Annotated in this window: 49 protein-coding genes (2 of these 49 cut by a window edge); 34 read left to right on the forward strand and 15 right to left on the reverse strand. The window is 43.8% G+C overall.

Features of this window, described 5'->3' with window-relative positions:
- A protein-coding gene (gene groL / locus PQG66_RS17195; protein WP_272038964.1) for a chaperonin GroEL crosses the window boundary here: on the forward strand, window positions 1-1,475 show its 3' portion. Its footprint begins 154 nt before the window's first position; only the last 1,475 of its 1,629 coding nucleotides appear in the window; its start codon lies off the left edge, out of view; its stop codon occupies window positions 1,473-1,475.
- Between the two features lie 286 nt (window positions 1,476-1,761).
- On the opposite strand, the gene PQG66_RS17200 is transcribed toward groL, so the two are convergent.
- Complete coding sequence (locus PQG66_RS17200) at window positions 1,762-2,388, reverse strand: histidine phosphatase family protein (protein WP_272038965.1); 627 nt, start codon at window positions 2,386-2,388, stop codon at window positions 1,762-1,764.
- 284 nt (window positions 2,389-2,672) lie between these two features.
- Here PQG66_RS17200 and PQG66_RS17205 point away from each other — a divergent pair, with 284 nt between their 5' ends.
- Genes PQG66_RS17205 through PQG66_RS17220 form a run of 4 tightly spaced genes read left to right on the forward strand, consistent with a single transcriptional unit; the run spans window position 2,673 to window position 6,695 of the window.
- Window positions 2,673-4,145 (forward strand): spore germination protein, encoded by a 1,473-nt coding sequence (locus PQG66_RS17205; protein ID WP_272038966.1) that lies wholly within the window; start codon window positions 2,673-2,675, stop codon window positions 4,143-4,145.
- Window positions 4,142-5,338 carry a Ger(x)C family spore germination protein gene (locus tag PQG66_RS17210; protein ID WP_272038967.1) on the forward strand — a complete coding sequence of 399 codons (1,197 nt, stop codon included), beginning with the start codon at window positions 4,142-4,144 and terminating at the stop codon, window positions 5,336-5,338. Before PQG66_RS17205 ends, PQG66_RS17210 begins: the two co-directional genes overlap by 4 nt.
- 7 nt (window positions 5,339-5,345) lie before the next feature.
- Window positions 5,346-5,567: a hypothetical protein gene (locus PQG66_RS17215; protein WP_272038968.1), complete on the forward strand. Its 222-nt coding sequence runs from the start codon at window positions 5,346-5,348 to the stop codon at window positions 5,565-5,567.
- Window positions 5,568-5,606: 39 nt separating this feature from the next.
- Entirely contained in the window at window positions 5,607-6,695 is a 1,089-nt protein-coding gene (locus PQG66_RS17220; RefSeq protein WP_272039195.1) for a GerAB/ArcD/ProY family transporter, read from the forward strand.
- A gap of 26 nt (window positions 6,696-6,721) precedes the next feature.
- Here the strand turns inward: PQG66_RS17220 and PQG66_RS17225 are convergent, their stop codons facing one another.
- Window positions 6,722-7,468, reverse strand: a complete 747-nt coding sequence (locus tag PQG66_RS17225) for a hypothetical protein (protein ID WP_272038969.1) — start codon at window positions 7,466-7,468, stop codon at window positions 6,722-6,724.
- A 159-nt stretch (window positions 7,469-7,627) separates the two neighbouring features.
- Here PQG66_RS17225 and PQG66_RS17230 point away from each other — a divergent pair, with 159 nt between their 5' ends.
- The 8 genes from PQG66_RS17230 (at window position 7,628) to PQG66_RS17265 (ending at window position 16,964) form a co-directional block, all read left to right on the forward strand.
- Window positions 7,628-8,116, forward strand: coding sequence for a DinB family protein (locus tag PQG66_RS17230; RefSeq protein ID WP_272038970.1), 489 nt, complete (start codon window positions 7,628-7,630; stop codon window positions 8,114-8,116).
- Between the two features lie 195 nt (window positions 8,117-8,311).
- Window positions 8,312-8,851 carry a GNAT family N-acetyltransferase gene (locus PQG66_RS17235; RefSeq protein ID WP_272038971.1) on the forward strand — a complete coding sequence of 180 codons (540 nt, stop codon included), beginning with the start codon at window positions 8,312-8,314 and terminating at the stop codon, window positions 8,849-8,851.
- Window positions 8,852-9,275: 424 nt separating this feature from the next.
- Window positions 9,276-10,127 carry a rhamnulose-1-phosphate aldolase gene (gene rhaD / locus PQG66_RS17240; protein ID WP_272038972.1) on the forward strand — a complete coding sequence of 284 codons (852 nt, stop codon included), beginning with the start codon at window positions 9,276-9,278 and terminating at the stop codon, window positions 10,125-10,127.
- Window positions 10,128-10,463: 336 nt separating this feature from the next.
- Entirely contained in the window at window positions 10,464-12,281 is a 1,818-nt protein-coding gene (locus PQG66_RS17245) for an APC family permease (protein ID WP_272038973.1), read from the forward strand.
- Between the two features lie 379 nt (window positions 12,282-12,660).
- Window positions 12,661-13,626 carry a carbohydrate ABC transporter permease gene (locus PQG66_RS17250; protein ID WP_272038974.1) on the forward strand — a complete coding sequence of 322 codons (966 nt, stop codon included), beginning with the start codon at window positions 12,661-12,663 and terminating at the stop codon, window positions 13,624-13,626.
- A complete protein-coding gene (locus PQG66_RS17255) occupies window positions 13,623-14,444 on the forward strand; it encodes a carbohydrate ABC transporter permease (RefSeq protein ID WP_272038975.1) in 822 nt (273 codons plus the stop codon). The genes PQG66_RS17250 and PQG66_RS17255 overlap by 4 nt, the downstream gene beginning before the upstream one ends.
- A 138-nt stretch (window positions 14,445-14,582) precedes the next feature.
- Window positions 14,583-15,956, forward strand: a complete 1,374-nt coding sequence (locus PQG66_RS17260) for an ABC transporter substrate-binding protein (protein WP_442955122.1) — start codon at window positions 14,583-14,585, stop codon at window positions 15,954-15,956.
- A 159-nt stretch (window positions 15,957-16,115) separates the two neighbouring features.
- On the forward strand, window positions 16,116-16,964 hold the full coding sequence (locus PQG66_RS17265; RefSeq protein ID WP_272038976.1) for an MBL fold metallo-hydrolase: 849 nt from the start codon (window positions 16,116-16,118) through the stop codon (window positions 16,962-16,964).
- Between the two features lie 204 nt (window positions 16,965-17,168).
- On the opposite strand, the gene PQG66_RS17270 is transcribed toward PQG66_RS17265, so the two are convergent.
- Window positions 17,169-17,498, reverse strand: a complete 330-nt coding sequence (locus tag PQG66_RS17270; protein ID WP_272038977.1) for a winged helix-turn-helix transcriptional regulator — start codon at window positions 17,496-17,498, stop codon at window positions 17,169-17,171.
- A gap of 214 nt (window positions 17,499-17,712) precedes the next feature.
- On the opposite strand from PQG66_RS17270, the gene PQG66_RS17275 reads away from it, so the two are divergent.
- From PQG66_RS17275 to PQG66_RS17325, 11 genes are all read left to right on the forward strand, one after another.
- Window positions 17,713-18,123 carry a DoxX family protein gene (locus PQG66_RS17275; RefSeq protein WP_272038978.1) on the forward strand — a complete coding sequence of 137 codons (411 nt, stop codon included), beginning with the start codon at window positions 17,713-17,715 and terminating at the stop codon, window positions 18,121-18,123.
- Window positions 18,124-18,194: 71 nt separating this feature from the next.
- Window positions 18,195-19,265, forward strand: a complete 1,071-nt coding sequence (locus PQG66_RS17280) for an LLM class flavin-dependent oxidoreductase (RefSeq protein WP_272038979.1) — start codon at window positions 18,195-18,197, stop codon at window positions 19,263-19,265.
- A 278-nt stretch (window positions 19,266-19,543) separates the two neighbouring features.
- The gene (locus PQG66_RS17285) at window positions 19,544-20,458 is read left to right on the forward strand and encodes a hypothetical protein (RefSeq protein ID WP_272038980.1); all 915 of its coding nucleotides are present in this window, start codon (window positions 19,544-19,546) and stop codon (window positions 20,456-20,458) included.
- 223 nt (window positions 20,459-20,681) lie between these two features.
- Window positions 20,682-21,593 carry a dihydrodipicolinate synthase family protein gene (locus PQG66_RS17290; protein ID WP_272038981.1) on the forward strand — a complete coding sequence of 304 codons (912 nt, stop codon included), beginning with the start codon at window positions 20,682-20,684 and terminating at the stop codon, window positions 21,591-21,593.
- Window positions 21,594-21,658: 65 nt separating this feature from the next.
- On the forward strand, window positions 21,659-23,065 hold the full coding sequence (locus PQG66_RS17295) for an ABC transporter substrate-binding protein (protein WP_272038982.1): 1,407 nt from the start codon (window positions 21,659-21,661) through the stop codon (window positions 23,063-23,065).
- A gap of 69 nt (window positions 23,066-23,134) precedes the next feature.
- Window positions 23,135-24,010, forward strand: a complete 876-nt coding sequence (locus PQG66_RS17300; protein ID WP_272038983.1) for a carbohydrate ABC transporter permease — start codon at window positions 23,135-23,137, stop codon at window positions 24,008-24,010.
- A 17-nt stretch (window positions 24,011-24,027) separates the two neighbouring features.
- Window positions 24,028-24,873 (forward strand): carbohydrate ABC transporter permease, encoded by an 846-nt coding sequence (locus PQG66_RS17305; RefSeq protein WP_272038984.1) that lies wholly within the window; start codon window positions 24,028-24,030, stop codon window positions 24,871-24,873.
- 25 nt (window positions 24,874-24,898) lie between these two features.
- A complete protein-coding gene (locus PQG66_RS17310; RefSeq protein ID WP_272038985.1) occupies window positions 24,899-25,588 on the forward strand; it encodes an N-acetylmannosamine-6-phosphate 2-epimerase in 690 nt (229 codons plus the stop codon).
- Window positions 25,589-25,591: 3 nt separating this feature from the next.
- Entirely contained in the window at window positions 25,592-26,476 is an 885-nt protein-coding gene (locus PQG66_RS17315) for an ROK family protein (protein WP_334220788.1), read from the forward strand.
- Between the two features lie 27 nt (window positions 26,477-26,503).
- A complete protein-coding gene (locus tag PQG66_RS17320; RefSeq protein WP_272038986.1) occupies window positions 26,504-27,358 on the forward strand; it encodes a MurR/RpiR family transcriptional regulator in 855 nt (284 codons plus the stop codon).
- Between the two features lie 38 nt (window positions 27,359-27,396).
- A complete protein-coding gene (locus tag PQG66_RS17325) occupies window positions 27,397-27,846 on the forward strand; it encodes a YhcH/YjgK/YiaL family protein (RefSeq protein WP_272038987.1) in 450 nt (149 codons plus the stop codon).
- A gap of 243 nt (window positions 27,847-28,089) precedes the next feature.
- Here PQG66_RS17325 and PQG66_RS17330 read toward each other — a convergent pair whose 3' ends face one another.
- The 3 genes from PQG66_RS17330 to PQG66_RS17340 all read right to left on the reverse strand — a co-directional run bounded on the left by PQG66_RS17330 (window position 28,090) and on the right by PQG66_RS17340 (window position 34,449).
- The gene (locus PQG66_RS17330) at window positions 28,090-30,114 is read right to left on the reverse strand and encodes a methyl-accepting chemotaxis protein (RefSeq protein WP_272038988.1); all 2,025 of its coding nucleotides are present in this window, start codon (window positions 30,112-30,114) and stop codon (window positions 28,090-28,092) included.
- Between the two features lie 545 nt (window positions 30,115-30,659).
- Window positions 30,660-33,254, reverse strand: coding sequence for a glycine betaine ABC transporter substrate-binding protein (locus PQG66_RS17335; protein ID WP_272038989.1), 2,595 nt, complete (start codon window positions 33,252-33,254; stop codon window positions 30,660-30,662).
- Window positions 33,220-34,449 (reverse strand): quaternary amine ABC transporter ATP-binding protein, encoded by a 1,230-nt coding sequence (locus PQG66_RS17340; protein ID WP_272038990.1) that lies wholly within the window; start codon window positions 34,447-34,449, stop codon window positions 33,220-33,222. The genes PQG66_RS17335 and PQG66_RS17340 overlap by 35 nt, the downstream gene beginning before the upstream one ends.
- Window positions 34,450-34,951: 502 nt before the next feature.
- On the opposite strand from PQG66_RS17340, the gene PQG66_RS17345 reads away from it, so the two are divergent.
- Window positions 34,952-35,539, forward strand: coding sequence for a GbsR/MarR family transcriptional regulator (locus PQG66_RS17345; RefSeq protein ID WP_272038991.1), 588 nt, complete (start codon window positions 34,952-34,954; stop codon window positions 35,537-35,539).
- A 43-nt stretch (window positions 35,540-35,582) separates the two neighbouring features.
- Here the strand turns inward: PQG66_RS17345 and PQG66_RS17350 are convergent, their stop codons facing one another.
- From PQG66_RS17350 to PQG66_RS17370, 5 genes are all read right to left on the reverse strand, one after another.
- A complete protein-coding gene (locus PQG66_RS17350) occupies window positions 35,583-36,929 on the reverse strand; it encodes a helix-turn-helix domain-containing protein (RefSeq protein WP_272038992.1) in 1,347 nt (448 codons plus the stop codon).
- A gap of 182 nt (window positions 36,930-37,111) precedes the next feature.
- Window positions 37,112-38,398 carry a DUF5050 domain-containing protein gene (locus PQG66_RS17355; RefSeq protein WP_272038993.1) on the reverse strand — a complete coding sequence of 429 codons (1,287 nt, stop codon included), beginning with the start codon at window positions 38,396-38,398 and terminating at the stop codon, window positions 37,112-37,114.
- A gap of 134 nt (window positions 38,399-38,532) precedes the next feature.
- Window positions 38,533-38,709 (reverse strand): hypothetical protein, encoded by a 177-nt coding sequence (locus tag PQG66_RS17360; protein ID WP_334220792.1) that lies wholly within the window; start codon window positions 38,707-38,709, stop codon window positions 38,533-38,535.
- A 38-nt stretch (window positions 38,710-38,747) separates the two neighbouring features.
- A complete protein-coding gene (locus PQG66_RS17365; RefSeq protein WP_272038994.1) occupies window positions 38,748-39,581 on the reverse strand; it encodes an ABC transporter permease in 834 nt (277 codons plus the stop codon).
- Window positions 39,574-40,476: an ABC transporter ATP-binding protein gene (locus PQG66_RS17370; protein WP_272038995.1), complete on the reverse strand. Its 903-nt coding sequence runs from the start codon at window positions 40,474-40,476 to the stop codon at window positions 39,574-39,576. Before PQG66_RS17370 ends, PQG66_RS17365 begins: the two co-directional genes overlap by 8 nt.
- A gap of 378 nt (window positions 40,477-40,854) precedes the next feature.
- On the opposite strand from PQG66_RS17370, the gene PQG66_RS17375 reads away from it, so the two are divergent.
- Together PQG66_RS17375 and PQG66_RS17380 are read left to right on the forward strand one after the other, a co-directional pair.
- On the forward strand, window positions 40,855-42,690 hold the full coding sequence (locus tag PQG66_RS17375) for an HSP90 family protein (protein ID WP_272038996.1): 1,836 nt from the start codon (window positions 40,855-40,857) through the stop codon (window positions 42,688-42,690).
- Window positions 42,690-43,745 (forward strand): hypothetical protein, encoded by a 1,056-nt coding sequence (locus tag PQG66_RS17380; RefSeq protein WP_272038997.1) that lies wholly within the window; start codon window positions 42,690-42,692, stop codon window positions 43,743-43,745. Before PQG66_RS17375 ends, PQG66_RS17380 begins: the two co-directional genes overlap by 1 nt.
- Before the next feature lie 81 nt (window positions 43,746-43,826).
- Here the strand turns inward: PQG66_RS17380 and PQG66_RS17385 are convergent, their stop codons facing one another.
- The 4 genes from PQG66_RS17385 to PQG66_RS17400 form a co-directional block, all read right to left on the reverse strand.
- Window positions 43,827-46,052 carry a beta-lactamase family protein gene (locus PQG66_RS17385; protein WP_272038998.1) on the reverse strand — a complete coding sequence of 742 codons (2,226 nt, stop codon included), beginning with the start codon at window positions 46,050-46,052 and terminating at the stop codon, window positions 43,827-43,829.
- Window positions 46,053-46,102: 50 nt separating this feature from the next.
- A complete protein-coding gene (locus tag PQG66_RS17390; RefSeq protein WP_272038999.1) occupies window positions 46,103-46,894 on the reverse strand; it encodes a DUF3169 family protein in 792 nt (263 codons plus the stop codon).
- Window positions 46,878-47,105, reverse strand: coding sequence for a helix-turn-helix transcriptional regulator (locus PQG66_RS17395; protein WP_442955115.1), 228 nt, complete (start codon window positions 47,103-47,105; stop codon window positions 46,878-46,880). Before PQG66_RS17395 ends, PQG66_RS17390 begins: the two co-directional genes overlap by 17 nt.
- 187 nt (window positions 47,106-47,292) lie before the next feature.
- Window positions 47,293-48,597 (reverse strand): MFS transporter, encoded by a 1,305-nt coding sequence (locus PQG66_RS17400; protein ID WP_272039001.1) that lies wholly within the window; start codon window positions 48,595-48,597, stop codon window positions 47,293-47,295.
- Between the two features lie 148 nt (window positions 48,598-48,745).
- On the opposite strand from PQG66_RS17400, the gene PQG66_RS17405 reads away from it, so the two are divergent.
- From PQG66_RS17405 to PQG66_RS17435, 7 genes are all read left to right on the forward strand, one after another.
- The gene (locus tag PQG66_RS17405) at window positions 48,746-50,599 is read left to right on the forward strand and encodes an ABC transporter substrate-binding protein (protein WP_272039002.1); all 1,854 of its coding nucleotides are present in this window, start codon (window positions 48,746-48,748) and stop codon (window positions 50,597-50,599) included.
- A 182-nt stretch (window positions 50,600-50,781) separates the two neighbouring features.
- Complete coding sequence (locus PQG66_RS17410) at window positions 50,782-51,969, forward strand: outer membrane lipoprotein-sorting protein (protein WP_272039199.1); 1,188 nt, start codon at window positions 50,782-50,784, stop codon at window positions 51,967-51,969.
- A 370-nt stretch (window positions 51,970-52,339) separates the two neighbouring features.
- The gene (gene alr, locus PQG66_RS17415) at window positions 52,340-53,527 is read left to right on the forward strand and encodes an alanine racemase (protein ID WP_272039003.1); all 1,188 of its coding nucleotides are present in this window, start codon (window positions 52,340-52,342) and stop codon (window positions 53,525-53,527) included.
- A 257-nt stretch (window positions 53,528-53,784) separates the two neighbouring features.
- Entirely contained in the window at window positions 53,785-54,066 is a 282-nt protein-coding gene (locus PQG66_RS17420) for a CopG family ribbon-helix-helix protein (RefSeq protein ID WP_056699650.1), read from the forward strand.
- 3 nt (window positions 54,067-54,069) lie between these two features.
- A complete protein-coding gene (locus tag PQG66_RS17425) occupies window positions 54,070-54,420 on the forward strand; it encodes a type II toxin-antitoxin system PemK/MazF family toxin (protein WP_024630714.1) in 351 nt (116 codons plus the stop codon).
- Window positions 54,421-54,653: 233 nt separating this feature from the next.
- The gene (locus tag PQG66_RS17430) at window positions 54,654-56,843 is read left to right on the forward strand and encodes an alpha-galactosidase (RefSeq protein ID WP_272039004.1); all 2,190 of its coding nucleotides are present in this window, start codon (window positions 54,654-54,656) and stop codon (window positions 56,841-56,843) included.
- A 428-nt stretch (window positions 56,844-57,271) separates the two neighbouring features.
- Window positions 57,272-57,671, forward strand: the 5' end (the start) of a protein-coding gene (locus tag PQG66_RS17435; protein ID WP_272039005.1) for a Tex family protein. 1,820 nt of this gene lie beyond the right edge of the window; only the first 400 of its 2,220 coding nucleotides appear in the window; its start codon is at window positions 57,272-57,274; its stop codon lies off the right edge, out of view.

Genomic DNA, 57,671 nt, shown 5'->3' on the forward strand with positions numbered 1-57,671 from the left:
GTGTAACGATTGCAAAAGAAATCGAACTGGAAGATGCATTCGAGAACATGGGTGCACAACTGGTTAAAGAAGTAGCAACCAAAACTAACGATGTTGCTGGTGACGGTACAACTACTGCAACAGTTCTGGCTCAAGCCCTGATCACAGAAGGTTTGAAAAACGTAACTGCAGGCGCTAGCCCAATCGGTATTCGTAAAGGGATCGACAAAGCGGTTAAAGCTGCGGTTGCTGAATTGCAATCCATCTCCAAACCGATCGAAACCAAACAATCCATCGCACAAGTTGCAGCAATCTCTGCAGCTGACGAAGAAGTAGGCGAACTGATCGCTGAAGCTATGGAAAAAGTGGGTAAAGACGGAGTTATCACTGTAGAAGAATCCAAAGGTTTTGCTACAGAGCTTGAAGTGGTTGAAGGAATGCAGTTCGACCGCGGATACATCTCCCCATACATGATCACGGATACGGACAAAATGGAAGCTGTTCTGGACAATCCATATATCCTGATCACAGACAAAAAAATCTCCAGCACGCAAGACATCTTGCCACTGCTTGAGAAAATCGTTCAACAAGGCAAGCCGCTCGTATTGATCGCTGAAGATATCGAAGGCGAAGCATTGGCTATGCTGGTTGTGAACAAATTGCGTGGTACATTCAATGCTGTAGCGGTTAAAGCTCCAGGATTCGGTGACCGTCGTAAAGCGATGCTGCAAGATATCGCTGCTCTGACTGGTGGTCAATTGATCACAGAAGAACTGGGTCTGGATCTGAAATCTGCAGTTGTAGAACAACTGGGTACAGCTCGTCAAATCCGTGTAACCAAAGAAAACACAATCATCGTTGACGGTGCGGGTAACAAATCCGATATCGATGCACGTGTTAGCCAAATTCGTACTCAACTCGAAGAGACTACTTCTGAGTTCGATAAAGAAAAACTGCAAGAGCGTCTGGCTAAACTGTCCGGCGGTGTAGCTGTAATTAAAGTTGGTGCAGCTTCCGAAGTTGAATTGAAAGAACGCAAACTGCGTATCGAAGACGCCCTCAACGCAACTCGCGCAGCGGTTGAAGAAGGGATCGTATCCGGTGGTGGTACTGCGCTTCTGAACGTATATCAAGCTGTAGCTGGCGTAGCATTGTCCGGTGATGAGCAAACAGGCGTGAACATCGTGCTGAAAGCTCTGGAAGCACCAATTCGTACAATCGCAGCTAACGCTGGTGAAGAAGGTTCTGTCATCGTAGAACGTCTGAAAAAAGAGCAAGTTGGCGTAGGTTACAACGCAGCTACTGGCGAGTGGGTTAACATGATCGAAGCAGGTATCGTTGACCCTGCAAAAGTAACTCGTTCTGCGCTGCAAAACGCTGCTTCTGTAGCAGCTATGTTCTTGACTACTGAAGCGGTTATCGCTGACAAGCCAGAACCAGAAAAAGCAGCTATGCCAGATATGGGCGGCATGGGTGGAATGGGCGGCATGATGTAATAAAGGGCTGAAAAGCCTTGTGTGGCAAAGGTTTTTCTTCGTAGAAACCCGATTGCTCACAATGAATTCATAAATAGGCTTCTCACGAGTTCAATTCGAACTTTGTGAGAAGCCTATTTATTATGCTTTGCGGGTACATTCATTTATGTTGTGCATGAAGCAAAATCTTAGAGATTGCTTTGAAAAAGATGTCTAAACTTACTCAATAGAAAAATCGGTCATGACGTTGGTGCATTGCTTGACGTTATTGGACTTTTTTACCTTTAAATAAATCAGCAACATGTTACTAGTCGATCTGAGCCAATCGTAGCAAGTCCTCCAGAGTCAATCTTCCAATAATTTCATACCCTTTATCATTACCAAGAGGTTTAACTATGACTGTGCCCATACTCGGAATTTCTCCTAAACCAACACCCGGGGGAAAAGAGTGAGCTACGATAACTTTATTGGCCTGATTAGGAGTTAAACGTTCAACTTGGCGTGTGAAGGTTTGAACGATATTTTGTGTATCAGCCGTATTGGTGTTCTCGCTGAGTTCATATATTTTCAACCAAAACGGATTCACAGTTACATTCGGTGTACCAAAGGCAATTTCCGCAGTTTGCACAGTTCTACATAGTGGACTCGATTCTACCGGTAGAGAAACAGGTATATTCAGTTTTCGAATGGCCTCACCGTACTTTTTGGCTTGTTCTTTACCTTTCACGCTTAAATTCCTTTGCGTGGAACAGTCTGTCAGATTTAAACCCGGTTGATCTTCTCCGACAGTTGCCTCCCCGTGACGTACATAAAGAATAAAACCTCCTTTACGAAGATCATCGATAAGAGGGACCAGATCCTCGGACGGTTGTGAGACAGGCAAAGGTATAGTCAACAATAAGAGACAGTGTAACAAAGTAAACCAACGGTACATTTCCTTTCCTCCTGTTTTTAGAATACTGTCCCCATATGGAAAATAACTTATCCAACTCCCTTTTATCGTCTGTTGAATCGAATTTCACAGGAGGTAGGTATTGATAACAGAAGAAATTTCAGGTATAAAAAATCCTCGATCCGAGATAATAAACACAATGGTTTATTGGAAAAGGAGAAGGGGTGAGAGACATGATTCGGAATGTGCGAAAACTCTTAGGAGATCCAAAAAAAAATAATACAAATCATATACAAAAACAGAATGCTGGCAACCAAAATCCTGACATGCAAAATCCGTTAGAAAAGAACTTTGATAACAATGTAGAGACGATTCGTTCGATCTACAATCATTGTTCTGATGTTGTCTATCGGCCTTTTCACATTACGGCGAATCTCAGGGCAATGATTATATATATTGATGGAATCTCTGATACCGCATTGATCGATGAACAGGTACTGGCGCCTTTTCGGAGAGAACAGAAGGAGGAACCAGAGTCTCTAGTTGAATTTATCGAGAATACGGTCTCTGTATCTCAGATGGATCAAGTGAAATTATTAACGGATTGCATCGAATCGATATCAACAGGCAAACCGATCTTGTTAATTGAAGGGCAAAATTACGCTTATTCTTTAGGACTAACCAAATTTGAATCACGAAGTATAGAAGAACCTCAGGCAGAGAAGGTGATCAGGGGGCCGCGTGAAGGATTCGTTGAATCTCTACAGGTGAATACTTCGATGTTACGCCGAATTATTAAGAGCCCTGCGCTGAAAATAAAATCCATGAAGATTGGTGAGTATTCTAGAACGAGTATAGCCATTGCATATATTGAAGGAATTGCTTCACCTCAATTAATTGAAGAAGTGGAGACTCGCTTAAAAAGCATTAATCTAGATGCTATTTTAGAAAGTAACTATATCGAGGAAATGATTGAGGATAATCCGTATTCACCCTTCCCACAAATTTTGTCTACGGAGAGACCTGATGTAGCCAGTTCCAACTTACTGGAAGGTCGTATCGTCATCATGACCGATGGAACACCATTTGTATTAATCGTACCAGTTTCCTTTTTCTCGATGATTCAAGCACCTGATGATTACTATGAACGTTACATCGTTGGAACGATTATTCGTTGGGTACGATACGTCTCCCTAATTGTCACCCTGTTACTTCCATCATTTTACGTAGCGATTACTACATTTCACCAAGAGATGATACCGGGTCGATTACTCATTAGCATATCTGCGGCAAGGGAGAGTGTTCCATTTCCTGCTCTAGTAGAAGCGATCATTATGGAGTTGATGCTAGAAGCTCTTCGTGAAGCAGGGGTTAGACTTCCTAACCAGGTAGGTTCTGCGGTCAGCATTGTTGGAGCGCTCATCATTGGCCAAGCATCGGTTCAAGCCGGACTGGTATCCGCCCCCATGGTTATTGTAGTGGCGGTAACAGGTGTAGCATCCTTTATTATTCCACGTTATTTTGTCGGATATTCGATTCGTTTTCTTCGTTTTCCGTTGATCCTCCTAGCGGGGACCTTAGGATTGCTGGGGATTATACTCGGTATATTAATTGTCATTACTCATCTATGTTCATTAAGGTCGTTTGGGATGCCATATTTGGAGCCAATAGCACCATTCAGAAAGAAACAAATAAAAGATGTTTTGTGGAGATCACCTTTTTGGATGATGGATAAGAGCTCGCAAGTGAATAGCGCATTAATAGAGGACAAGCAGCAATTAGAGGGGGATAAAACTTGAAGATAAAAAAAGCTGTATATAAAGCTATCTTCCTATTTATCGTCTTTGCTGGAGCTGTTCTTGTATTGACGGGCTGCTGGGATCAAACTGAAATCGATGAATTGGCTATTGTTACTTCAGCAGCTTTTGATAAAAGTGATCATGGCCAAGTGGATGTCTCTCTCGAAGTCCTCATACCCAGCTCTATAAGCGGTGGCAGTGGTGGCGGGAGTGGGAGTGGCGGCTCTGGGAGTGAGGAGAAGACGATGATCAAATCTAGCAAAGGAGTGAATATAGCCGATGCTCTGTCAAAGCTTCAGTCCGAGTTGCCGCGTCACATTTTTTTTGGTTTATGTAAAGTGTTTATTTTTGGTGAAGAGCTAGCAAAAGAAGGCTTGCAGGATCATCTCGATTATTTGGTTCGGGACCCAAGACCAAGAGAACGATCTTTTATTTTTATCAGCCAAGGAAAGGCTAAACATATGATTGAACTATCTACTCTTCTAGAAGTCTATTCAGCAGAAGCTATTCGAAAAATGGCAAATATGGAATATGGCATGAAGGTCACACTTCTGGAGTTGGACGAAATGATCGCTGAAGAAGATCGTTCTGCAGCGATTCCCTATTTAACCACAAAAATGGAGGCGGGGAATTCTGGAGAGGTTAAGGAATTACCCAAAATGGATGGCATAGCCGTTTGCCAGGAAGATCGAATGGTTGGCAGAATGTCAAGATCAACAACGAGAGGATTGTTATGGTTAAGAGGAGAGATCAAAGATTATACGGTCAGTTTCACTCCCGAAAACGAAGAAGGGAAATTGTCCGTCACTCCAATATCTACTGAAGTACATCTGATCCCGAAGATACAGGATGAGGAATGGAAAGTCATTATACACATTAAAACAGATGGAACGATAGCTCAAAATGGTACAAATTTGAATCTTAGTGATGCCAAAACGTTAAAGAAAGTAGAGTATGACTTTGGTGAAGCGATAAAGAGCCGGGTAAGCTCAGCTTTTCAAGAAATGCAGAAGATGAAAGCGGATGTTATATATTTGGGAAAAAGATTTCATCGTAAATATCCTAAGCAATGGAAGAAAGTAAAAGGTCAATGGGAAGAATTCATTCCGGAGGTGAAAACAGAATTTGTCATTGATGCACACATAGGTGGGCTGGGATATACGAATAAGTCGGTTGAGTCAGAGGAGAGGTGAATCAGAGATGCAATGGTTAGCTTTTTTCAGCACAATGGTAATCATTACGGTGATTATCGCTCTACAGTGGCCAAGGATGAAACACTATCCACGCAAAGACAAAGGGGCCTTTTTAGTCCTTCTACTATTCGGGTTAGTGTTGTCCATGTTTGATTTGAAATATATGAATGGGCCAACGACATGGGTAGAAGCTATTTTTAAACCATTTGGACAATTCATGGAGAAGTAATAACCTCTTTTCATTGATAATCGCAAAGGAGTGGCAAACATGGAAAAGGGAAAAATCTCAGCTTTGCAAATGTTGTTGATGCTATATCCTACCATCATTGCTACAGGGATTCTTTCAGTTCCATCGATTACTGCGAGATATGCCCATAATGATTTTTGGTTTTCCCCCATCATAGCATCTGTAGTGGGGTTTATGACCGTTTATATTGCTGTCCAATTACAAAAGGCTTATCCAGAACAAACGGTAACTGAATATAGTACAAAAATCATTGGACGTATTCCGGGGAAAATGTTTGGTTTGTTGCTGTTATTCTTTTACACAGAAAGCACCGGCGATATCACAAGAATGTACAGTATGTTTATTAGTAATTCTTTTCTTCCCCAAACTCCGGAGATCGTTATCATTGCAACTATGGTGCTCGTTTGCGCATTTTGTGTTTATGGCGGTCTGGAGGTTATTGGGAGAGTGGGTCAAATCATTTTTCCGCTCTTTGTTCTTCCAATCGTTATGTTAGCCATATTCTTAACACCTGACTTCAAACCGTATAACATCCTGCCAATGTTCGAGAAGGGAGTGTTACCTTCATTGAAAGGAGCAATTACACCAGCAGGGTGGTTCGCTGAATTCTTTATGATGACATTTTTGCTTCCTTACTTGGCAGACCAGAAAAAAGGAATGAAAAATGGAATGTTGTCAGTCATAGGTGTGATGATAACATTGGTCGTTGTGAATCTGATCGTCCTCTTTGTCCTGGGTACAATGACGGCAAACAAAGTCTTTCCTCTGATGAATGTCGCTCGCTATGCCAATATTGCTGGCTTCTTCGAGAATCTGGAGACCTTCGTCATGGGGGTCTGGATTGCAGGTGTCTTTCTAAAAACGACAGTGTTTTTTTATGTAGCTACACTATCGACTGCCCAATGGCTGAATCTTTCGGATTATCGACCAATCATCTGGCCTTTAGCGATCTTGATTGTGATATTTGCTTTTTGGGGGGTACCTAGTTCAATGGAGATGACTCATTATAATGTAACGGGATTCCCGTTCTATTCAATCTTTGTTCAATTCATCGTCCCGCTGTTTCTCCTTATTATCGCAACGCTGAAGAATAAATTAAAGAAAAAGTGAATTTCAGTTAGCAAGATAGAAGAGGCTCACTTCACAGCTGTTATTTCAAAAGTAGAGTGATTCCGATCTTGTATACTGAAGCGATATTCCAATCCGTTGCGAACGGTTTTTCCATCAAAATCAAGCTGATTCACATCGCGATCCAATAGACCAATTTCTTGAAGAACGTCTTGTACATCGTTATAGGTATACTCGCTATTGGTAGCGAGAATGAGTGCGGCGATCGCAGTTAATTGCATTCCACCCGTTGGTTCAGTCGTATCCCCAGTGCGGTACAACCTAATCTCCTGCACATGCTCATCTGCATTAAGGACACCAACCAACCGTAATTCTTCATTGAATACATACTCAAAAGAACCCGTCTCTTGGGCTCTAGGTTCGATTCTGTTCAAGTGGGTAATGCTCAACCCGTTCAGTCGATATTTGCCCACGGCGATATTAAACCTGTTTTTGAATTCATCGGTGGTCAGGTTGAGGCTTAGAAGTTCAGTCTGGGATCGAGGGGGCATTCTTTCGTCTGTTAAGTCATTGTCTGTTATGTCATCGTCTGATCGGTGAACTGCTGTTTGTTCAGTCCCGGAATGCGGATCTGCCGAAGGGAAAGCCAGCATGCCGTACATGCCGATTACACTAATAGCAAAGCTGGCCATCGTTAGGAGCACATGCCTTATCGACACTTTATTTTGTTTTCGCATGGACAGAATCATCCTGCCAAGAAATCCGAAGAACACAATCAAACCAAGAATAAAGAGTGCGGTCAGTAGATATCGCAATTTCTCACCTTCCTATACATATCACTACATGGACATCCATCCATTATAATGTTCTTCCTGAAAACTTCAAATAGTTAGATGTTGTCCAAAAAATAGGATCAAACGGAAACATCTCCTGTTATACTCTAAGCATGACTCACGACAAAGGAGCGTTAACACATGAATGGAACTTTGCAGATTCGAGAACATTTATTAAAGGAATTGGAAACGGGTGTGCGCACAGGTGCTTCACTAATTCGATTGATTCGTTCAGAGGACTGGACATATCGGCCCCAAGACAATATGCGCTCACTGGCTGAGCTGGTGCATCATTTCATCCAGATTACCGCTTCCGATCTTGCAATCATGCAGGAGAAAGACGAGGCTGAGGTCGGTCTCGTAGAGAACAGCTTATCGGGTGATCTAGATATCGAGCAACTGGAAAAGACACTGTGGAGTAATCTGGAGGCATACAAAGCCTATATCACAAGTCTTAGTGAAGAGGACTATCTGAATCGCTCTACCAAAGCCTTCTATGCGGAGCATGGACATCTACAAGCACAATGGCAGATCGAAACGCTGACGCATCTGTTCCACCATCGTTCACAGCTCTATAACTATCTCAAACAGCTGGGTCATGAATTGAACTTTTATATGTTGTATGCTTAGTTCCGGGCAGTATTGAGGAACGGTTGGACCTCTGCCGACATTGTCGGCGGGGGTTATTTTTAATTTCTTTTCCATTCGTTCACCGGAAGATACATGAATGTAAACTCAAAGAGTTTACTCGAGGCTAAGTACGATTAATTGAATAGTATAACCGCATGTTGAGATTATGCTTAAGAATCGGGAGGTTGATTGATCATGAAAAGTAGACGAACCATTGTATTGGAGTCTGAGCGACTTCTATTTACGACCTGGGACGAAGAAGATCATGCACTTGCATTTGCACTCTGGGGTGATCATGAGGTGACTCGTTGGATTAGCCACAGTGATGTACTGAGTGAAGAGGAAGTAGAGGCGAGGTTAGCCCAAGAAATTGAGCGGGAGAAACAGGAAGGTGTACAGTACTGGGCTCTTTTTCAGAAAGATTCAGACGTATTTGTTGGCTGCTGCGGCCTGTGTACATATGAACCAGATAAGAATATCTATGAGCTCGGTTTTTTGCTGACTCGGGATCACTGGGGACAAGGCTATGCACAGGAAGCAGCACAGGCTGTTGTTGATTATGCTTTTGAGCAATTAGGGGTATCGGCTCTGGTTGCAGGTCATCATCCTGATGATCAAGCAGCGTGTCATATTTTGATCCAATTGGGTTTTGAGCAAACGGATGAGCGGAGGGATAAGGCCACAGGTACGATGCAGCCTTTCTATACTTTACGAAAAAATAATAGTACGCGTTAAAGTGAAATTTTGGAGAGGCGTTGAAGTATTGAACGCATTGCCGAAATTGTTCACTATAAATTGAAAGTCACACCATAAATACCGTAACGTGTCATGGTGTGACATGACGTAACGTAAAGTCTGCGTTTTTATGGTATTTTTATTTCGCTTTCAGCTTCTATTAAGGTAAAAGAGATAAGATAACCAATGTAAACCCCTTCTCGTGTTAAAATATATTGTTTAATTGACCCTGCCGGATCACGGTGGGGTATTTTTTTTGCTCTTTTCTAAAATTGAAAAACAAACATAAACAAAAATAAATAAAAATAATATCTGTGATCTGTATTGACGAACAGTATAAAACAAAGATATAATGAATGTGAAAAAAGGAACGTACTTCTGTTAGGCCACACTTATTTAAAGTTGAATATAGGAGAGGATCAACATGAACGTGCCCCTTCATACTGAACGTGAGAGACTTCAATCTCCATCTGCCGGTTTTCATATTCCATTTGTACGCGAGATGGCAGAGATTACACAACATATGTGGAAGAATGGCTGGGATGAGCGCAATGGCGGCAATGTGAGTTATCTGCTGAATGAGGAGGAGGTTGCGCCATACATCGATATCCATCAGGTGATCCGGACTCTGAAACCAGTCTTCTCTGTAGAAGAACTGGCAGGACAGTATTTTATCGTCACGGCATCGGGCAAATATTTCAAAAACGTGCTGGCAGATCCGGAGGGTAATCTGGGTGTGCTTCGTGTATCGGCGAACGGACAGGAGCTTGAGGTGCTATGGGGTCTGAGAGGCAACGCGGACCCGACAAGTGAACTGCCAACCCATTTTATGAGTCATATGGAGCGGTTGAAAAAAGACCCGAATCACCGGGTTGTCATGCACAACCACGCGACACATCTACTTGCGATGACCTTCATCCACGAGCTGGATGAGGCCAAGTTTACCAAGACACTTTGGCAGATGTGCACCGAATGTGTGGTGGTCTTTCCAGATGGCGTTGGCATTATCCCATGGATGATGCCTGGGTCGAATGAGATTGGCCGCGCAACCGCGGAGAAAATGAAGGAATACCACGCGGTGATCTGGCCGCAGCATGGCATATTTGGAACAGGCACAACGATCGACGAAGCATTTGGTCTCATTGAGACGATTGAGAAGGCCGCTCAAGTATATATGCTGGTTGCCGGTCACGATATCCGTCAGCGGATTACGGATGAGCAGCTGCGTGCACTTGCACAGCAATTCGGCGTAACGCCGCGCCCCGGTATCATTTAAAGTTTAGTTGCATACAAACTTCACATCACTTTGATATGACATTATTGATATATATAGCTAGCCGTATGAAAAAGTAATGACTGCCTTTGGTTCTCCGAGCCGAAGGCTTTTTCCTTTTTCAGGCAAACAACCGCCAATTTAGCTCAAATACGTTCAATTTGCTGGGTAAGAAAGGCTTTGTTATCGATTATTGAATTGTAGAATGCATTATCACGCGCTGGCGATTTTCGGGTGAAATGACATATTGTCAATGGCTCTGCGATTTTGCATAATAACAATGCTTCACAGATAAAAAGAAAAAAATTAACAGATAAGAGATGGAAGGAAGTTATGATCATGCTTGGCAAAATGAAGAGAATATTAATTGGCAAGCCAATGAAGTCGGCTGAATTGGATGCAGAAAAATTGGGGAAATGGAAGGCACTCGCCATCCTATCTTCCGATGCTTTATCCTCTGTCGCCTATGGTACGGAACAGATTTTGCTTGTGCTCATTGCTGCTGGATTTGCCGCGCTATGGTACTCAGTCCCGATTTCGATCGCTGTACTGGGATTGCTCGTCATTTTAATTTTCTCCTATCGCCAGACCATATTTGCTTATCCCACAGGGGGCGGCGCTTATATTGTAGCCAAAGATAACCTCGGTACGACTCCTAGTCTGATTGCCGGAGGTTCATTGCTGGTCGATTATATCCTCACCGTGGCTGTAAGTTCATCCGCGGGGACAGATGCGATCACCTCTGCTTTCCCTGTATTGCATGATTATAGTATCGTTATCGCACTTATTATGATTCTCTTTCTGACGGTTATGAATTTGCGAGGGGTTACAGAGTCGGCATCGGTGCTGGCAATCCCTATATATCTGTTTATATTTTCGATTGCCATTCTCATCATTTCCGGTGGCATCAAATTTTTGACAGGTGGTATACATGCTGCAGCGCCAGAATTCGGAACAAGTCTATCCCATGTGAGTATCTTCCTGCTACTGAAAGCGTTCAGCTCTGGCTGCTCGGCGTTAACCGGGGTAGAGGCGGTAAGTAACGCGATTCCGAACTTCAAGCAGCCTGCGGAGAAAAATGCTGCCGGGACATTGTTACTCATGGGCTGTATTCTCGGAGCCATGTTCATAGGTATCACGTTATTAGCCTTTGGCTACGGCATCCAGCCTGATCCTAAAGCAACGGTCATTTCCCAGATTGCCGAAGCAACCTTTGGCAGGGGGTGGATGTATTTTATCATCCAGGGTGTAACAGCGTTGATCTTGTTCTTGGCTGCGAATACAGCATACTCGGCGTTTCCACTGTTATCCTTCATGATGGCAAAAGATAAATATATGCCACATATGTTTATGGTGCGAGGAGATCGGCTGGGTTTCTCCAACGGTATTATTTTTCTCAGCGTTATGTCTGCACTGTTAGTCGTGGGATTTAAGGGGGATACTGGGAGCCTGATTCCGCTCTATGCGGTGGGGGTGTTCATTCCGTTCACTTTGTCTCAACTCGGCATGATGATTCGCTGGATCAAAATCAAGCCGTCCGGCTGGAAGAGCAAGCTGCTCGTGAATACCATCGGGATGGTGACAACGTTATCCATTACGCTGATTTTTATTTTTACGAAGTTCACGCAGACCTGGGTGATCTTTATCTTTTTGCCACTTGTGGTTTATGTATTCATGCGCATTCGCAACCATTATTGCAACATCGCTGATGAACTGCGAATTGATATTCGGGTGGATAGACCCGCTAAGAAAGGCAATACGATTGTCATTCCGGTAGCGGGGATTACTCGGGTAGTGATGAATACCATCAGTTACGCCCAAACGATGTCTGATCATGTGGTGGCGCTGTATATCGGCTTTGACGATGAGGCCATTCGCAAGATGGAGCAGAAGTGGGAGGAATGGAATCCTGGTGTACGTCTGGTCGTCATCAAATCAAGGTACCGCAGTATTATGGGGCCGCTGAAGAAATTCATTGATACTGTTGAATGGAAAATAGCCGATACAGATCATATTACGATCCTGATTCCCCAATTTATTACGAAGCACTGGTGGCAAAATGTACTTCATAACCAGACCAGTTTTATGATTCGGGCCTATCTGATTAACTATAAAGACGTGATTGTTACGACCGTACCATACCATCTTAATCGATAATCTAAGAACGTTTCCTACCCGTTCAATGGTTCATAGGGGCAATGAATGCATTCGAATAGCTGATTATTGTAAAACGAGAATGGTCCTCATACAAATCATATTTAATATCGAATTTACACAACTAACCGCAGGGGAAAGTCCAGATTGGAGCACCCACGCGGTTTTTTGCGCATTTGTGAAGGCTGAAACAGCGGATCTGATCTGTGTTAATTTATGTAAAACGGTCAGGTGAGGATTAACTTTAATTTGATACAAGTTCCATTTTGCCGTGACATTAGAAAATTAAACTAGAGGTCGTGGGTATGAGCTTCGGTCATCTCTGAGCTTGTACGCCGAAAGTGTAAATTCAAGAAGTGCAATCAAGGAGGAAGAACTTCAGATGAGTGATCTTGATAACCAGATCAGCTTGCCTGCCGTAAAACAGCGTATAACCTCAAGTACACGCAAGCAACGGACAACTTCACTGCGGTTACAGCGTATGAGGGAGAACCTGCTGGCCTATGGTTTTCTGGCACCATCGCTACTATTATTTGCTGTGTTTCTATTCTACCCGATGTTTAAATCGGTGTACTTGAGTCTGCATTCTACCGATCCGACAGGACAGATTGCGGCTTACGTTGGACTGGATAACTTCAAAGCCGTGTTTCAGTCAGGTTTGTTTATGCAAGGGATGAAAGTGACATTATTATTTGTTCTGTTTACGGTGCCAACGGGGATCATCGCTTCTTTAATACTGGCTGCTCTGACCCATAATCGCTTCAAGGGAATGCGTGTGTTCCAGTTTGTGTTTTCACTACCCGTTGTATTATCGGTTGGCTCGTCAGCAGTTATTTGGAAGTTTCTCTTCCATCCGACGCTGGGGATGCTTAATTATCTGCTTGGCAAAATAGGCATTGATCCGATCCCGTGGTTGACCAGCCCGGATTGGGCATTAATTTCAATTTCGATCATGACGATCTGGATGAATCTGGGTTTCAACTACATTATTCTATCCAGCGGTCTGCAAGGCATCCCGGATGAGATCTATGAAAGTGCCAAAATTGACGGTGCCGGTCCCTTGCTGACATTTCGTAAAATCTCCATGCCGCTGCTGTCACCAACTTTGTTTTTTGTGACGGTCGTATCCATCATCGGTGCATTTCAATCCTTTGGTCAGATCAACATTCTCACCCGTGGGGGGCCGATGGACAGCACAAATGTATTTGTGTATTCCATCTACCAGGAAGCATTTGTTAACTTCCGTTTTGGGACAGGCAGTGCGCAAGCATTAATTCTGTTCGCAGTTATTATGTTGCTCACCCTGCTTCAGTTCAAATGGGTAGAAAGGAAAGTGCATTACCAATGAGTGCAAAATGGACCCAAACATTGCTCTATGTTCTGCTGACAATCTGTGCCGCATTGGTACTGTATCCGGTAATGTATACCTTCTTCATGGCTGTCATGACACCTGAGGAAGCAAGTGCATATCCGCCGCACATCATCCCCACTGCTGTTGAATTGTCCAACTTCGCGGAGGTGTTCGACATTGTACCGATTGCACGATTCATCGGTAACACCTTTCTCGTAGCTGGTTTGACTACAGTTGGTCAATTAATCACAGCGAGTATGGCTGCATACGCTTTTGCCAAAATGCAGTTCAAGGGGAAGAATGTCGTCTTCAGCATGTTTGTTGCTACCATGATGATTCCATGGGAAGTGACGATGATTCCGAACTATTTAACGATTCGTAGCTGGGGATGGCTCGATAGTTATCAAGGACTGACAGTGCCGTTCTTAGCAACCGCATTCGGCACATTTCTGCTAAGACAGTTTTTCCTGCAGCTACCCAAAGAGTTGTTCGAAGCAGCAAGAATGGACGGATGTGGACATATTCGTTATTTCATCTCACACGTACTTCCGTTGTCCCGTCCAGCTCTGGGTACGTTAGCCATCTATTCATTCCTGAACATGTACAACTCGTATCTCTGGCCGTTGCTTGTAACAAACACACCTGAGATGCGAACCGCCCAGATTGGAATTTCGATGCTGGAATTCCAGGAATCGACCGCATGGAATCTGGTATTTGCCGGAACAGCGATGGTGATTCTGCCATCCTTACTGCTGCTGATCTTTGGTCTGAAACAGCTGGTTCGAGGTATGGCAGCAGGTGCGCTTAAGGGATAAACGAAGTCCAATCATTGGAGACATTGGAGACAAGCCCTACTAAGGCATTGCCATCCGAGCCTTTGAAAGACTGATCGAATAAACGCAGGTTCGCCTTCCACTTCATATGAACGCGACCTATATAAAAGGAGAGAGATTATTGTGGGATATCGTTTGAAAAAAAGAGGAACCTTTGCACTTATGCTGGCTGCGTTAATGTTGGTCATCTCCGCATGTGGCAGCAAAACGGAAACAAGCAGTCCAGCGAGCGGAGCACCAGCGGATGCTGCTGAAGCGCAAACGACCCAATTGACATGGTGGCATTCCATGTCCGGTGCAGGTGAGAAAGCGATTAATCAACTCGCTTCTGATTTTAATGCCAAACATCCTGATATTCAGGTTAAAGCGATCTATCAGGGAAAATATGATGAGAGTTTGAATAAACTCAAGGCTTCCATGGGTTCAGACAGTGGTCCCGATATTATTCAGGTCTACGAGATCGGCAGTAAATTTATGATCGACTCGGGCATGATTACACCCGTGCAGGAGTTCATTGACAAGGACAAGTTTGATTTGTCTCAATTGGAGCCGAACATTATTCGTTACTACACGATTGATGGTAAACTGAATGCGATGCCGTTTAATACATCCAACCCGATTTTGTATTATAACAAAGATATGTTTAAAGCTGCAGGTCTGGATCCGGAGAATCCGCCAAAGACCTATGAAGAATTCGAGCAAGCTGCCAAGGCGTTATCCAAGGATGGCAAACCAGCAGCATCTATGGCCATTTACGGCTGGTTTATGGAACAATTTTTTGCTAACCAGAATGCGGATTATGTAAACAATGGAAACGGAAGAAGTGAAGCAGCCACTGAATCATTGCTGAATTCCGAAGCAGGTGTGAAGACACTAACGTGGTGGAAAAAGATGATCGACGAGAAAACCGTCTCTAATCTGGGGCGTAGTACGGATGATACAACCGCAGCATTTACGGCACAACAGATTGGTATGACACTGGACTCAACTGCAGGATTGCGTAAAATTGTTGAAGGATCTGGCGGTAAGTTTGAACTGGGAACAGGCTTCCTGCCTCGTCCGGCTGATGCCAAAGAAGGTGGCGTCGTTGTCGGTGGCGCAAGTTTGTACATCATGAATAACAAATCGGAGGCACAACAACAAGCAGCTTGGGAATTTATCAAATATCTGGCTACCCCTGAAGTGCAAGCGAACTGGAGTGTAGCGACAGGATACTTCCCTATTACGACAGCTGCATACGATGAGCAAGTATTGAAGGATAATATGGCGAAATATCCACAATTCCAGACAGCAGTCGATCAATTACATGCCTCAGCTGAGTCGACTGCAACATCTGGCGCAGTTATGGGTGTATTCCCAGAAGCAAGACAGCTTGTCGAAGGGGCGATTGAAACGGTATTGAATGGACAAGGAACACCACAAGAAGCATTGGACGCTGCGGCAAAACAGATTACGGAGAAAATCAACCAATATAACAGCACAGTTAAGAAATAAATTCTTAACCGTAGTTGTAGATCAGAAGAAAATAAATTGGATGCGGGAGGTATGCCGCATTCAATTTTTTTTGCCTAATTCGCTATTACCCACAAACAGATTCACTTGACATTCTTGCAGTGAAAGTTGGTAATACTATAAAGAAGGAGGTAAGTCTTTATGCATTCCATTAACAAAATAGGGAACAACTTTTGGTACATCACTCCAATATCGGTAACTGACCGGCCCATTCTAGGAATGGTGGTAGGAACGAACAAGACATTAATGATTGATGCAGGCAATTCGGAAGATCATGTTCAGTATTTTTTGAAAGAACTTTCAGAAAGGGAAGTACCCAATCCGGATATCGTGGTTCTTACGCATTGGCATTGGGATCATATCTTTGGACTTTCGGCTTTAACGGATACCATTTCAATAGCTTCCAGTGAAACAAAAAAGGAAATGGAGAAGCTAATCCCGCTCTCATGGTCTGACGAGGCTATAGATGCACGAGTGAAAGAAGGATCTGAGATCGAATTTTGTGCGAAGGCCATCAAGGAGGAGTTCAAGGAACACCGGGATATTACAATTACCTTGCCGGATGTAACGTTTGATAACCGAGTGGTTATTGATCTTGGAGGGGTAACCTGTGTCCTTCAACATGTTGGAGGAAATCACGCTGCAGATTCAGTCATTGTGTATGTTGTGGAAGAAAAAATTCTCTTCTTGGGAGACTGCATATATCCTGATATTTTCTCTGAAAACGATAACTACACCATCGAGGAAACACTTCGGTTATTAGATGAATTGGAGTTATTTGATGCGGATACGTATATCCCTTCGCACCAAAAGCCGATCTCAAAAGAGGAATTCAAACAGGAAGTAACCAAGCTTAGAACTGTCGCAAAATACACAGAGATCTTCCGTGGTGATCAACAGAAAATAATTGAGGCATACGAGAAACACGTCGAAAGAGAACTTAGAGAAGACGAAATAGAAACTATCTCCAACTTTGTGAACGGTTATTGAATCGTATGGGAAAGGTGTACGAAGATCTGAGGAAATTCATACTTCTTCATGAGATAACATGATGGCAGGATTAGTAGAGGCAGTGGTAAGTTCCCACTGCCTTTTTGGGATTGTAGATCATTTAGTACCCAATTCCTGACATGGTATTGCATGATTTCTTGGCACGCTGTGAACTGATTGTTGTAAAGTGAACAAAAAAGCTATTTATGATACTTCTACTTCTGCTTCTACTTCTAGCCAATATTGTGACCAATCTTCTATACTCCTCATAATTGGCTCGAATGCAAGTCCCTTATCTGTCAACGAGTATTCGATTCGTACTGGAGTCTCTGCATAAACATCCCTTTGTACAATTCCCTCGTTCTCCAAGTCTTTCAATCTCTCCGAAAGTACTTTGCCGCTTAGTCCGATGGCAGATTCAAGAGTACAGAAACGATGTGGACCAGACATCAATTGGTAAATAATCATGCCAGTCCATCTTTGGCTTAATATACGCATGGCTTTTTCAAATCGGGGACAAATCGTTTTATCCAAAGAAATCACTCCTTTATATGACTACTATAACACATTCTTAATGTATAATAATTACTTTTTTATAAATACGCACTTGACGGAATTAAATATTATAAATATAATCACTGTTATAAAGTAACTAACTAACTGGCAATCTGACTGATCTTAGTGTTCGTCATTGATCTATGTGGTTAGCCTACACACAAAAATCATCATAATGAAGGAGTGTTTAGTAGTGGTAAGGAAAGAAGAGTGGGGTTCAACATTGTTAAGGGTAATTTTAGGGATCGTATTCCTGGTACACGGATATGTCAAGTTCCAAGGCGGAATTGGATATACAGTAGACTTTTTTGAAAGTTTAGGACTTCCAGGATTCTCAGCTTACATTGTAGCGATCATTGAATTAGTTGGTGGTATTGCCTTGGTGTTAGGGCTTGGAACAAGAATCGTTGCGGGTCTATTAGCCATTATCTTGGCTGTTGCAACCATTAAGGTTAAATTAGCGGTTGGATTCCTGGGCAATGGGCAGATGGCGGGTTATGAACTTGATTTGGCTTTGTTTGCCATGGCGATCTATCTTGCGTTAAAAAGCAAAACCTTCCTGGCATTAGATAATGTGATTTTCCGCAAAAAAAATGTTGAGTAAAGACTGACTATGTATGAATGTTATGTATTATTTTGAAGCTTTAATCTAAAACCATTATGGGGTGAAATGATATGGGAGTGGAAGAGCAAGCTATACATTCTGGGATTGAGATTGGGATCTACTCCCTAGCTGATCTATGCCCAGATCCTCACACGGGTCAATCGGTGAATGCCCAGCAACGAATGAAGGAGATCATCCAGGCGGCAAAACTTGCTGACGAGGCTGGCCTCGATATATTTGGTGTCGGGGAACACCACCGATTAGATTACGCTGTATCAGCTCCCCCAGTTGTATTAGCAGCCATTGCACAAATAACTGAACGTATCAAACTGACAAGCACAACCACCGTATTAAGCACAGTGGACCCCGTTCGCCTGTTCGAGGACTTTGCCACGTTAGATTTGATATCGAACGGACGTGCAGAAATCATCGCTGGTCGGGGTGCATTCATTGAATCTTTTCCACTATTCGGTTATGACACCAATGACTATGATGCGTTGTTTTCAGAACATATGGATTTGTTTTTGAAACTTAACCATGATGAGATAGTCACGTGGAATGGTCAATTTCGTTCCCGGTTAAGGAATGCTGATATTGCTCCCCGGCCTGTACAGAAGCAGTTACCCATATGGGTCGGTGTCGGAGGTACGGTGGAGAGCGCAGCTCGCGCAGGTCGTTTAGGCGTGGGGATGGCTATAGCCATGCTCGGCGGTGACCCTATGCGCTTCATGCCATTGGTGGAAGCATATCGAGAGGCAGGGGTACAAGCGGGGCATGATCTTGAAAATCTAAAATTGGGTGTCACAGGTCATGCCTACATCTCTGAGACAACACAACAAGCCAAACGCGAATTCTATCCGTATTATTCGAATTATTGGTCACATGTGAACCGTCAGCGAGGGATGGCATTCAGAATGACACAAGCTGACTTTGAACATATGGCAAGTCCGGATACGGCCTTGTTCGTGGGTAGTCCTCAACAGATCGTGGAGAAAATCCTCCGTCAGTATGAGCTCTTTGGACATAAACGATTCATTGCCCAGATGGATATTGGTGGTTTACCTTTCCATAAAGTTGCTAGTGGTATTGAGCTATTAGCTACGAAGGTAGCTCCAATCGTTCGGAAAGAAACAAGTAAGTGAATGATTAACAGATGGTATAGGGAAGAGCTCAAATACAGGGGCCTTCCCTATTTCCATTGGCCCATGGCCTAACGAACATATGTCCATTCGTCATTCCCGCCGGCCTAAAGTGAAATCGTATATAACCCCAAATGGCTATTTTCTATATACGACTCTATTGGCATTTACTATACGTGCACATATGATCTATTATATATGCAACGTTCTATTTTAAGATAGAAGGGCTCAACTACAACATACAACATGAGCAAGCAGATGAAGAGGAGTGGAGTTAAACCATGAATAAACCGTTGAATGAATACGAGGTAGCATTTTTACAGCAGTTTTCACATTCGGATTGGGTTGCAACGAGGTCTTTACCTAATCCCAATCATTCTTTATACGATGAAACGATCGCTGTAAAGCCAAAAAACGGTGAACACTATGGGGTTGTTTTTAAAATCGTATACTTAACCTCTACGTTTGATTTTCTGATGGAAAGTGAACGTGTGTTAGAAATTAAATATGAATCAGTTGGTAGCGCTAATATCAAATCAGAAATAGCAAATGCGATTGCGCAAACGGTGAAAAAAGTAGCCCTTCAAAATAGTATTAATGTTATACATATCCGATATAGCAATACTATTTTTAATCAATCGGGTTTTGATTACGAAGATCGTTCATTTTATTGGATCGGGGATCAGAAGGATATTCAAAATGAACTACTTCGTCAGTCGATTCAAGAGGATGGCAGGATTGATTCAGAGACGGCAAAACAGCAAACCTATGTCGACTATTTTTCACGCATCGTCAAACAGTATATGACGATTACAGATACGAAAGTGATAGGTAGGACAACTTTAAGGTTTATTGGACAACACGACGAATATTTCAATATGGAACTTCGTTTTGTGCCGATCAGTCCAAGAGACAGAGGTACTCATCTAGATTTCCAGTATAAACAAGTGGATGGCGAATCAATTATGAAACATATTTTCAAAGAATTAGTGCCATTTGCGAAAATGAAGGGGTACAACCACTACAAGCATGAAATGTTTGGCTATACGAAAGATAGTACGATTAAATTAAACGAGGTCGAACAAGCTATGTTACGTGTATATCGCTCTTTAGGCTTCAATGTGCGACCAATTCATAAACACGGCTATGGTGAAGATGACCGTTCATGGTATTTGGTATCGAAGCAGCTATATTAAACTAATGTATTCAACTGAAAGAAGCATCTTCGCAACCGAAGGTGCTTCTTTGTTATTTCATAGCGGGTTCACCAAACATCAGGAGAACGTAGTTGGAATGGTGGAAATAATTTTCATTATATAAATTGTGGTGAAATTAATTTACAAAACAATATTTGTATGATAAGTTGTAAGGGCTTACAGTTGTAAAGCTTATTACTTAAAACATCAGGGGGGATTTCACTTGACTTTAGAAAAGTTCCATGGAATCATACCGGCATTCTACGCTTGTTATGATGATGAAGGAAATATCTCAGAAGGACGTACCAAACATTTATGTGATTATTTCAATGAGAAGAAAGTAAAAGGGGTGTATGTGGGCGGAAGTTCAGGGGAATGTATCTATCAAAACCTGGAAGAGCGTAAAGCGACACTTAGCTATGTAGCAGAACAATTGAAAGGGAAAATGACACTGATTGCCCATGTGGGAGCACCTTCTACCCGAGATAGCATTGAACTGGCGAAGCATGCTGAAGCTTTGGGATATGACGCTTTGTCTGCCATCCCGCCGATCTATTTCAAATTCTCGGATAGTGCTGTATACAAATATTGGACGTCCATCATCGAGGCGACTTCTCTAGATTTCATCATATACAATATTCCTCAGACTACAGGCTATACATTGTCACCATCGATGTTCGCGAAGCTTCTGGAGAACAAGAAAGTGATCGGTGTGAAAAACTCTTCCATGCCGACAATGGATATTGAAAGGTTCAAAAGAGTTGGCGGAGACGATGTAATTGTATTTAACGGACCAGATGAACAATTTGTCGCTGGAAGAATCATGGGTGCTGACGGAGGCATCGGTGGTACTTATGGTGCGATGCCTGAGTTATTTTTGCAAGCGGATACATTTATCAAACAAGGCAAATTTGAAGAAGCAAGAAGTATTCAGAGTGAAATTACGGAGATCATTATTGCACTGTGCTCGCAACAGGGCTCGATGTACGCAGTGATCAAAGAAATCCTCAATCGAAGAGGCGTAAACATTGGCAGTGTTAGGGGTCCACTAGAGCCAATAACGATGGATGATTCGGCACCGATTGATGGGGTCATAACTATGATTGATCAAACAATAGAACGCTATTGTAAGTGATACCACAGGTAATACCAAGTACGAATAGATCACCTAGAATATTTAAAAAAAGGGAGTAGATTTGCATGAAAAGAAAGCGCTTAATTGGTGTTCTTATCTCTCTAATCATGTTGACTTCAATTATTGCCGGATGTACAGGTAGCGGAAGCAACAAGAATGAATCAGCAGGAGGGACTTCCGGCGACAAAGAGAAGGTAGATCTTAAGGTTTGGTTGACACCGCAATGGAAAGGTGTTGTGAATGCATCGGAATCCGGCGCTGACTATGACAGCTTCCTAAAACATGCAGCGGACAAGTTTGCTAAGCAATATGATAAATATGATGTGAAGATAGATGTAGAAGTGGTTGCTGGTGATCAACGTGATCAGCTACTCAACGTCAATCTCAGTAGCAACACACCTCCTGATGTGTTTTTTGAGAGCGTTTTCGCCATGGGTGATTACGTTCACCGAGGAGCTATGGTACCTCTGAATGACATTGTGGATGAAGCAGCTAAAGAAGATATCGACCAAAGCTATTGGGACGCAGTAACGTTCGGAGATGATATTTACTTCTATCCGTTCCAACATAATCCGGGTACTCTGGCGTATAACGCTGATATGTTCAGAGCCGCTGGCTTAGAGAAATATATCGGCGGAGAAAATGATATCCAAACTTGGACGTTGGCAGAATACGAAGAGATCTTGAAAGGTCTTAAAGAAAATCTTCCAAAAGATAAATATTCCAACACTCACCCAATGTCCCTGTTCGCTTTGAATACTCAAGGGGATACATGGAACCTTGCTTATCTCAGAATGTTTGGCAATAAGTTCTTTGACGAAGAAGGAAACATTGTTCTAGATGATGCTAATGGCGTTAAAGCAGTAGCATGGCTGAAAGATCTTAAAGATGGAGGGTACACCAATCCTGGTCCGGAATCAGTATCTTCCAACGATGCTAACGGTATGTTCCAGAACCAGCAACTTGCGATCAGCTTCTCGAACCCAATGTTGTTCAATAACACAAAAGCGGATATGGAAAGCGGCAAATTGAACAAGTTCGATGTTCGTCTTGCTAACATTCCATCCGAAAGCGGAGATCCACTATCCTTTACGTATGTAGTTGGTGCAAGCGTATTCCAATCGAAGGATGAAAAGAAAGTCGAAGCTGCAAAAGATTTCGTGAAGTTTTTCTCGACAGATCCAGAATTAGTGAAATCGTCAGTGAACAGCATTCCAGTTAGAAGTTCTGTTGTTGAGGAATTCAAGGACGAGAAACCTCTATTCGCTGCCTATGATAAAAATTCCCAATATCTGTTTAACTTCACAGGCAACGTTCCAGGCTACAGTCAGTTAAGAGAAGTACTGTATCCAGAGCTTCAAGCGCTCTATACGGGTGCCAAAACACCTGAAGAAGTGGCAAAAGATTATCAAACTAAAGGTAATCAAGTGATTCAAATGAATAAAGAAAGCTCAGTTATTTATCAAAAATAGATAAACATTTCATGATTACCAGCCTTAAGTTTTATCATTTTAAGGCTGGTAATTAGAAAGGAAAGCGATATGAAACTGCGTAATCAATCCTTCAAAGAAAGTCTAACGGGCTATTTGTTCATTTCGCCTCAAATGTTAATTTTTTTGATCTTCCTAGTCTATCCAATATTTGAAGGCATAAGGCTAAGCTTGTATCAGATCAGCTATACAAGCGAGAAGTTTGTAGGACTGAACAATTACGTGACATTATTTAATGATCCTGTATTTTTCAAAGCGCTCCTGAACACGGTTGTTTTTGTAGTGTGTATCGTTGTCCTTACGGTAGGCTTTGCGTTATTCGTTGCTTCCGCCGTGTTCGACAAAAATGACAAATATGTTTCATTCATTCGAGGAAGTTATTATATCCCTGTCATGGTATCGATGGTTGTAATGAGTATGGTGTGGAGCTTTCTATTGAATCCAGCTAACGGACTCATTTCTTACTTATCTCAGGAAGTAGGTCTGGGCACAGTCAATCTACTAGGGAAAACAACGACGGTACTGCCGGTTATCATATTCGTTACATTCGCGACAAATGTTGGACAAGCGATCATTCTCTATATTGCTGCGATGATTGGAGTGCCTAAAGATTTATTTGAAGCGGCAGAAGTGGATGGAGCTAACAGATGGCATGTCATTACTAAAATACTGATTCCATCGGTCACCTCAACGACGATCTATATTGCCATCATCAACATCATTGCTGTATTGAAAATATTTGTCGTCATCCAGCTCTTGACGGGTGGTGGACCGAACAATGCATCTGTAACACTCATGTACTACCTTTATAATAACGCTTTCAAATATAACCAGCTCGGCATAGCTTCTGCTGTTGGAGTTATTATGTTCCTGATTACGATATTGTTATCGGTACCTCAGCTCAGAGCTTTGATCAAGGATAAGTAAAGTGAGGGATAATCAGCATGTCGCAAAAAATTAAAAACAAGAAAAAGATGGAACGGTTTGATCTTGTAACCAACGTGGCCGTTACCTTTTTCGCGATAGTTAACTTGTTCCCTTTATATTGGCTATTTACGAGTTCCCTTAAGAACAGCTCGGATGTTGTCAAAATGCCGCCTGACTGGTGGCCAACATCGATCACATTTTCTAACTATGTGGATGTGTTCCAAAGTCAGCCAGCTATAAGATGGGCATTTAACAGCATCGTCGTATCAGGACTAGCTACGGTTCTCGTTATCGCTGTAGGAGCGATGGCGGCTTATGCATTCTCCAAGATTCAGTTTAAAGGTAAAAATGTTATCTTTATTATTTTTATTTCAAGCTTAATGATTCCTAAAGAAATCATGATCGTTCCATTATTCCGAATCATACAGGATTTCGGAATGGTGAACAGTTACCATGGTATGATCTGGCCGAACGTTGCTACTGCATTTGGTGTGTTCTTGCTGAAAGGGTTCTTCGATGCGACACCTAATGCCTTGAGAGAAGCGTCTAGAATCGATGGCGCGGGGGAGTGGAGAACGTTCACTCAGATTATGCTTCCGATCATTAAACCGGGTATTGGTGCTCTATTCATCCTGAACTTTGTTCAAGTGTGGAATGACTACTTGTGGCAATTAGTTATTGGACAAGACAAAAACATGAAGACCTTGATGGTAGGTACTGCGACACTGATGCAGGATCTTAACCCGAACTTCGCCTACAAAATGGCAGGGGCTACCGTTGCAGCGATTCCAATGTTGATCATCTTCTTATTATTCCAAAGATACTTTACTCAAGGGATGACTGCTGGAGCTGTCAAAGAATAACTACTAAGTTGTGGAGAGGGAACTTATGAAAATAAACAGTAATGTTCTTGAACAGATTAAGAGAAAACTCATTGTTTCTTGCCAGGCATTGCCAGACGAACCGCTGCATAGTCCGTTTATTATGGGAAGAATGGCATATGCAGCTTACTTAGGTGGAGCTTCAGGGATCCGGGCTAACAGTGTTGCGGATATCAAAGAAATTAAAACAACGGTCTCATTGCCGATCATTGGTATTATCAAAGAAGTGTATGGGGACTGTCCTGTATTTATCACACCAACGATGAAGGAAGTCGATGCACTGTGTAACGAGGGCGTAGACATTATAGCGATGGATGCGACGGATCGAGTGCGTCCAGATGGTTCGACTATTTCCGAATTGTTCCCGCGCATCAGAGCGAAGTATCCAGATCAACTGTTTATGGCAGATTGCTCTACCTACGAAGAAGCAGTCACTGCTGTTGAACTTGGGTTCGATCTCATTGGAACGACTTTAAGTGGATATACGGAAGCGACGAAGAGCAATGAATTGCCTGATTTTAAATTGGTAGAGAAGCTCACCCGTACGTTATCGGTTCCGATCATTGCAGAAGGCGGTATTTCCACCCCGGAAGAATTGGGAAAATTATTTGATCAGGGCATATATGCAGCAGTTGTGGGCTCGGCCATCACGAGACCGATGGATATCACCAGAAAATTTGCCGCAGTCGTGGAGTAGCAGATGAGCATAAAGATCTTGGCGGCTGATATCGGCGGAACGAATACGAAGATGGCCATCTGCGATGAACGGGGACATATCGAACAATTCAAGGAATATTCAACAGAGGCTCATTTGGGTGGTACACACCTTATGGAAAGACTGATATCTCAGATGGACATGTATGCTGATTTTGATGCGATTGCCATTAGTACGGCTGGGCAAGTGAATTCGGAAGAAGGGTATATTTCCTATGCCAATGAGAACATTCCGAATTATACTGGAATGAAGATCAAGGAGATCCTTGAGGAACGGTTTCACAAGCCCGTTAAAGTCGAGAACGATGTTAATGCGGCTGCGCTAGGAGAGGCCTACTTCGGCGCAGCCCAACTGTATCCAGATTTTTTATGTCTTACGTTTGGTACGGGGATCGGCGGCGCCATTATTATCAATCGTCAAGTCTACCGAGGTGCTAATGGATCAGCGGCGGAGTTTGGTCATATGTTCACCCATTCCGTGTCTGAGATGAATGGAGACATTATGAAACCCTACTACGAAACTTATGCCTCTACAACAGCGCTAGTTCGGATGGCTAAGCAAGTCGATTCGGAAGTTGTGGACGGGCGAGTTTTTTTTGGTAAAATAGAAGAGATGAACGATAAATTCACACCAATTCTGCATTCCTGGGTTAGAGAAGTTGCTACTGGATTAGCATCACTTATTCATATTTTTAACCCATCTGCTATTATTGTAGGTGGCGGAGTGATGGAGCGCCATGACTTAGTTGAATTGGTCGATAAACAAACCAAAGAATGGATTATGGCAAGCTTTGCAGATGTGAAGATTGTTAAGGCTGCCCTCGGCAATAAAGCGGGTCTACTGGGTGCAGCATCATTGTTTTTGCGCTGAACATAATGAATGAAAGGTGGTGGTGGGATGCGCACTGTCGATATTTTCACAACCATTCATTCCAAGTACAATAATCTTACCCATACGGAAGCGAAAGTAGCGGACTATATTCTGGATAATGCCAAAGAGGTTGTGTACATGTCAATTACAGACCTCGCAGATGTTTGCGGAGTAGGAGAATCCAGTATATTCAGGTTCTGCAAATCACTCCAGTATAAGGGATACCAGGATTTTAAGATTGCGCTAGCTCATAGCATTACGATTGGGAATGAAATACCGCAGCTAACAGATAAGGTTCTGATGAATGACACAACACATGAAGTGGCATCCAAAGTACTTTCATCTAACATCAGTGCATTGAATGAAACATTTAAATTAATTGATTATGACAAAATGGATCAAACGATTGACTACTTTCTCCAGGCAGACCGGATCATATTTTTTGGAGTAGGATCTTCATTAATGACGGCCATGGAAGCTAAGATCAAGTTTATGCGAATTATGAATAAAACAGAATGTACCATTGACTCCCATCTGCAGATGATGTCCGCAGCATTGATGACGGAACGGGATGTCGCCGTTATTATCTCGTATTCGGGTTCAACCAAGGATACGATTGAAATCGCGAAGAAGGCAAAAGAACGCGGGGCAACCGTCATATCGATTACTAGATTCGTGAAGTCCCCACTCACTTCCTATTCGGATCTAACATTGCTCTGTGGTGCGAACGAAGGTCCACTTCAAGGGGGATCACTATCTGCGAAGATTTCACAGCTGTATTTGCTGGATGTTCTATACGTCGAGTATTTCAAGAGAACGTATACGGAATCTATAACGAATAAGGAACAGACAGCCGGATCCGTTACTTCTAAACTTCTATAAACATAACATTGGAGGGATCACTCTTGATTCTAGGTTCGATGTCATCATGGGAAGCACAGCGTAAATACGAACATAAAGTGATTGTGTCAGCGATGACAGAACTTCATAAAGTACTAGAAGGGAGTCCTCCTCTAGGCCGCACGGACATTAAGGGGGATCAGATGTATGTAACGATCATGGAATTCGATGCTAAATCTTCGGAAGATCATCTAGCTGAGAGACATGAGTCTTATATCGATCTCCAATACTTAATTGAGGGCGAGGAGACCATCGGTTATTCGTCGCTAAGCAGTGATGTTAAACTGGCTAAACCGTATGACGGTGAACAGGATTATGCGCTGTATACTCCTGCCGAAGATGAAATATTGCTTCATCTTAAGCCTGGCATGTTTGCGGTATTCTTCCCTAACGATATCCACAGACCGGGCATGGGACAGTCAGGCATAATTAAGAAGGCAGTTGTCAAGATTCATGTTAGCTTGCTCTAAGGGACAGAATTGAAATGGTTGATATATAAGATAGCAGTCTGACGTTGGTACTCTACCTGCGTCAGTTTTTTTATGTCAATTTATTGATGAAAAAATACACCCCCTAGAATTCAATGGATAAACTAGACGTTTAATCCTTTGTCCATTCTAAGGGGTGTGGTGCATAATCGTTTTATTCGCACACGACTCTTTTTATCCTATATTCAAGAAAAACGCTGTAATTGGCTCTTTTCGAAGCAAATTTTATATATTAAACTTTGTAACTAACTTCTGAAGATTCTCTGCCATATCAGCAAGTTCTTGAGCAGTATGTGCAATTTCATGAATTGAGGCCAACTGTTCTTCAACCGCCGCTGAAGTTGTTTGTGCTCCTTCTGCATTAACTTCCGAAAACTTCGCAAGCTCTTGAACCGAAGCGGACACTTCCTCCGTTCCTGCTGACATCTGCTCAGATACAGCAGAGATACTCTGGATCTGTTCTATAATACGGGCCGTTGAATGTTCGATGGTAGCGAACAGGGAGGCTGCCTCATTACTGATGCGCAATCCTTCTCCAACCTGAGTACTTACGTTACCATTCATTGTCGTATTCGATTGTTGAATCAGCTCATCCATCTTCGTAATCGTCTCCCCGATATCTTGAGCAGTACGCTTGGATTGTTCGGATAGTTTGCTTACCTCTCCAGCAACGACAGCGAAGCCGCGGCCATGTTCCCCAGCTCTGGCAGCCTCAATGGCAGCATTAAGGGCTAACAGATTAGTCTGATTGGCGATATCCGTGATGGCTTCATTCATTTTTCTAGTTTCAATAGAGAGATTCGCCAAGTCTTCAATCATAGCTGTAGATTCGCTTACAGCCTCAAGAATGCGATTCATTTGTTCACTAACGTTTTCGATAGATACTCTACCCTTAGTCACATCTTGCTCTGTTTGGATAGCGGAATCTACAATTGTATTCGCAGCTTCTGCTATAGAGCCAACGCCTTTGGCCATTTCTTCTACAGATATAGCCGTTTGGTTGGAAGTTTCCGCTCCATTAATAGCATTATCTGCACTTTCTTGTATAATTTCAGCTACATGCTGAACCGATTGAACAGTCTGATCTGTACTTTCTCTGATGGTTGAGGAAGAGGATGCCAGCTTCGTAGAGGTCTGGCTAAGTTCTTTAACCACGGAGTAGAGTGATAATGTCATTTCATTAAAGTCTTCAGCAAGAGCTTTGAATTCATCATCTTTTTTGAGCTCTACCTTATTGGTGAAGTCCCCATTCCTTACGCTTCTCGTTCCCTGCTTTAATTTTCTGATAGGAATAAGGAATGCGCGGATGGCAATCGTTATCAATGCAGCAGTTAACAAGAAAGCAATACTAACGACTAACAGGGTTGTTTTAAATATTGGCTTGGCCGCTACAGTATAATCTGCTGTACCAATCATGGCTGCAATGGTCCAGCCTGTCATCGGTTCTTTTGTCGTATATAATTCCAATTCATTACCTTCGAGCTCAAAATGATATTTGTTGATATGAGCATATTTCTCTTTTTTCTCATCAGGAATACTCACATCACTACTTGGATCAAAGACTCCTCCAGGTACAAAGAAATTAATATCAAATACATACCCGGCACCCGCAACAATAGTATTATTCTCATCCGTTACAGTCATAGTACCGTTATCGCCGATTTGGGCGAGTTTTACTGCTTCTGCTAACATATTTTGGTTAATAGTGAAATTTAACACACCCTGGCCATCGTTGAGGGTATGTGAAAAGTTGTATTCGAATTGTCCCGTTAAAGATTCCTCAGCAGTCTCAGATGAAAAGGCAGTTTGTCCAGATTTATTCAATCCAGCTACATACCATTTGGCTTCAGTTGGTTTATATTCGCTGGATTCGCTCTGAGGGTAGGTGACGTATTCTCCCTTACTATTTACAAGATGAACTCTAGTAACCTCTGGGAAGTTGCTTAGTACCCGCTCCAGTTGTTGCTGCGTTGCAGCAGAAGTTATGCTCTTGGAATCTAATTCAGAAGCTAACAATTCAAGGTTATGAACTATTGGGGTCGTATGCAGGTTTATCATACTCGTTACAGTTGCTACATTGGAATAGATGCCGTTCTTAATTTTGAGCTCGATCTCTTGTTTAGCGCTCTCATAAGAGAAATAACCAATTAATACGCTGGGAATGATGAGGACAGCTAAAAATGCTGCCGTTAAACGAGTGCTCATTAATTTTAAATGTTTTTTAATGAAAATCAATAATTTAGAAATCATAGTATGTTCCCCCTTTTTTTGTGTGCACGGATATCGCCTTGTTCATTTGATAGTCATCTCCCATATAATATATACCAATATATTATATATCGACATTTTTCGATGTTTTTTTACCCTGTTCGACATTATGACATATTTTAAAAAAAGTCATGTACTGGTTGAATTAGGGCAGAATTCACATATCAACATAGATAGTGCTGTTTTTTTCTACATTCAATGCTCATTTAATATTAGGTAATAGATGATTTTTTTACCGAGAGAGAAATAGATTGCTTCATGAGGGTCTACTTTTTGAATGATAATCTGATGCGGAATATTTTGTTGCAATTTGTCGATTTGAGGTTTTTGAAGATGCTATGGGTAAATTACATACAACAAAAGAAACGAGGAAGGCATGCGCAGTCAAGTGCACAGTCTCCTCGTTTCTTTGTTTGGATCATCAAAACCCCGCTTCTCCTTAAGTAAGGAGAAGCGGGGTTTTTGAAAGAAATAGTTAACAGGTGAAGACGTAACTAATCTGATGATTTTGGATAAGATGCTCTGGTTTAATTATCTTTCAAATCTGTGATGGATTTAACATCCATGTAAGCTGGAACCACAAGGCCGGTTTTAACACCGGTCATATTGGCGCCAAGGTCATCCAGCTGATCTTTATATTTAGCCCAGTAATCAGCATGTGTCAATGGCAGCCATGCAGCTGGGGAAGCATCGACGTCGCCTGTTGCAACGCCCGTCCACATTGGTCCTGCTTCCACTTGCAAGGCATTAACTTTGTAGCCAAGTTTGTTTTCCATCACATATTTCAACAAGTGAGTACTTGCAATCTCCGAGTCCCAAGCGACATAACCTAGACGGAATGTGTCACCATTGACCTTTTTCAAACCTTTGGTCCATTCATCAATCTGATCCGCATGTTTCTCGGCATATTCTTTAGCTGCTTCCTCAGGACTTATACCGTTTTGGATAGCGATCATCATCTCGCCCATTTCGTCGGAAGTCCACTCGAAGCGAGACAGGAACTCATAAGCAATTGGGTGATCATCCTTTAGACCCTTACGGGCGATAGTGTGAATCTCTTCTGCATCGCCATATACCTTATCAGGGTCTTCCAGATATTTCAGGTCATATTGATTGAACATCCAGTGAGGTGTCCAGCCTGTAATGATAATTGGTTCTTCATTTTTGTATGCTTTGTCCAGCGTAGCCGTCATGGCTGCACCGGACCCCTCAATCAAATTCCAGTTCGTAAGGCCGTAAGTTTCAATGGCACTGGCCGTTGATTTCATGATACCTGCACCTGGGTCGATGCCAATGATCTGATGGTTCACTTCATCTCCGATCTTGGCATTAGCCGCAGGTTGAGAGGAGGAAGAAGTCGCTTCTTTACCCAGATCTTCGATGGAGTTAACGTTCATGTAACTAGGAACTACCAGACCTGTACGAACACCGGTCATGTTGGCTCCAAGATCATCGACCTGATCTTTGTAACGTTCCCAGTAGTCAGCATGTGTCAATGGCAGCCATGCAGCTGGAGAAGCATCAACGTCACCAGATGCAACGCCCGTCCACATCGGTCCAGCTTCTACTTGGAGAGCATTAACTTTGTAACCAAGTTCGTTCTCCATTACATATTTCAGTAGATTGGTGCTGGCAATCTCGGAGTCCCAAGCTACATAGCTCAGTTTGAACGCATCACCATTTACTGGAGTTAATCCTTTTGTCCATTCATCGATCTGTTCCTTATGCTTCTCGGCATAATCTTTGGCGGCCTGTTCAGGGGATGTACCATCCTGAATGGCAATCATCATTTCGCCCATCTCATCGGAAGTCCATTTGAAACGAGACAGGAATTCATAAGCGACAGGATGATCTTCCTTCAAACCTTTGCGAGTAATCGTATGGATCTCTTCGGCATCACCGAACGATTTTTTTGGATCATCCAAATATTTAAGATCATACTTGTTGAACATCCAGTGAGGAGTCCAACCCGTAATAATAATAGGATCGTTGTTTTTAATTGCTTTATCCAGTGTCGCAGTCATGGCTGCGCCAGAACCTTCAATCAGATTCCAGTCAGATAACTTATAGTCTTCAATGGCCTTGGCTGTAGATTTCATAATACCGGCACCTGGATCGATACCAATAATTTGATAATTCACTTCTTCACCTACACCATTAGCTGCTCCGTTGTTGCCACCAGCTGATGTTGAAGCGCCGCCTGTGAAGTATTGTGAGAATCCGGCAACCAGTACAACCAATGTTGCGGCTGCAGTAATCCATGCTTTTTGTTTCGTGGAGACACGAGACGTTTTTTTGCGTCCTGGCATAAATAGATTTTGTGTGAAACGGTCGAGCACAATCGCAAGCACAACTACGGCAAGACCAGCTTCAAATCCTTTACCAATCTGTAGCTGTGTTACAGCACGGTATACTTCCGCACCGATACCTTGTGCACCAATCATGGACGCAATAACAACCATGGAAAGGGACAGCATGATCGTCTGGTTAATACCGGACATCACGGTAGGCAATGCGAGTGGAAGCTGTACTTTAAACAACTTCTGCATGGAAGTCGAACCGAATGCATCGGCAGCTTCGACTAATTCGCCAGATACCTGCTTGATCCCGAGGTGCGTCAGTCGAATCGTTGGTGGAATAGCGAAGATAACCGATGCAATGACACCCGGAACAACGCCCAGACTGAAGAACGTAACAGCTGGCAGCAGATATACGAACGCTGGCATTGTCTGCATAAAGTCAAGCAGTGGAGTGATAATCCGTGCTGCTGTTTTGCTGTATGCAAGCCAGATCCCTATAGGTACACCCAGCAAAATGGAGATCAGTCCTGACGTTATAACGAGACCGAGCGTGTCCATGGATTGGGACCAGTAGCCCAGGTTATCTACGAGCAGGAATCCAATAACCGTAAACAAGGTGAGTGGTAGTCTACCTACCAAGAATGCGAGTGCACCCAATATAGCAATAAACAGGAGGGGGTGAGGCAACATAAACAGCCCGGAGAAGAATCCGACCACTTCCTGAATCACTACAGAAATTACTTTAAACAATCCGGAGAGCGAGGAGCTCATCCAGTCAACGATGGATTCAATCCACGATGCTAGTGGTATTTTGGGAATCATTCAGAGCTTCCTCCTTTTCTGCAACTTCACCGCTTAGCGCACCCAGCAGGGCACCGCGAACGATAACACCTTGCAGACGGCCAGCCTCGCCTACAACGGCAAGTGGCACATGGGCTGAACTTACGATTTCAAACAATTCATGAATCAGGGTTTCAGGCGACACTGTCGGCCCATCCGTAATCAGAATGTCGTTTAATGGTTTATTTTCGCGCATTGCACGAGTTGCGTCTTCTGCTGTAATGACACCTAATAGCTTTTTCGAACGGTCAATAACAAATAGGTTCGAAATGCCTCGTTCACGCATCAATTCGAGAGCAACACGAGGACCACGATCAAGTGTAATTGTTTCTGGCCGACGCATAACGTGTGATGCAGTGAGGACCTTGGACAAGTCCACATCTTCGACGAAGCGGGCCACGTAGGAGTTTGCAGGTTGAATCATAATTTCTTCTGGTGTACCAATCTGCACAACGGCTCCGTCCTTCATGAGAGCAATACGATCGCCTATGCGCAGCGCTTCGTCCAAGTCATGGGTAATGAAAATAATGGTCTTTTTCATTTTATCTTGAAGCTCGATCAACTCATCTTGCATATCACGACGAATTAATGGGTCAAGCGCACTGAAGGCTTCGTCCATGAGCAGAACTTCAGGATCATTGGCAAGTGCACGAGCGAGGCCGACACGTTGTTGCATCCCGCCGCTAAGCTCATCAGGCATTTTATCTTCCCAGCCTTTGAGGCCAACCAGTTCAAGGGAAGCTTTGGCCTTCTCACGACGGACTTCCTTATCTACCTTTTGAATTTCCAAACCATATTCCACATTATCAAGAACAGTTCGGTGTGGAAACAATGCAAATTTTTGAAACACCATGCTGATTGTTTTCCGGCGAACTTCGCGTAATTGTTCTTTGTTCATTTTTCGTAAATCTTTTCCATGAACCAGAATCTCTCCAGATGTTGGTTCAATCAAACGATTAAACATCCGAACTAGTGTGGATTTACCACTTCCGGACAGGCCCATAATGACGAAAATTTCGCCTTCTTTAATTTCCATGTTGACCCGGTTGACCCCAACCGTTATCTGTTTTTCTTTGGCCAACTTCTCTTTTCCCCAACCTTGCTCGAGTAATTGTAAACCTTGCTCGATTTGGGGCCCAAATAGTTTACTTACGTTTTTCACTTCAAGTATGGTCATGTTTTCACCCCTTCTGATGTGTTGTGCACTTCGAACGGCTTTTAGCAGCCACAAGCCCATACACTTGTGCGCCCAGCCACGAAATCCGGTAATATGTGCTTCGCTTCCCGTCTTTCTGGGTAACGGTTTGTATTCTAACAATAGTTAACCAGTATATCAACTGAATAAACAGTACATAATGTTTGTACAGTAAAAACTGTACAGAGTTTTGCTCTCATATCCTCTGTTTAACTCCTTATTTTGGCTATCTAGGGTTCTTTACTTTTATAAATGCTTTTCCTACAATAGAAAACGAGCTGAATTAAAGCTTGATTATTTGGTTAAAAGATCATCGTAGGCGAAATGAAGCATGGTAAAGTTCCCAATATAAGTAATTGGGTGCGAGTGTTTCCTAGGATATAGGATATAGGATATCCAGTTGCATGCTTTCTCATGTAATATGAACTTTAACGTGCTGATTTTTTTTCCTAAGACTGGAATGTTCAGAATGGAGGTTGCAAGCATGAGCTTGGACCATTTGCAAGAGGATCAGCAGGCTACCGTACTGAAGATCCGTAAACGCATTATTGAAGCCATTGGACGGAATATGGATCTATACGGCGTTACGTTGTCTACGGGACATTTATATGGTTTGCTATTTTTCGCAGACAAACCGATGACCCTTGATGATATGGGCCGGGAAATGGAAATGAGCAAAACAAGTATGAGTACCGGAGTGCGAACACTGCTAGATCTGAAAATGGTAAATAAGGTGTGGAACAAGGGCTCCAGGAAAGACCTATACGAAGTGGAGTACGATTGGCATCAGACATTTACGGATTATTTCGTTATTAAATGGAGAAAAGCGGTGGAGAGTAACCTTCAAATTCTTCGCAAATCCGTTGACGAGATGAACCGGTTAATGGAGCAACTTGATGAACATGCCGATGCTGACCTACTGAGCGTGTTACACGAGGACAAGCGCAAGGCTTTGCAAGCCGAAGCATATTACAAATGGCTCGATCGATTGATTGATACAATGGAAAATGAAGAAATCTACAAACTGGTTCCTAAAGAAGAGATTAAAAAAACAATGGAAGAACAATTATAAGACTAATACAAAGGACCCTTCCGAGAGGAAGGGTCCCTTTGCATTATTGTCCGACTACTTTCCAATTTGTATGTTTCCTATAGTTTGGGGAATGTGCTGCAATTGGAATTCTCATCATTGTGCTAATAGTTTGTGGTGTGACTTGCTGATTGTGTATTTGTTCTGACCCATCCATACTGTTATGCTCAGGTTCTATTGCAGGAGAGGTTGCAGTTTCCCAACAATGAAAGAGAAGCTCCTTTACATGCTGTCGTGCTAGTGTCTCACGACCAATGAGTTCTGCCAGATGGAGATGGATTGTCTTCCAATCGTGGATCACTTCGACAATTATAGTAGGGGCTATCCTCTTCAAATCATCATAATAAGGTTTGCAGGAACTGTCTCCAATAATAAGATCAGGTTTGGACCGGCGTAGTTGATCTAATATTTTGGTTAAGGAGTGTTTTTGTTCCGATGTATCTGTCTTCGGATGGAGTTCCAAATCAAGGGATTTCACAGGTTGTAATCCCAAGGCAAGCAGGTGTTCATGCAAAATATGGGATATTGTCGCTACACGCAAATCATGTTTCTTCATATATATACTTGGTGCGATCCCAAGAACTTGTTTGAATTTACGACTAAAATAATATTCATTGCTATACCCTACGGTTTCTGCAACCTCTTTAAGAACACAATTCCCCTTGGCCAGTAATTTCTTGGATTCTTCGATTCGCATGCGGTTCAAATACTCGGTAGGGGACATGCCTTTTGCTTTTTTGAAACTGCGTGAATATGAGCTTGGCGTCAGTCCTGCAATTTTAGCCAAGTGATCCATGCTAATGCTCTCATTCATGAAACGTCGCATATACATAATACTTCGCTCCAGCGCAGGATCGACCTTTTCTAGATTGGCTTCAAGCCGATGCTCTGACAAGAATTGCAGGAGTTCTTGCAACTGACTATGTATACTGGTAAAGGGCTCCGATGGCTCACCTCGATAAGAGTCATATAATCTGGTCACCCGTACTGCTGCCTGCTGTTTATGCCGGATTCGGATTTTACCAGACGGCCAGTTTAGAGGTAGAACAGGGGAGGCTTCTGCTTTCCAATGGCCGCGTATTCGCTGCACACACATATTTTCCATACTCAAAACTAAAAATTGAGTGGATTCTGAGTTCGACAATGCGTCGACAGTCACGCCGGGGTTGATTAAAAACAGTTCTCCACTTTTTGCTTCATACACGATGTCGTCCAGAGCTACCAGACCTTCACCTTGTAAAATAAGACAAAGTAAGGGCCGGTTTACCCTCATGCCATCTATACGGAAGTTTCTCCCGCGACGTACAAGACACATGGAAGAGAGCAGCGGTAGAGAAGAGGTTTCGGTGCAAAAAGGGAACAATTCATTCATACGGGACCATCCTTTGTCTTATTTTTACTAATGATAACAATTATCATTCTCAAATGGAAGATGTTTTTTGCAAAAATCGATATTAATCAAAGAAAACACAAAAAGGATAAAGATCGGTACAAAGGCACCATCTTTATCCTTGTCGGACTGAAAATGTTCATACATTTGGAAGGGACAATCCCCTAATTCGAAGTGATGAGAAGAATGTTGTCCAGGAAAAAATCACTTAAAGCTTTTTGCCCTGTCCCATTTGCTTTTGAATAATAGAGGCGGAATTGATCTTTGGCATGGATATAGAAAATTCCCGGAACGTCATCACGTAGATGGAATGTGTCCCATTCTTCTCCGGCTATTTTACTTACTTTGAGAGAGGTATTGACAGCATATAGACCATTATTGCCGGAAATGTATGCAATCTCAGGTTTAGCATTCATCATTTGATTAATAACGTAAGTAACATTGCTCAGGTTGAGATTAGTCGTTTTACTCACCTTACTGGAAGTGACCGTTTTTGCGTAAGCTTTTTTGTCCACATCGAGGATCACGACCTTGTCTGATCCCAACGAACTAACATCTCGCACACTTTTGGAGTGAAGCTGGAACGTTTTGCCCGATGTCGTTAGTGCATAAGCTTTTCCCGTACTATAGTTATAATCTTTATTACTATCCAGTTTAATTCCTTTGTTGTATACATACAGATTGTTACTCCAACCCCCGGAATATACAGAGTTTACATCCAGTTTGGTTTTTGCATTTACGGGAGTACCTTTACCTGTATTGTAATTGACTTTGTACATAACGATCGCGTTAGTTGAATATATACGCTCATTGGGATTAGTGTTGACCATGAGTTGCAATTCATTTTTACCAAAGTTTGCAAAAAAACGACTCTCCACAGCCCCTTGCACTAAGTTCCGTACTGCCCCTGTACCATTGGATGCTTTGGAGGCAACCCAAGTTTTCCCGTTTACGAGTGTATTATAGTATACACGTCCTTTAGTCACGAACAACAGCGGATGATTAGGATCTGCTTTGTCCGCTATTTTGGTGCTAGACGAGGCGTCTTGGTTACCATTGACCCGATAAATGCTTCCCTTGGAATTCAAGTAATAGAGGAATCCGTTATCTGTGTAATAATTGATCACATCTGAAGCAAATGTTTCGGCTGTCTCGCTGGAACCGTCATTGGAAATTCGAAGCAGTGTTGTCGAGGTTGGAGACGGTGTGTAATAGAGATACGAACCTGCCGCAACTAAGTCTTCGCCTTCAAAATCAAATAATACCTCTGTAGGGTTACTGCCATCACCGGACACTTTGTACAGAACACCATCGGAGTCGTAATACACTGTCGATTGGCTCAGTGAATGTGCCTTTGCATTGGTTCCTCCACTTAATACCCCTGCACCCATCAAAGCCATAACCAGCATTGCGCAGAGGGTACGCTGCAAATACATGGACCATTTCTTCATTGGTTCATCGTCACCCTTCTTCATTTATGTATGTATTACTTCACTATCCTTGATTATATCGGTAAACAATGGAAGAAAAGTTATATAGAAGAGTGTGCAATTTAGATGGAAAGCCCGTGTTAGAGGATACCTATTTAATGAAATTCAATTTCATGGTCGATGACCGTAATGATAGGGAGAAGCTTATATTCTAAGGCCAGTTTTAGTTGAAAGTCTGGGTACCGTTGGGTACCCAGCTTTTTGCATAAACGTACAATGGTTGAAGCACTTGTATAAGTGAGCTTAGCCAGTTCATGAGCAGGGGAATAAATACGGCTTCAGGCTGATTCAATATAAATTCACAACCACATCAAATTTGACTTTCCGCAAGTTGCTGGCGACGATTCCAGATCGTCACGAGACGAAGGAGAACCCAGCTTATGAGCAAAAGGACAGCTCCTGTGCCAAAGAGCATCCATGGCCCAATCAATAACATACCGGTCGCCTGACCGGCGATCAATGCAAGCAGAGGGAGAACAACGAGCCCGCCAAGCTGGTAAGCTTCCTGAAATCCTCGTACTTTGGCCGAGATCAGCACATTGAGCAGAATAACAGCTAAACTGCATGTCGGAACAACCCAGACGATCAGAATAATCCAGTTCAGATTCGGGAACATCAGCTTACCAAACATCGGATACATCAGAATATTAGCAATAACGCCATACAAAATAAAAGTGACCCAAGATAAGAACAGTGAAGGGATAAGAGCAGCTAGCACTTTACCTTTAAATAGGGTGCTCATGGACATGGGTGTGAATAACAATCCCTCAAGTGTCTTACGCTCCTTTTCCCCGGCGAAACTATTGGCGGTAAGTATGCTGGAAGCCATCACTGGTATGATGAGAAACAATGGCGCAAACATGTATAAAGCCAAATAATACACAATTCGGTGATTTTCTGAGGTCATGGAAGCAAGGGAGGGCATTAGCCCGTCCTGGATCAGCCTATTCATCGTTTCAAGAATGACATTGATGTTACTGATCGAATGCAGATTCATTCTGGACGCCGCCCATAACAGAGCAGAAGGTACGATGATGCCAATAATTAACGGTACGATTAGCATGGGCAGCCATAGTTGGATGCTGGATGTGACAGAACGGATATCTTTACGAATAAGTGCTCGTATGGCTTGACGATTATTCATGTGCATTAGCCTCCCTAATGGCAAAATAGATGCTTTCCAGATCATTGCCTTCAATCCGCGCCTGATAGACCTGACCACGTTCAGTAAGCTGGCGGAGCAGTAAAGGAATATCTTCACGAGAGTTCAACTGGAACGTAGCACGCTGCTCTACAACAGTCTCAGGCGAATAAATCCCAGTGTTCCAACCATTCGGCATATCTGCTTCGACTTCTAGCCTTGGCGCCGATTGATAACGCCCAATGATTTCTTGTTCGGTTCCCTTTTCAACGATTCGTCCGTTTTCCATGAAAATATAATGGTCACAGACTGCCGATAGTTGAGTCAGCACGTGGGAGGAGATGAGAATCGTCATGTTCTGTTCCCTGTTTAGCTGACGAATAATACGAAGAACCATCTGAATTCCATCCGGATCGAGACCGTTAGTAGGTTCATCAAGGAATAGAATAGAAGGGCGGTGGAGCAGGACGCGCGCAAGGCCCAAGCGTTTTTTCATGCCTGTACTGTACGTGCCGACTTTGCGATGTTGGTATGTCTGGATCTCAAGCAGTTCCACAAGTTCGTCAATACGTTCATGGGGACGTTTCAGCCCAAAAGCATCTGCGAAAAAAAGTAAATTATCCCGCCCACTCATATTTTCGTACAAGCCGCTTTGTTCGGTTAGTGTACCGCACATGGCTAGTATCTTTTCTGTCTCGGATGAAGTGTCTATGCCTTGAATGGTAACTTGTCCGCTATTCGCACCCAGTACTCCATTCATGATACGGATGAGGGTGGTTTTACCTGAGCCATTTGGCCCGATGAGTCCGGTAACGCTGCCTTCTGGAATAGTAAAACTGACATCCTGTAAGGCTTGCTGTGTGTCGAAATGTTTTGTGATATGACGTACTTCAATCATGAATGATCACCGTCCGTTTCTAAGTTTGATGATTATACGTCTAGCTAGGTCTAATCGTTCAATGTAAGACTAAAGAAATATATTTTTACTCCAATAGTCCTGAATTGCAGATGCGTAATTTCCCAAAAAAAATATCTAAATCGGTTCTCAGGTTTGTTTTTTTGACAGGCTGTACAAGGTATCCTTGAAAAGAAGAATGTTCTAACCGTTTCATTGTGATGGAGAAGTGAGTAATAGAATACAGGCTTCAATCTGTTATACGGTTAATTGTTACATTTTTTACATAATGAGTTCGTCTAACACATCAGCATATTCAGTGTGACTGTATTTTAAGCCGCCCGGATGGTTGTGTTTGGACCCAAAGGAAGGGTGAAGTTGATGAGTACTCCTAACGAATATCGCTTTCAGGTGAACCTGAGCGGTATGATCCAGATTTTATCGAATCATCTGTACAGCAGCCCTAAAGTCTTCCTGCGTGAGCTTATGCAGAATGCTACAGATGCAATCACTGCACGTAAGGAAGTAGAGCCAGGATATCAGGGAGAAGCACGTATTGAGCTGACAGGAACCGGCGATCAATTGACGATGATGGTGGAGGACAATGGGGTCGGCCTGACCGAAGCAGACATCCATGAATTCCTGGCGATGATTGGACAATCTTCAAAGCGGGGACAGCAGGCGCTGCTGGATGGTGAGTCATCATTTATCGGACGATTCGGAATTGGTCTACTCAGTTGTTTTATGGTGAGTCATGAAATCGTCATGCTTACACAATCGGTCAAAGGCGGCCCGTCGATGGAGTGGCGCGGTAAGCCGGATGGTACATATACGATCAGACAGCTAGACACGCAGTTATCTCCAGGAACCAAAGTATACTTGCGTTGTACACCCGATGCTGCCCACTATTTTGAAGCGGAGTATGTAAAAGAAGCGTTATTTTACTATGGTGCGCTACTGCCTTATCCGCTCATGCTGATTCATGATGGGGTCCAGACCGTGATCAATAATGATTCTCCAATCTGGATTACACGCCCGGAGCTTGCCCGCTCTTGTCGTGCAGAAGTCCTTGCCTTTGGTGAGCGTCTGCTGGGAGAGAGGTTCCAGGATTTCATCCCGCTGACAACAGCTTCCGGTCGCACCGGAGGCATCGCTTATGTGTTACCACACGCGGTGAATCTGAATGCGAAGCGTTCCCACCGGGTTTATTTGAAGCGGATGCTGATCTCGGAGAAAGCCGAGAATATTTTGCCGGAGTGGGCGTTCTTTGTGAAATGTCTGATCTGGACGGATGAGCTGCAACCGACAGCTTCAAGGGAACACTTTTATGAAAATGAAAAGCTGGAAGAAGTGCGCTCCGAGCTCGGAGACGCCTTGCGTATGGGACTGGCGGAGATGGCTGAACAGCAGACAGAACGGTTGCAGAAGCTGATTCGTCTGCACGCCCTCTCCATGAAGGCGCTGGCTGTTCAGGATCAGGAGTTCTACGGAATGATTCACCGCTGGCTTCCGTTCGAGACCACAAGAGGGCATCGAGAGCTGGGCGAGCTGATTGATGAAGGTGATACGCTGTATTACACGGGATCGATTGATGAGTATCGTCAGATTCACCATGTGGCTTCCGCACAATCCATGCTGGTCGTCAACGGAGGTTACATCTACGATAAAGAGCTGATGGCGACGCTGCCGGTCATTCTGAATGACGTGCAAACGGAGCGGATTCAGCCAGATGAAGTGTCGATGACGTTCACAGATGTTGCTCCGGCTGAGCGTAACCAGTACTATGACGCATTACGTCTGGCAGATTCGGCGTTACAACGTTTTCGCTGCCGGGCAGAGGTGAAAGGGTTCAAGCCAGCGGACTTACCCGTGTTGTTCACCCTTTCGCAAGAGTCCTCAACGCTACGTGCGCTGGAGAAAGCAAGCGAAGAGAGCACAGACTTGTTCTCATCTGTTCTAGGTTCGTTGTCAACAGGCATGAATTCGGCAGGGTACTCCACCCTTTACCTGAATGTGAATAATCCCATCATTAAACGGGTGTTAACATCACCAGACAACCAGATGACACCGATTGCGATCGAAATGTTGTATGTTAACGCATTAATGATGGGGCATTACGCCATGAACAAGCAGGAACTTGAGGTGCTGAACCAGGGGATTGTACGATTTATTGATTGGGGTTTACGCGCAAATACGAATCATGAGGGAGATGCCTGATGAAGACAGAGATGGATTTTGAAGATTTAATGGAAGAAGCTTATGGCCTGCCGAATGGTGCAGCGAAGCTCGGTCTGTTGGAGGAGGCTGCACGGGTAGCCGATGTTAATGGCATGGTCGAAGAGGCGTACGAAGCACGCTCAGAGATTGTAGATGTAGCCACTTTCTGTGGATATCCGATGAAAGCTTTGATCGCTTTTTCCTGGCAGCTTGGCAAGTTCGATCAGCAACCCGATATGTATGATGAAGAGACACTTTTGTGGTCATACAAATGGATTCTAGGCAAGATGCCTGATTTTCCAGAAATCTCACGCGAGAAGATCATGGAGCTGCTGGAGGATTTCGGAGCACGCTTCAAGTCCTATGGGTATAGTGAGCGTTCGTATTGGTATTACCGTTTCCGCCTCTTTATGGATTTTGGAGAGCTGGAGGAGGCTGGACGAAGCTATGACAAGTTCAGAACGTTAGACCGCGACTTTATGAGTGACTGCGAGGCGTGTGAGCAGGATGAGATTATGCGTTATTTTATTTTAAAAGGAGACGACGAGAAGGTGTTGGAAGTGGCGAAGCCTATTCTCAAAGGGAAAATGGGCTGTGCGGAAATCCCACATCTGACCTACTCCGAAGTTCTGATGCCGCTGTATCGTCTGGGACGGACGGAGGAAGCCGATAAATATCAGGTCAAGGGGTACCGTTTGATCAAGGGTGAGAATGATTTCGTGCAAAGTTTTGCTGAGCAGCTTGAATATCTCACACTAACCAATCCGGCCAAAGGAATTGATATCCTCGAAGAAACACTGGTGCTCGCAGCCGATCATGAAGATGCCTATGCCAAAATGATGTATTATGCGAAGGCAGCTTCGTTATTGCAGCGTTGGACGGAAGAGAAAGAATCTGAAGGGTATCGCCTGCGTCTTCCAGCTTCCTTCCCCTATGAAGGAGACCCTGGAGACCTGCTCAAACTCGCAGCGTATTTTGAAGATCATGCCCGTACCGTTGCAGCGAAGTTCGATGAGCGCAACGGAAATCATCATGTATCCTCGTTAATCGCATAACCAAAAGGCTTGTTCGTAAAGGGTAAGGTCCCTTTCGAACAAGCCTATTTTAATGTTTGCTTTATTCCTTAGGTAGCTTGTTTATTGAACGGAAGCTGCGGAAGGCACACTCTCTGTTACCGGACTTGATGAAGTCTCTGGATTATTCTCCGAAGTCCCGGCTTCCTCACCTGCTTCTTTCGTTGATGATGGCTGTGGTTGTTCTGACTGCTGTGCGGCCATCAATTCAGCAACGATGCGATCCGTGGGCTGAGTGATTAATGCATACATCATAGCAGCTTGTTCCTGACGAATCAGAGGTTTACGGGAGAGGAAATCGGCAGAACCGTCCTCGCGGACGCCTACCTCAGGTCCGTAGATGCCCAGCTTCACCATCATTTGCACTGCAGGTACAGCCCATTCATCCGTGTGACCAGCAAGCGGAACATTTTTGAACAGTTCACTTGGATATTGCAGTTGGAAAACTCTCCAGATCATCACCGCTGCCTCTTGACGAAGGATGGCTTGATCTGGTTTGAACTGTGTTTGGTCTGTACCTGTGATCATACCCATTTCATAACCAAGCTGGATATATCCAGCTGCGGCATGGCTGGCCCAGTCGGTGTTAGCAGGTGGAGTTGTTTTGCTAGGCTTGAGCCCGCTAAGCTTTAGAATATTCTCGATGAATTCAGCCCGGGTTACAGCCGCTTTCGGTTGAAAAGATTCGCTCGCATTATTTTCTAAATATCCAAGGGATTGCAAGCTATGGATTGCTTGAGCATAAGGACTGTTCTTCGGAACATCTCGGAATCCTTCGGCCATTTCCCCCTTTTTGGCATAACCGTATGGATTAAGATAAGGCTCTTTCATATAGGTGGTTCCATCTTCATATTCCTTGAAGGCCGTAAACTGCCCGGTGAGTTCGTCCTTGAACAAACGATCTTCCAGTTGAATCAGCTTGCGCTCACCCAAAAATGCATCACTAATGCTAATACGCCCGGAAGTTTCACCACTAGCTTGCAGCTTACTGATGATGGTACGGATACGAAGGTCAGCATACAATCCGTCAAAACGCTGCAATTCTTCGGCAGATTGCGGCGTGTACTCCTGAAATTGAACCGGCTCAGCATATTGCGGGAAAAACTGTTGAATAAAAGCGGAGTAGAGCAAATTACGAAGAGCTCCATTCTGGTTATACGTTAAGAATACGCCTGTGTTCTGTTCAGGAATAAAAAATAGATAAGAGCTGTAACCAGACAGGTCGCCACCTTTGGTAATCACCTTGGAACTGCTTCCGGCTCCAGGAAGTTGAAATGGAGCCTCGAATCCGTAAGTTGCATCCGGTAGCAACGGATGCATGGAAGAACGGTACTGCTCCATGCTTCTCACGGTTGCAGGTTTCATAATCTGTTGGTTATCCTTTGTACCGTCATTTAAGAAAGCAATCATGAATTTTCCGATGTCTTCTGCCGTAGACAACATACCGCCTTGAGGCAGCGGTGTTGGATCAATCATGTATAGATCAACGGCCTTGTTGGCTGCATCATAACCGGTTGCGAGCTGCTTCTTGAATTTTTCATTCAGCATAAAGCTACTGTGGTTCATGCCCAGGGGCTTGAAGATATGCTCCTGCATGTAAGATTCAAACGGCTCGCCGCTGACATTCTCGACGATCATACCAAGTAGCAAAAATGAAAAGTTATCGTACATGTAAGCACTGCCGGGTTTCCGCACAACAGGAGGCATATGCTCCTTGGCGTAATCCTGCATGGTTATGTACTTGTCAGGGTCTGTATGGATATCATCCGGCTGTGGGTCACGAATCTCGAATCCGGTAGTATGAGTGAGTAGATTTTCCACGGTTACAGGGGTATCAAAAGGATTATCGAATTCCAAACCTTTTACATACGTTTGAAAATCGGCTTGCAGGTCAACCTTACCTTGCTCCACAAGCTGCATGACCGCAGCGGCTGTAAAGGTTTTGGAGACCGAGGCGACACGAAATGCGGTGTTCTTCGGATCGACAGGTGTTTTTTTGTCCAGATCGGCGTAGCCGTATCCTTTTTCAGCGAGGACTTGACCATCCTTTACAATGACAACAGAAGCACCGACATAATGTGGTTTGGTTTGAGTCGATGCGAAGAAGTCATCCAGGAAAGCGTTGACTGACTCTGCATTCAGTGTTACCGGTTGCTTGGTATCTTCAGCGGGTGGAGTAGTTTCAGCCTGTACCTGGGGGGCCCAGAGGCTTAGAGAAAGAGCAAGAGCCATACAAACGCTAGTCAGGACTGTCCAATTGAACCGGGTGTTTCGTTTGAACAAATTCACGTAATCACTCCTTTGGTCAATTTTTTCAAAAACAGATCGTTCACTGAGTATTACTGTTTCTGGGCGCGGTAGGTTTCACGAAAGTAGACTCCGATGTTAATCAGCCAGATGACCGTAAGCAGTACGATCGGGAACGCAGCAAAACGATAAAGTACAGAATAAACTACTAACGAAGCCATTCCGATGCCAAGTAGGAGATTCATCATTTGAAACGAACGATAGGCTGCACGATATACAATCCATTTCTCGCCTTCATCCAGTTTCTCGAAGTGATCTTTTTTCGTGTTCAACGAGTCTAGATCCAAGGCACGATCAGGGAAGTAACGGTTGTAGCGTTTGATGGTGAGATATTGCAGCGTAACGACCAAAATGATAGAAATGCATGCTGCAACAAGATTGCCGATGATAAAGTAGTCTGGGGAATGTGACAGGTGGTTGCTTGATTCATATAAAGCCATAGCCAAGGCAATCCAGGCAAAAGCAGTTATTACACCAAAGCTGCTGAGCATCATAGCGTGTCCGAGAGACCGTTCAGCAGGAGTAATCAATGAATGATTCTGATCCGGATCCAGATCGAGGTCATCTGCCTCATCTACCTCGGGACGAACGGACGGCGTAAGAGCCAGACTAATGCTGTTCCAGATGGTTGTTACGAGCACGATAAGAGCAATAAGGGCAAACAACAGGTCGTAATCATAATAAATGGATAGCGTCCAGTTCAGATCAGAAGGCATTTTTTGAAATAAAGACGAGGTCATAAAACCGATGACAGCTCCACAGGCCGCATAGATCGGTAGACGCATTTTTTTCTTCTTGGACGGGGAATTAACGGTCTGATTCATTTTCCTTTCCACCTTTCAACTCAAATATATTTTCAACCGGTTCATTAAACACATGGGCTATTTTTAGTGCGAGAACGATCGAGGGGGAATAATCTCCACGTTCAATCAGAGCAATCGTTTGCCTAGATGCACTGATGAGTTTCGCAAGCTCTGCCTGGGATAATCGATCCCTCGCCCGTAATTCCCGAACATGATTGTGTAATTCTTCCACGTACTCACCTCCATGCATGGATTGTATATGATAATCGACATAATGTAAACTATAATATACAAAATGTTAATTATCATTTACGTTCAGTTGCTTTATTTTATTTCACAACAAGGAAAAAAGAGCCTAGAAAGGCTCTTCAACCAAATGATATATGCAGTCACTTGATATATGCAGTTCCGTTTTCGACTTAAGAAGCATCTACATAGGAAAAATTTTGTTGTCGCCCATCTTCTGCTCGAAGAGATATTCGAAAAAAATATAATGCTGCCAGCCCCATGGTCACGTACAAACCTGCCATCATGTATGAAGGGAGGAACGTGCCAACTGTCAGTCCGAGGCTGCCCAGTAAAGCAGCAAGATGATAACTGAGTCCATCAGCAGCCATATAAGCAGCGCGATTCGAATCTGGAATAATGCCAGCAAGAATGACCTGCCGCACAGGAGCATACATGAGTTCTCCGACGGTCAATATTCCAGCAGAAGCGATAAGCAACCACGCCCAGTTACTAAACGCCAAAGTGGCAAAGCCTGCTGTATAGAGCAACAACCCTACGGTAATGATTGTTCTGGATTGCAAATGGCTCATCCATTTGGCAAAGGGTATCGCGATTAAGGCCACCAGCACCGTGTTAATCATTAGGATTGCGCTGAACATGTGAACCCCTGATACCTGAAAGCCTAGCAACTCTGCGGTAAACTCATTTTTTAATCGCACAGCAATATATTTATCGAGCTGAAGTTCAAGTGAGATGGCAAGGACGGTTGCTGTAAAAAACACCATGAAACGATGGTCCTGAAGAATGGTTTTGTAAGTATCTATAACGTTTTTTAGATTGGATTTTCTCGCCTTTTTGGAGGTGTTGGCTAATGCTGTTCGTCTGGTCTCTTTCGGTAGATCGGTTGACAGATGTTGTTGACTATCCATGGTTTCATGAATAAAAAAGATTAGAATCAACAAGGTTGCGATACTTTCGACACATACGAGGCTAAACAGTAGAAAACGAAATGGTTCAAACAAAAGCCCACCCAGTAAAGCTCCGAATGTTATGGCTACATTGGTTGTCCAGTACTGCAATCCATAGACGTATTGACGTTCCTTATCACTGCTTACATCAATAATCATCGCACTTGCAATGGGAACAGTAATTCCCGAACTGATGCTGCTAAGCAGAAACATGAAGCAGGTCAGAGGGATAGAATTCATCCATGGTGAATTGGCTGCTGCCAAACAGATCAATGCGAATACCTGCAGACTTTGGGCGAGCACCATTAGTTTTTTGCGTCCAATTCGATCAGACCAGTATCCAGCTCCGAGTCCCGCAAACATGGAAGCCAGAATATTAACGGTCAGAAATACTCCGGCCCATCCGGCACCAATTTGTGTGCTAAGATAGATGGCCATAAAGGGAAGGATGGTCTTTTGTGTCAAGTCAGTAAAAAAATCAGTACAAATTCGAATCTTAATATTAGGGTGCAGATCAGAAAATTTCATAGGTGCTTCTTCGTCCTTCCAAGTGATCTAATGGTTGTTACCGAGTATAATGGAAGAAAACCTGAAGAAAAACTGTATACATATCTGAGAATGTTTCGTATTTTATGCAGATTGGCAAAAAGGGCTTTTTAGGAGAGAAGGGCGACATATGGATATATCCGAACATTACATACAACTTCGATTGAAGTTTCCCCAGATCCGGGATAATCAGGAGCTATATATCACTGTAGGTGAGCTTGCCGAGCTTCTGTGCTGCACCATGCGTAATATGAACCTGATCATAAATAAATTCAAGGAGAATGGTTGGGCAAGTTGGAGGCCACAGCGTGGTAGAGGCAAAAAATCCATTCTTATTTTTTGCAAACCTGTAGCAGATGTGGCTTCAGAACGATTCGACCATCTTCTGAATACGAACAGGATGGATGATGCATATGAGATGGCCTCCTCCTTGCCTCCTCAAATAAGAGGACAGCTCATTCATAATCTTCAGCATCAATTTGGTTTGCGTTCTAACGAGGGGGGTGGAGGCAGAGTCGATACTTTACGGATTCCGCAGAATACTCCCTTCAGAACGTTAGACCCGACGCAGACAGCGATGTGGGGAGAAGGCTTTATCATTACAGAAGTTTTTGATCGCTTGGTCCGGTATAATGCAGAGCGCGAACAATGTGAACCAAGTCTGGCTATAGCGTGGGAGAGTGATCGAGAAGGGAAGGAGTGGACATTTCATCTGAACAAAGGCATTACCTTTCATCATGGTCGCATTCTGGAAGCTGAAGATGTCAAATTTACGTTTGAACGTATTATTTTTGACCCGGCTAACCCTTGTCGAACCCTGTTTAGTTCAATCCAACATATTGAAGTTGTTGACCCCTTGACGATACACTTCACGCTGCATAAACCTAACTTCATGTTTCCTGATCTGTTAAGCAGTTTGTATGCCTCGATCGTACCCCGAGATGTGGAGTTGGATCCGCTTCATCCGATTGGGACAGGACCGTATCGTATTACGCGTCACGATGCTAATCTGCTAGTTCTGGAAGTATTTCCGGCCTACTTTCGAGGCCGATCCTATATTGATCGTGTTGAAGTATGGCAGCTGCCACAGATCGATTTGCCTGAATCTGTAATCAAGCAACGTCTATTTTCAGATCATGAACCTCGTGCGGTAGAACATGAGATTCAGGGTGGTGTGTTTATGACGTTCAATATGCAAAAAGATGGTCCGCAACATGATTTGCGTTTCCGACAAGCGGTACGGCTGTTAATGAATCCCGATGAGTTGATGAATACCAGAGTCGATCCTGATATTCGACAAACAGATCGCCTGATCCGTGGCCAAGAGCAACAGAAACGTATAAGAACTTCGGTTGAACAGGCTACGAGTCAGACAGGATTGGACAAGTCTTCTCTGAGGCAGGCTGCCTCCCTGCTGGAGCAGAGTTCTTACAAGGGACAACAGTTACGAGTCTGGGTTGAAGAAGGGGAGAAGATGGAGTTAGATATGGCTTGGTTTGCCGAGCGCTGTGCACTTGTTGGATTAGACATATCTATTGTGCCCGGTAATCCTGTTCATGCCGTCTACCACAATGAAATACAGTCTTATGAGATGGTCTACACAGGTGAATTGTTCGATGAACATGTCATGCGAAGTCTAATCACGATGTATATGTTCGGAAATACGTTGTTTCTGCTTGCCATGAATGACGATTGGAGGACAGAACTTGCGAATGAGTGCGAGAGAATTATGATGATTGAACAATCTTCCTTGCGAATGGAAAGATTAATTCAACTGGAAGATCGTCTGATAGAGGAATCGCTGATCTTGCCCGTATACTACTTCAAAGAAGAGCATGCATACGATGCTTCATTGCGGAATTACAAAATTGCGGGCTATGGATTACCTGATCTTCGTCAATTGTGGATTAGAAGAAATCCGGTTTTAAGCAATGCAGAGAAACAGCCTGAGACAGGCTTTTCCGTGTATATCCCGTTGTGGTAAACGATGTGGGATGTTTTTAAAATGAGAGGCCCTTCTGCCCTGTGTTCTCGCGGCTTCATGCTATGCTTGTCAAACTAGTCCGCATATATCGAACAAGTCCCTCATAACATGTACTAATCAAGTAGGGGTTCTGCTGTATGCACAATCCTGAAGTGAAAACATGTGCTAAAGGGGATGATGTCATGCGCCGAATATCGTGGATGCTTGCCATGGTATTGGTCTTATCGGCCTTACTTGCCGCCTGCGGTAAGAAGGATGCGGCAGCTGTGGTCAAAGATCTGAATGAAGTCGTTGGTGAGATGGAAAGTTATCAAGGGACAGGCGTTATGACGCTGCATACGGGAGAGACACCGCAGCAATATAAGGTCGAAGTATGGCATCAGAAGCCTTCGTATTATCGCATTGCTTTGACTAATGCCAAGAAGGATGTAACACAAATCGTACTCCGTAATGATGAAGGTGTTTTTGTACTGACGCCGAGTCAGAATAAAAGCTTCCGCTTCCAAAGCGACTGGCCAGATAATCAGGGTCAGGTTTACTTGTATGAGACGTTAATTCGAAGCATTACAGGGGATACGACCCGTCAATTTGCAGATGAGAAGGAAAGCTATGTATTTGATGTTGCGGCCAATTACAATACACATGCGCTCGTCAGACAAAAAATTTGGCTGAATAAAAGTGATTACGCTCCAAAACAAGTAGAGGTATCGGACTCCAATGCCAATGTGGTAGTGGATGTGAAGTTTGATAGCTTCAAATTCGGAGCTGAGTTTGGAAAAGACGCCTTTGACATGCAACGTAACATGACAGCTGCAACAGAGGAAGGAAATGCAGCAACAACAGATGATGCTGGCACCAAGCAACCTGCCAATCCTCAGGCCGAACCGGATGCTAACGGAGCTGTTAGTGATGGGCAGACGGGAGTAAGTGAGGGGGCAAAACAACCAGGAACTGAAGGAGCGGAAGGCTCAGAGGGAGCGGTAGGTGAACAAGATGGCGAAGAGCCTACTTCGGCTGAACCGAGTGAATCAGACAGTTTTGGTGTTATTCAACCTACGTATGCACCAGAGGGTGTTAAGCTGAAAGATGATCAGATAACAGAGGAAGCTGGGGATTATTCTGTCCTTCTTCGTTATGAAGGCACATATAACTACACTATTTTTGAAGCAAGACCACAGGATCGTGCAGTATCTCTGGCGCCTTCTCGTCTTGTAGACCTCGGATTTACAGCTGGTATGATCAGTGGAGATGCTTTGCAGACGCTGACATGGACTTTTGATGGAGTGGAGTACCGAATTACAAGCGCCGATCTGCCTGAAAATGAAATGGTGCGCATTGCAACATCTATGCAAGAAAGCACAGGCAAATAAAAAACGGAACGCATATCGTTCTTGTTGGAAGGAATGCTATAGAGTATTGGAGACAACGTTTCTCCGATGCTCTATTTTGTTTCTATACGGAAGAACCTGCGGAGTATATCTCAAAAAAAGTAAAATACGCTTCTATACGGACCGAACCGGGTAATAAGCTGATGTAAGCATGCTATTTCCATACAAACCATGTGGCAGCAGGGAAATATCACTTATCTCCGTCTTCGGTCCTTGACTAGGGTTCTGGGCAGACTCCTGAAGCAGATGTTGTGAGAAGCAACGATCCCGCGTATTTGACAGTGACATGCTGGAGCATTACGATGGAATCTGATATGAGCCGGATTAAGAAGATTAGAGAAGGTGACCTAACGTGCAAGGACAATATCGGCCGACCCAAGCGGAGATCAACCTGGATCATCTACGTAGCAACGTAACCGCTTTTCGTGAGGCTTTGCCACAGGATACGAGATTTCTCGCTTGTGTAAAGGCTAACGCATACGGGCATGGTGCAGTAGAGATATCCAGAGAACTGGAACGACTGGGAGTGGATTATTTAAGTGTAGCATTTCTTGATGAAGCTCTTGAATTGCGTCTACACGGCATTACCTGTCCTATCCTGGTGTTAGGCTATACACCGCCTGAAGGGGTCGATGTAGCATGGCAGCATGATGTGACGATCACATTGTTCAGCAGAGAAGTGCTTGAGGCCATCAGATTGGTAAAACCAGGTACTTATGCGAATCGCTTGAAAGTTCACATCAAAATTGATAGCGGTATGGGGAGACTAGGGCTGCTACCTGGCCAAGAGGCCATTGATTTCATACAAGAGGTGTCCTCACTTGATCAGGTGATGCTTGAGGGAATGTTCACTCACTACGCCAAAGCAGATGAACAAGATAAGACCTATACACAGGAACAGTATCGACGGTTCCAGAGCGTGGTTAAGACGCTTCGGGATCAGGGATGTGTCATCCCGATTATACATACGGCGAACAGCGCTGCTGCTATCGATACGCCTGAAATATCTTATGATATGGTGCGTGTGGGGATCAGTTTGTATGGACTGTACCCTTCAGCAGAGGTGAATCATCAGATTGTGAAGCTGCTTCCGATATTGACACTGAAGACAGAAGCGGTTCTGGTTAAAACACTGCCTCCCCATTGGGGCGTCAGTTATGGAACTCGTTACTTTACGCATGACAATGAACGAATAGCGACCTTGCCCATCGGCTATGCAGACGGTTTCTCAAGAATGCTGACAGGAAAAGCACAAGTGCTAATCCGTGGTCGCCTTGTTCCCGTCGTTGGTACGATCTGCATGGATCAATGTATGGTGTCGCTGCAATCTTTCGGAGAAGAAGCGGAAGAAATTCAAGCCGGCGAAGAGGTTGTTCTCATCGGTCACCAGTCAGATGGTGTGATTACCGCTGGCGAGGTGGCAGACCAGCTAGGTACGATTCATTATGAAGTGATCTGCATGATTGCCCATCGTATTCCACGGGTCTATACTCGCGGAGGAATAGAAGTCGCCAAAAAGAATCCCCTTTTGACAACTTGATTCGTCTATTGGACGTAATTACCAGCAAACTTTTTTCAGACCAGAAGGAAAACTGTCTTAACATCTCGAAATATGTATGATGTTAGGAATAAAATCCTGAAATGTGATGTTTGGTCTGTACGAATAATGATCCCGTGTTTATAATGAAGTACAGCATACTTGATATACGCGGGGCATATATATTCCTTTGTATAAAAGTTCTGGAAATGCGTTATACTTGTTCACAATGGCGAAAGGTTTGTGGGGGTGGAAGAAAGGTGGCCAACTTGCAGAACACCAAGCGGATTATGATCAGTCTGCCTGATCATCTTTTGCAGGAAGTGGATGGCATCGTAGCGCTGGAGAATTCCAACCGCAGCGAATTGATTAGGCAAGCAATGAAGCTGTATTTGACGGAGCGGAAGAAACGTTATATCCGTGAATCAATGCAGCGAGGATACATGGAGATGGCGAAGATTAATCTCACCATGGCATCCGAAGCCTTTCACGCGGAGGAAGATGCGGACAGCACTCTGGACCGCTTAGTTAGCGGGGTGTAGACAGTGATCGTAAAACGTGGTGACGTTTTTTTTGCGGATCTTTCTCCCGTTGTCGGTTCCGAGCAAGGTGGAGTTAGGCCGGTTCTGGTGATCCAGAACGATATCGGCAACCGGTTCAGTCCAACGTGTATCGTGGCGGCTATTACCGCCCAGATTCAGAAGGCAAAGCTTCCAACGCATGTCGAGATTGATGCGGCTGCGCATGGCTTTGACCGGGACTCCGTAATTTTGCTCGAACAGATTCGGACGATCGATAAGCAGAGGCTGACTGACAAGATTACACATTTGGATGAGGAGACCATGAAATTGGTTAACGAAGCCTTACAGATCAGCCTTGGCTTAATTGATTTTTAGGTAGCAGAATGGCATTTTATGCCCTTTTGGTGTCTATCCGTTGACAACGGATGTTTCTGTGAAGGAACATACAATTTCAGAATGCAATCAAGAGAGCGTGCGATACCTTTTAAGGTGTTGTGCGCTCTTTTGGTTAAGACTTGATGAAAGCGTAGAACATTAGTGATCTTTTCGTTATAATGAACTTGAGAAACCGTTTACTGAAATATTATATAGATAGATGGAGGAGACATATGAGCATTTATATCAATCAAGAGAAACTTCAGTTTCATTTACAGACTCGCGAGGCAAGTTATGTGTTTCAGGTACTTCCTTCGGGGTACTTGGTGCATTTGTATTATGGCAAAAAGTTACGTGATACAGACCTGAGCTGGCTGCATGTTCGGACCGAGAGATCATCTTTCAGTCCTAACCCGGTGCCAGAGGATCGTACAATCTCGTTCGATACTCTGCCAGTGGAGCTGCCGGTATACGGTACGAGTGATTTCCGCAACCCGGCTATTCAGCTGGAACTGGAGAATGGCTCGACAGTATCCGAATTTACGTATACAGGACACCGATTGATGAAGGGAAAAGAAGGGCTGACAGGACTACCGGCAACTTATGTAGAGTCCGAGGATGAAGCAGATACCCTAATTGTTGAGATGCAAGATAAGGTGTCGGGTATTAAAATTGAATTAACGTATACCGCATTTACTGCTTATAATGCGATTACACGCTCGATGCGCATCGTTAATGAGAGCGCTAACGTGGTGAATGTGCTGCGTGCCCTTAGCTCTTCTGTAGATATGCCGCATGCGGATTACGAATTGCTGCAACTCTCGGGTGCTTGGACTCGTGAACGTGATATCATCCGCCGTCCACTCGCTTCCGGCTTGCAAGGCATTGAGAGTCGCCGTGGCTCCAGCAGTCATCAGCAGAACCCGTTCATTGCACTGATGACACCGGGAACAGATGAAGATCAAGGGGAAGTATACGGATTCAGTTTGGTATACAGCGGAAACTTTACTGCACAAGCAGAGGTAGACCAGTTCTATACAACCCGTGTATCCGTTGGGATCAATCCGTTTGAATTCAGCTGGAAACTGGAGCCGCAGGAGTCTTTCCAGACACCGGAGACGGTGATGGTGTACTCGGCTGATGGACTGGATGGCATGTCGCAATCCTACCATGAGCTGTATCGGGAACGTCTGGCACGTGGACAATTCCGTAATGCGGAGCGTCCTGTACTCGTTAATAACTGGGAAGCAACTTACTTCGGTTTTAACGCAGATAAGATTGAGCAGATTGCACGTGCAGGGAAGAAGTTAGGCATTGAATTGTTTGTGCTTGATGACGGCTGGTTCGGCCATCGGGATAGTGATAACTCGTCACTTGGTGACTGGATTGTGGACAAAAACAAGTTGCCACAAGGACTGGACGACTTGGCTAACCGTGTAACAGGTCTGGACATGCAGTTCGGATTGTGGTTCGAGCCAGAGATGATCTCTCCAGATAGTGAACTGTATCGCAAACATCCAGACTGGTGTCTGCATGTGCCGGATCGTCGCCGCACCGAAGGAAGACAGCAACTTGTGCTGGATTTCTCCCGTCAAGATGTGCGTGACGAGATTGTTCGGATGTTGTCCGATGTTTTGAACTCTGCGCCGATCACTTACGTGAAATGGGACATGAATCGAAACATGACAGAGATTGGTTCCGCTCTGCTCCCAGCGGATAGACAGCGTGAAACAGCGCACCGTTATATGCTTGGTCTGTACGAAGTAATGGAGCGTATCACTTCTTCCTTCCCGAATATTCTGTTTGAAAGCTGCTCTGGTGGCGGAGGACGTTTTGACCCGGGGATGCTGTACTACATGCCTCAGACATGGACAAGTGATAACACGGATGCAATTTCCCGTTTGCGTATTCAATACGGTACGAGTCTTGTATATCCTGTTAGTTCAATGGGCTCACACATTTCGGCTGTGCCAAACCATCAGGTGAACCGTATTACGTCTCTGGAGATCCGCGGCCATGTTGCAATGTCGGGCAACTTCGGATATGAGTTGGATCTGACAAACTTCACAGACGAAGAGAACGCAATCGTTAAAGCTCAGGTCGAGCTGTACAAGGAAATTCGCAGCACTGTGCAATACGGTACATTCCGTCGTCTACTTAGCCCATTCGAAGGTAACGAGACGGCTTGGATGTTTATTGCACCAGATGGCAGCGAAGTAATCGTGTTCTACTTCCGGGTACTCTCGGAACCGAATGCACCGTTACAGCGTCTGAAACTCAAAGGACTCGATCCAAATAGTGACTACCGTCTTAAAGGCGGATCAGAGATCTTTACAGGAGATGCTTTGATGTATGGCGGTATTGCTGTAGGTAGCCAGTCTGGAGACTACCTGAGTGAAATGTTCCGGTTTGAGCGTGTATGAATAAGCTGAACTAGAGATTTTACACAGCTCACTTCGATGACAGAATAACCTTCCAATCTCTGTTATTCCCAAGTTTTTTCTGTCCTCTCCGTTAACGTGTAAAAGAATCTTTTAACTTATTTAGATTAATTGGATTAAATTTTTATGATGAAGAAGACTCGAGGAAGTCATGGTGACGTCCTCGGTCTTTTTTTCGTACAGCTGGGAAAGATGTAACGGAGTGAAATAACGCAAATGGATGTATGACATAGGAATGATAGAAAAATCAATGTGATTTTGTGATAATATAGAGTGGAGTGTTATTTAAGGATTGAAAATCCTGAAAAACGTGAGATCAACTTCGGATGATCGACCATACTGTTATTATGCAGCATAGCTGCCCTGAAAATGAGTATTATGAACGATTCAGGAAGGAAAGAGGGATTTATTTGTCTGAACAGGAAACGGTTCTGGAACCCAATGAAGAAACATTAAAGGCGGAACGCCAAGAACGAATCATCAAACAGGTAGCCAAGGAACTGTCACTATCCTTGAAGCAGATTCGGACCACATCGGAGCTTCTGGATGAAGGCAATACGATTCCATTTATCGCCCGCTACCGTAAAGAAATGACTGGAGAACTGGATGAGAACCAGCTACGCCAGATTGAAGAACGTCTTGTGTATTTACGCAATCTGGAAGACCGTAAACTGGAAGTCATTCGTATTATAGAAGAACAGGGCAAGCTGACCAAAGAGCTGGAAAAATCCATTACTCAAGCTGTCAAGTTGCAAGAAGTAGAGGATTTATACCGTCCTTATCGACAGAAGCGGAAGACTCGTGCCAGTG

This window comes from Paenibacillus sp. JJ-100, from assembly GCF_948329825.1.
Taxonomy (GTDB): domain Bacteria; phylum Bacillota; class Bacilli; order Paenibacillales; family Paenibacillaceae; genus Paenibacillus.

Excerpts from the sequence above, each read along its gene's own strand:
- PQG66_RS17200 (WP_272038965.1), bottom strand. The coding sequence starts at position 2,388 with ATGTACCGTTGGTTTACTTTGTTACACTGTCTCTTATTGTTGACTATA.
- PQG66_RS17205 (WP_272038966.1), top strand. The coding sequence starts at position 2,673 with ATGCAAAATCCGTTAGAAAAGAACTTTGATAACAATGTAGAGACGATT.
- PQG66_RS17215 (WP_272038968.1), top strand. The coding sequence starts at position 5,346 with ATGCAATGGTTAGCTTTTTTCAGCACAATGGTAATCATTACGGTGATT.
- PQG66_RS17220 (WP_272039195.1), top strand. The coding sequence starts at position 5,607 with ATGGAAAAGGGAAAAATCTCAGCTTTGCAAATGTTGTTGATGCTATAT.
- PQG66_RS17230 (WP_272038970.1), top strand. The coding sequence starts at position 7,628 with ATGAATGGAACTTTGCAGATTCGAGAACATTTATTAAAGGAATTGGAA.
- PQG66_RS17235 (WP_272038971.1), top strand. The coding sequence starts at position 8,312 with ATGAAAAGTAGACGAACCATTGTATTGGAGTCTGAGCGACTTCTATTT.
- rhaD (WP_272038972.1), top strand. The coding sequence starts at position 9,276 with ATGAACGTGCCCCTTCATACTGAACGTGAGAGACTTCAATCTCCATCT.
- PQG66_RS17245 (WP_272038973.1), top strand. The coding sequence starts at position 10,464 with ATGCTTGGCAAAATGAAGAGAATATTAATTGGCAAGCCAATGAAGTCG.
- PQG66_RS17250 (WP_272038974.1), top strand. The coding sequence starts at position 12,661 with ATGAGTGATCTTGATAACCAGATCAGCTTGCCTGCCGTAAAACAGCGT.
- PQG66_RS17255 (WP_272038975.1), top strand. The coding sequence starts at position 13,623 with ATGAGTGCAAAATGGACCCAAACATTGCTCTATGTTCTGCTGACAATC.
- PQG66_RS17265 (WP_272038976.1), top strand. The coding sequence starts at position 16,116 with ATGCATTCCATTAACAAAATAGGGAACAACTTTTGGTACATCACTCCA.
- PQG66_RS17280 (WP_272038979.1), top strand. The coding sequence starts at position 18,195 with ATGGGAGTGGAAGAGCAAGCTATACATTCTGGGATTGAGATTGGGATC.
- PQG66_RS17285 (WP_272038980.1), top strand. The coding sequence starts at position 19,544 with ATGAATAAACCGTTGAATGAATACGAGGTAGCATTTTTACAGCAGTTT.
- PQG66_RS17295 (WP_272038982.1), top strand. The coding sequence starts at position 21,659 with ATGAAAAGAAAGCGCTTAATTGGTGTTCTTATCTCTCTAATCATGTTG.
- PQG66_RS17300 (WP_272038983.1), top strand. The coding sequence starts at position 23,135 with ATGAAACTGCGTAATCAATCCTTCAAAGAAAGTCTAACGGGCTATTTG.
- PQG66_RS17305 (WP_272038984.1), top strand. The coding sequence starts at position 24,028 with ATGTCGCAAAAAATTAAAAACAAGAAAAAGATGGAACGGTTTGATCTT.
- PQG66_RS17310 (WP_272038985.1), top strand. The coding sequence starts at position 24,899 with ATGAAAATAAACAGTAATGTTCTTGAACAGATTAAGAGAAAACTCATT.
- PQG66_RS17315 (WP_334220788.1), top strand. The coding sequence starts at position 25,592 with ATGAGCATAAAGATCTTGGCGGCTGATATCGGCGGAACGAATACGAAG.
- PQG66_RS17320 (WP_272038986.1), top strand. The coding sequence starts at position 26,504 with ATGCGCACTGTCGATATTTTCACAACCATTCATTCCAAGTACAATAAT.
- PQG66_RS17325 (WP_272038987.1), top strand. The coding sequence starts at position 27,397 with ATGTCATCATGGGAAGCACAGCGTAAATACGAACATAAAGTGATTGTG.
- PQG66_RS17330 (WP_272038988.1), bottom strand. The coding sequence starts at position 30,114 with ATGATTTCTAAATTATTGATTTTCATTAAAAAACATTTAAAATTAATG.
- PQG66_RS17335 (WP_272038989.1), bottom strand. The coding sequence starts at position 33,254 with ATGATTCCCAAAATACCACTAGCATCGTGGATTGAATCCATCGTTGAC.
- PQG66_RS17340 (WP_272038990.1), bottom strand. The coding sequence starts at position 34,449 with ATGACCATACTTGAAGTGAAAAACGTAAGTAAACTATTTGGGCCCCAA.
- PQG66_RS17345 (WP_272038991.1), top strand. The coding sequence starts at position 34,952 with ATGAGCTTGGACCATTTGCAAGAGGATCAGCAGGCTACCGTACTGAAG.
- PQG66_RS17350 (WP_272038992.1), bottom strand. The coding sequence starts at position 36,929 with ATGAATGAATTGTTCCCTTTTTGCACCGAAACCTCTTCTCTACCGCTG.
- PQG66_RS17355 (WP_272038993.1), bottom strand. The coding sequence starts at position 38,398 with ATGAAGAAATGGTCCATGTATTTGCAGCGTACCCTCTGCGCAATGCTG.
- PQG66_RS17365 (WP_272038994.1), bottom strand. The coding sequence starts at position 39,581 with ATGAATAATCGTCAAGCCATACGAGCACTTATTCGTAAAGATATCCGT.
- PQG66_RS17370 (WP_272038995.1), bottom strand. The coding sequence starts at position 40,476 with ATGATTGAAGTACGTCATATCACAAAACATTTCGACACACAGCAAGCC.
- PQG66_RS17375 (WP_272038996.1), top strand. The coding sequence starts at position 40,855 with ATGAGTACTCCTAACGAATATCGCTTTCAGGTGAACCTGAGCGGTATG.
- PQG66_RS17380 (WP_272038997.1), top strand. The coding sequence starts at position 42,690 with ATGAAGACAGAGATGGATTTTGAAGATTTAATGGAAGAAGCTTATGGC.
- PQG66_RS17390 (WP_272038999.1), bottom strand. The coding sequence starts at position 46,894 with ATGAATCAGACCGTTAATTCCCCGTCCAAGAAGAAAAAAATGCGTCTA.
- PQG66_RS17400 (WP_272039001.1), bottom strand. The coding sequence starts at position 48,597 with ATGAAATTTTCTGATCTGCACCCTAATATTAAGATTCGAATTTGTACT.
- PQG66_RS17405 (WP_272039002.1), top strand. The coding sequence starts at position 48,746 with ATGGATATATCCGAACATTACATACAACTTCGATTGAAGTTTCCCCAG.
- PQG66_RS17410 (WP_272039199.1), top strand. The coding sequence starts at position 50,782 with ATGCGCCGAATATCGTGGATGCTTGCCATGGTATTGGTCTTATCGGCC.
- PQG66_RS17430 (WP_272039004.1), top strand. The coding sequence starts at position 54,654 with ATGAGCATTTATATCAATCAAGAGAAACTTCAGTTTCATTTACAGACT.